This is a genomic window from Novosphingobium resinovorum, from assembly GCF_001742225.1.
GTDB classification, from domain to species: domain Bacteria; phylum Pseudomonadota; class Alphaproteobacteria; order Sphingomonadales; family Sphingomonadaceae; genus Novosphingobium; species Novosphingobium resinovorum_A.
This window is the reverse complement of sequence record NZ_CP017075.1, coordinates 2,658,365-2,716,035: the sequence shown is the minus strand read 5'-3', so window position 1 is coordinate 2,716,035 and position 57,671 is coordinate 2,658,365. Positions and strand designations below refer to the sequence as shown.

Genomic DNA, 57,671 nt, shown 5'->3' with positions numbered 1-57,671 from the left:
GCTGGAAATCCTGTTCAACGCGGCTGCGCGCGCGGCGCCGACAGTATCGGGGTCTGGGGCGATGGCCCCAGGACTTCCCATAAAACGTTAAGCCCGCGCCTCGTTCACCCCTGCGCTGTTATGCCGCAGCGCCTTCAGCACCGTATCGACGATCTGCGGTGCGTTCAGCCCTGCTTCGTCGTACTGCGTCTCGGGCTTGTCGTGGTCCTGGAAGGTGTCGGGCAGGCGCATGGTGCGGATTTTTAGCCCGGCGTCGGTCAGGCCTTCGTCGCTGGCCATCGTCAGCACGTGGGCGCCGAGGCCGCCGATCGAGCCTTCCTCCACGGTCACCACGACTTCGTGAGACAGCATCAGGCGGCGGATGAGGTCGGTGTCGAGCGGCTTGGCGAAGCGCAGGTCGGCCACGGTGGTGGACAGGCCCTTGGCCTCCAGATGGTCGGCGGCTTTGAGGGCTTCGCCGAGGCGGGTGCCGAGCGATAGGAGGGCGACCTTGGTACCTTCACGCACCACGCGGCCCTTGCCGATCTCCAGCAGTTCGGGAGTCTCGGGCAGGGCGGCGCCGGTGCCGTTGCCGCGCGGGTAGCGGAAGGCGATGGGGCCTGCGTCGTATTGCGCGGCGGTGTGGACCATGTGGACAAGTTCGGCTTCGTCGGCCGCGGCCATGACCACCATGTTGGGCAGGGTGGCGAGGTAGGTGACGTCGAACGAGCCGGCGTGGGTGGCGCCGTCCGCACCGACGAGCCCGGCGCGGTCGATGGCGAAGCGCACGGGCAGGTTCTGGATCGCCACGTCGTGCACGACCTGATCGAAGGCGCGCTGCAGGAAAGTGGAGTAGATCGCGCAGAACGGGCGCATCCCCTGCGCGGCGAGGCCCGCCGCGAACGTGACGGCGTGCTGTTCGGCGATACCGACGTCGAAGCTGCGTTCGGGGAACATCTGCGCGAACTTGTCTAGGCCCGTGCCCGACGGCATCGCGGCAGTGATCGCGCAGATCGTGGCGTCCTTTTCCGCTTCGGCGACGAGGGCCTTGGCGAACGTGCCGGTGTAGCTGGGCGGACCGGCGGGGGCCTTGGCCTGCTCGCCGGTGATGACGTCGAACTTCTGGACGCCGTGGTACTTGTCCGCCGCGCTTTCGGCCGGGCCGTAGCCCTTGCCCTTCTGCGTGACGACGTGGACGAGGATCGGGCCTTCGCCGGCGTCGCGCACGTTTTCCAGTACCGGGACGAGGGCGTCGAGGTCGTGGCCGTCGATCGGGCCGACGTAATAGAAGCCCAGTTCCTCGAACAGGGTGCCGCCCATGGCCATGCCGCGCGCGAATTCGTCGGTCTTCTTGGCGGCGAGGTGCAGCGGGCGGGGCAGCTTGCGGGCGAACTTGCGGGCAAGTTCGCGCAGGCCCAGGAACTGGCCCGAGGATACGAGACGCGCGAGATAGGCCGAGAGGCCGCCGACCGGCGGGGCGATCGACATGTCGTTGTCGTTGAGGATGACGACGAGGCGGTTTCCGGCCTCGCGCGCGTTGTTCATCGCCTCGTAGGCCATCCCTGCGCTCATCGCGCCGTCGCCGATCACGGCGATGCCGCGGCCGGGCTGGCCCTTGATCTTGCTGCCCATCGCGAAGCCCAGCGCGGCGGAGATCGAGGTGGAGCTGTGCGCGGTGCCGAAGGGGTCGTACTCGCTCTCCGACCGCTTGGTGAAGCCGGACAGGCCGCCACCTTGGCGCAGGGTGCGGATACGATCGCGGCGGCCGGTCAGGATCTTGTGCGGGTAGGCCTGGTGGCCGACGTCCCAGATCAGGCGATCGACGGGCGTGTCGAAGACGTAGTGGATCGCCACGGTCAGTTCGACCACGCCAAGGCCGGAGCCGAGGTGGCCGCCGGTCTGACCCACGGCCGAGATCATCTCGGTCCGCAGTTCGTCGGCAAGCTGGCGCAGCTGCGCGGGCTTCAGCCTGCGCAGGTCATCGGGAGTCGAAACCGTGTCGAGCAAAGGAGTGGCCGGATTGGCGTTCATTTGTCGGCCCCTTACACCTTTGAGACTTGCGTGTCGATTGACCGTGACCGTTAATCTGCGTCAAGAGCAGGCGATTGGAATGAAAGGGGATACAATGGCGATCGTTCCTGAGGCACGCGCGATTACGTTCATCTCTACGACCGACCGCGCGCGGGCCGAAGCGTTCTATGGCGATGTGCTGGAACTGCCGGAACTGTCGCTGGACGAGTACGCGACGATCTACGACATGGGCGGCGGGGCGATCCTGCGGCTGACCTCGAACCGGGAATGGGAATCGCACGAGTATACCGTGCTCGGCTGGTCGATCCCGGATATCGAGACGACGATGGCGCAGCTGCGCGCGAAGGGGGTCGAGTTCCTCGTGTTCGATGAGGAGAATCAGAACGTCGCGGGGCTCTGGACGTCGGTGGACGGCGCGATGAAGGCCGCGTGGTTCCGTGATCCCGATGGCAACCTGCTCAGCCTGACGCAGACGAGCTGAGGGGGCTTCCGCTAGCTACACTGCGCACAGATGCCGCGCAGTTCCACGACCGGGCGCACGTCGGCGAAGCCCGCGCCCTTGGCGGCGGCGATGAGGGCGCCGGTCAGCTTGTCGTCGTCGATGTGGACGGCCTGGCCGCAGCTGTCGCAGATCAGGAAGATGCAGTCGTGCTGGCAACCCGGGTGGCTGTTGGCGACATAGGCATTGGCGCTCTCGACCCGGCGGGCGAGGTTGGTGCGCACGAACAGGTCGAGGATGCGGTAGACGCTGTTGGGCGCCACCCGCTTGCCGCGCAGGGCCGAGACGCTCTCGGCAAGATCGTAGGCGGAGGCGGGGCGTTCCCGCTCGGCGAGGGCGCCGAAGACGTCGGCGCGCATCTCGGTCCACTGCTCGCCCGCTTCGACGAGGGCGTTGCGGGCGGCCGATACAAGGCTGTCGCCGGAATGTTCGTGGTGATGATGGTTGCCGGACATGGCGCCCATATGGGGCCTGTCGCGGACTTGTGCAATCAGTGCAGGCTTACTCGGCTTGGGCGGCCTGTGCAGGCGGCACGAGATCGTTCGAGAGCGGTGAGACATGGCCAATGCCCATCGCGCCGATCACCAGCAGCGCGCCACCGGCGAACCCGAAGGCAAAGTAGCGGTAGAAGTCGGCTTTGAAGATACCCATGACGTCTGCTTTCGAAATGTCTCTTTTGGGGAACGGCGTGATACCGGTCCGGAAAATGTGTTGCGCCCCTTTGGCCGCAAATGGGTTGCCGTCCAGTGAACGGAACCGTTAACAAGTGCAATTATCGATGAACGGTTGATCGCCAGCGATGAACGGCGGGAACGTTCGATCTCAGTACGAGTATGCTGCGGCCACGGAGATCGCCACCAGCACCAGCACCGGCAGGGCCGCGCAGCCGAACGGCAGGGCAGCCGCCCCCAGCGCACTTAACGGAGAGTTCAGGCGGCCCAGCCTCAAAAGCACGGCCGCGAGGGTAAGTCCGGCAAGGAAGCCGACGACGACGAGGGGGCCGAGTCCGGTGACCATCATCGTCGCTGCTTCTCCTGCCGGGTTACTGGGTTACCCTTAGTGCTTGAAATGACGCATGTTCGTAAAGACCATTGCGAGACCGGCCTCGTCGGCCGCAGCGATGACCTCGTCGTCGCGAATCGAGCCGCCCGGCTGGATCACCGCCGTTGCGCCCGCCTCGGCAGCAGCGAGCAGACCGTCAGCGAAGGGGAAGAAGGCGTCGGATGCAACTGCTGAACCGACGGTGCGTGCCTGCGCCCAGCCGAACTTCTCGGCGGCTTCGGCGGCCTTCATAGCGGCGATGCGCGAGGAATCGCGGCGGTTCATCTGACCCGCGCCAATGCCGGCGGTGACGCCGTCTTTCGCATAGACGATCGCGTTCGACTTGACGTGGCGGGCCACGGTCCAGGCGAACAGGCAGTCGGCCAGTTCCCGATCGGTCGGCGCGCGCTTGGTGACGACCTTGAGATCGTCGAAGCCGATGGCGCCGTTGTCGCGGCCCTGCACCAGCAGGCCGCCGGTGATCTGGCGCACGGTCAGGCCAGCGCGGCGCGGATCGGGCAGCTCGCCGGTCAGCAGGAGGCGCAGGTTCTTCTTCTTCGCGAAGAAGGCGCGGGCTTCCTCGTCGGCGTCGGGGGCGACGACGACTTCGGTGAAGATCTTGCAGATCGCCTCGGCGGTCGGGCCGTCGAGCGTCTGGTTCACCGCGACGATGCCGCCGAAGGCCGAGACGTCATCGCAGGCCAGCGCGCCTTCCCAGGCACCCAGCAGCGTATCGCCCTGGGCGACGCCGCAGGGGTTGGCGTGCTTGACGATGACGACGGCGGGCTTCTGGCCCCGGAACTCGGCGGCGAGTTCGAGCGCGGCGTCGGCGTCGTTGTAGTTGTTGTAGGAAAGTTCCTTGCCCTGCACCTGCTCGGCCTGCGCCAGCCCCTTGGTGAACGGGCCGACCGGCGTGTAGAGCGCGGCCTTCTGGTGCGGGTTCTCGCCATAGCGCAGCGTGGTCGAGAGGCGGCCGTTGACGCTGAGCATCTCGGGGAACTCAAGGCCTTGGTCGGCGAAGGCGAACCATTGGCTGATCATCGAATCGTAAGCGGCGGTCTGCGCATAAGCGCGCGCGGCCATCAGCTTGCGGAAGCCCAGCGTGGTGCAGCCGTCAGTCGCTTCCAACTCGACCATCAGGCCCTCGTAGTCCTTGGGGTCGGTGACGATGGTGACGAAGGCGTGATTCTTGGCCGCCGAGCGCACCATCGAGGGGCCGCCGATGTCGATGTTCTCGATGATCTCGTCGCGGCTCGCACCCTTGGCCACGGTCGCCTCGAAGGGGTAGAGGTTGACGACGACGAGGTCGATCGCGCCGATGGCGTGTTCGGCCATGGCGGCGGCGTGCTCGGGGTTGTCACGTACGGCGAGGAGCCCACCGTGGACCATCGGGTGCAGCGTCTTGACGCGGCCGTCCATCATCTCGGGGAAGCCGGTGATGTCGGAGATGTCCTTCACCGTCAGGCCCGCATCACGCAGCGCCTTGGCGGTGCCGCCGGTCGAGACCAGTTCGACGCCCCGGTCGCTGAGCACCTTGCCGAGCTGCGCAAGGCCGGTCTTGTCGGACACGGACAACAAGGCGCGGCGGATCTGGACGGAATCGGTCATGAGGCGGGCTTCCCTGGCGAGTGGCTCTTTGCGCGCGCCCTTAGGACGGCAGGGCCACGGGGGCAAGGGCGGGGCCGCTTTCCGGGGCGCGGGTTGGGCGGGGCGGTGAAGGAGCGTTAACCGCTGCCGCCCGCCGTTTTCGGCTAAGCCGCTGGAGCAGCGCGGGGAAACCCGAATTCTGGCTGCAGAGGGGGGTGATTGAAATCAAAGTAGAAACAACAACCCTGATCATCATGGCGTGCCTGGCCTTCACGACGCTTGTTCTCAAGATCGTGGAGATGAGCCGCAACAAGTGATGACGGGCGGGGGATGGGCTGGCACCTGTCCCCCAAACGGCGAAAGGCGCGCCACTGGCATGGCGCGCCTTTCTTTGTTCGAAGGTGATTTTCATCAAACCAGAAACAACAATGCCAATATACACGGCCCATCGGGGGCTTCAAGGCGCGGTTACCATCAATTCATCTTCTTGATGATCCACCCGAAAGTCCCGCCGCCGCGCGAGACCATGCCCTGCACGACGATCTGCTGCGTCGCCTGCGGGCGGCCCTGACCATCGACCCACAGCGAATCCTCGACCGTCATCTCGCCCTCGTCGGTGGCGGAGCGGAACTGCCAGTAGCTGCCGTCGGGCAGCGAGAGCCCGGCGCCCTTGCCGTCGGCGGTGAGGTTGACGTCCACCTCCGGGCCAAGGTGGAAGCGGATCGCGAAGCCCACCTTGCCGCGCTTGCCCTTCTTGCCGGCCGGAAGCAGCAGGTCTTCGCCGCGCAGTTCGCTGCCGTCGTCGCGCAGCAGCAGGATGCGCTGGTGGGTCAGGCCATAGCGGGTGGCATAGCCGTTGTGGCTGGCCTCCAGACGGGTGGCGTTAGAGCCGGTTTCCTGCGGCAGGGTCTTGCGGTCAACCGCCACTTCGGTGACGCCTGATCCGATCATGCCGTTGATCAACACGGCCGTGGAATTCGCGTCATCGAGGGTCAGCGTCGAGTGCGCCGCCGTCGCCCGCAAGCCCTGCTCAAGCCGGACGGGAACCAGCCCGCCGCCGCTCGCCGCGCCGCCGCAGTTGACGACGATGCGATGCGGCCCATGGGAGAACTCGAAGGCGAGCGTCGAGGCGCAGCCGAAGCGGGCCTGCGCGGGCATCGGCGGCGGCGCGGTATCGAATTGCAGGATCGACTTGTGCGCGGAGACACGCTGGTAGCCCCATTGGCGCACGTCGCGTAAGGGGCGGGTGCGCACGCCGCTGGCCTGGATCAGCGCCTCGACGTCCGCGCCGTCGACGGCCCAGCCGCCCTGCCACGAACCGAGGCCGCCGTCGCCGTGCGTCAGCGCCAGCAGTGGCGGCACCAGCAGTTCGACCACGCGCTCAACGGCGGGCGGGGCGTCGCGGCGGGTGGCGTGATAGCAGCCGCGCAGCCGCACCAGAAGCGCGATCGCTTCCATCTGCGCGAGCGGACTGCGCGACAGGACGCCGCCGTCGTCGCCCATCAGTTCGCCGAGCGCCTTGATCAGCCCGGCCTCGCCATAGAGGCGGCGGGGGCGGCCGTCGGGCAGCAGCAATCCGGCGGCGACGATGCCGACCCAGCCCGCCACTTCGGCAAGACCGTCCTCGGCATTGGTGACGTGGCGGTCGAGCCAGCGCGCGGTGGCGGCGATGTGCGCCAGCGTGCGGATGCGCAGCGCCTTCTCGCCCGAGAGGATCAGCGGGGCATGGGCCAGCCAGTTGGCAAGACGCGCGCCGGTGTTGCCCACGCTCCACGCCGGGCCTTTGCCCGGCTTTGTGGGGGGCTTGGGGTTGGCCTGAAGCCAGGCCATGAGCACGCGTTCCGCGACCGGCGCGGCCTGTTCGCGCGCGGCGCAGGCTTCGAGGTCGGTGAGCCAGGAGAAGGAATGGACCACCTTCTCCAGCGGCGGCGTGACCCGCGCGGCGCCTGCAAAATCGACTTGCGCGATCGGCGTCTTGGCGCCGTGGACGAGGAAGTGCCCGGCCCGGATCGCGGTGCCTGCCGCACGGCTGCCGGGCAGGGTGTTGTTGACGGTCGCCAGCAGGCGGGTGCGCGCCTTCTTGCCCATCGGCCCGGAAAGCATCGCGCCGGGCACGCCAAGGCGATAGGCCATGCGGATCAGCCGCTCGCCGACGCCCACAGACGGCGGAGAGAAATCGACCAGCGCCAGCGCACGACCGGGCTCGATATGGGGCGTTTCGGCCGGAGCTGGCGCGCGGTTGTCAGCAATTCCGGTCACCACACCCTCCTCAGTCTCACGCGACAGGGGAAGCGCCCGGGCATTGTCCGGGTTCCATGCCGCCGGGCTGAAGCGGGTGTCGGCGCCCATGCCTTATTCGAGGCCCTTGAGGGTCTTGATGTTCGCGGCGTACTGCGACGGCCCGCCCTTGAAGGTCGCGGAGCCCGCCACCAGCACGTCGGCACCGGCCGAGACGCACAGCGGCGCCGTTTTGGCATCGACGCCGCCGTCCACTTCGAGGCGGATGTCGCGGCCGGATTTGTCGATCATCTTGCGCACCGCCTCGATCTTGCGAAGCTGGCTGGAGATGAAGCTCTGGCCGCCGAAGCCGGGGTTGACGCTCATGATGAGGACGAGGTCGATGTCGTCGATAAGGTAGTCCAGCATCTTGGCGGGCGTCGCCGGGTTCAGCGAGATGCCCGCCTTCTTGCCGAGATTGTGGATCGTCTGCACCGTGCGGTGGACGTGCGGCCCGGCTTCCGGGTGGACGGTGATGTAGTCCGCGCCCGCGTCCGCGAAGGCTTCGAGATAGGCATCGACCGGAGAGATCATCAGGTGGACGTCGAAGGGCTTGGCGCTGTGCGGGCGCAGGGCCTTCACCACGGCCGGACCGATGGTGATGTTGGGGACGAAGTGGCCGTCCATGACGTCGACGTGGATCCAGTCGCAGCCTGCCTCGTCGATGGCGCGCACTTCCTCTCCGAGCCGGGCGAAGTCGGCGGACAGGATCGAAGGGGAAATCAGCGGAATTGTCATGGCGGGAAACGAACGCTCCTTTTCCCAGCGATACGCCACTACATCTTGGGGCGACAAGCGTATGGGGGTGCGTTTTCCACACGCGATCTTGTGGAGCAGGGTGTCTGGAAATCCGCTTCTGCGGATTTCGCGGCACCGGCCCTCTCCCCCACCCGACCACCCAACGATAGTACCCTATGGGTGGTCGGGTGGGGGAGAGGGCCGGTGCCGCACCGAAAATGCGCAATCGCGCATTTTCCAGACGACCGATCTTCGGCTTTCGCGTGGTCTAACGGAAAGTTCAGTGCGGGTTCACCGCTTTTCGGGCACTTGGGCGCCACAGGAGGGTTTCAGGCTGCCAATTTGCCAAGAACCCAGTAGACGGAAAAGAGATGATCAAGACCAACGCCTTGCTTCGCCGTACCAGCACCGCTGCCGCGCTTGTCGCGATGGCCGGTCTCGCCGCGCCGGTTCCGGCGCTGGCCCAATATCGCAACGAGATCCCCAACGAGATGCGCCGCTGCCAGTCTGACAAGGGGCCGGCGATGATGGTCACCGTGGACGGCATCAAGTCGTCCTCGGGCAAGGTGCGCGTCCAGTCCTACCGCGCGACTTCGGGCGAGTGGCTGGTCAAGGGCAAGTGGCTCTCGCGCATCGAGGTTCCGGCCCGCGCCGGGTCCATGACCTTCTGCGTGCCGCTTCCGGCCTCGGGCACATACGGCGTCGCGGTGCGCCATGACGTCAATGGCAATGGCGAGACCGATATCCGCACCGATGGCGGTGCGATGTCGAACAACCCGTCGATCAACATCTTCAATCTTGGCAAGCCCAGCTACACCAAGGTCGGCGTGCCGGTGGGCGAGGGCGTGAAGTCGATCCGGATCCAGATGAAGTACATGTAAACCCGGGTCAGGCCCGCGTCTGGGCTGACATTTCTATGCGCAGTTCGCTCGCCCGGGCGAAGAGGTCGAGGATTACGGGGTCGCGTTCGCGAGTGCGGATCGCGGCCTCGAAATGCACGTGATGGCGGGGGCGCGGCAGCACCTCGCGCAAGTCTCCCGCGGCGAGGCGGTCGTGCACCATGGTCTCGGGCAGCACGGCGGCGCCCTGGCCGCTGGCGACGATCTCGATGAGGGTGCGCACGTTGTTGCAGGTGTGAAGCGCGCGCGGGACGATGCCGTGGCCCTCCAGCGTCTCGTGCGTCACCGCGTGGAGCGGCGAGTGATCGGGCAGGGACCAGACCGGCAGGGCCTTCGCGAAACCGCCGTCCTGCGCCACTTCGGCGCCCGCGCACCATACCAGCTCCACCGAGCCGATCGAGGCCGTGCGCATCCCCGGGCTCGCCACCGGCCCGGCGAGGAAGACGATGTCGCGCGTGCCCGCCAGCAATTGCTGGAGCAGCGGCGCGGTGAGGTCGATCTCGATCTCCATGGCGACGCCGGGACGGTCGCGCTCGATGGCCTGGATGAAGGCGGGCAGGCAACTGGCCGCGGCGATCTCGCCCGAGCCGATACGCACGGCGGCGGTGGCGCCCGCGAAGTCGCTCGCCTCCAGCAGCACCTGTTCGAGGCCGTGGTAGAGCGGCTCGCTCGCCTGCACCAGCCGCCGCCCGCGCGCGGAAAGCACCATGCGCCGTCCCTCGCGCTGGAACAGCGGCACTCCGAGTTGCTCCTCGATCTCGCGCACACGCGCGGAAATCGCGGGCTGCGTGGTGTTCAGCCGCTGCGCCGCCGCCGCGAAGGTGCCGAGGCGATCGATCCACATCAGGGTTTCGAGATGGAACAGGGCGATGCGTTTCATAATCAGTGTCTATCGGAACCGATAAAAAACAATCGCTATTCGTGATGGGAGAAGCTGTCTAGGTTTTGTCTGCTGAAGTAGAGGCGGCACCGGCCCGCGCCCCCACCCGGCCACCCATAGGGTACTATCGTTGGGTGGCCGGGTGGGGGCGCGGGCCGGTGCCGCCTCTCGCTAAAAAAGAAGAGGATCTGCCTCGATGAACAAGATCTACCCCAGTGCGGAGGCCGCGCTGGAAGGCGTGCTCAAGGACGGCCTGCTGATCGCCAGTGGCGGTTTCGGGCTTTGCGGCATCCCTGAAAGGCTGCTCGACGCGATCCGCGATGCGGGCGTGAAGGACCTGACGTTCGCCTCGAACAATGCCGGCATCGACAACGAAGGCATCGGCAAGCTGCTGCGCACCAAGCAGGTGAAGAAGATGATCTCGTCCTACGTGGGCGAGAACAAGGAGTTCGAACGCCAGTACCTCGCCGGTGAACTCGAGGTCGAGTTCTGCCCGCAAGGCACGCTGGCAGAGCGCATGCGCGCCGGCGGGGCGGGCATTCCGGGCTTCTACACCAAGACCGGCGTGGGCACCCAGGTCGCCGAGGGCAAGGAAGTGAAGCAGTTCCGCGGCGAGGACTATATCCTCGAGGAAGGCATCTTCGCCGACCTGTCGATCGTCAAGGCGTGGAAGGCGGACGCAACCGGCAACGTCGTGTTCCGCAAGACCGCGCGCAACTTCAACGTCCCCGCCGCCACGTGCGGCAAGGTCTGCGTGGTCGAGGTGGAGGAGATCGTCCCCACCGGCTCGCTCGATCCGGACGCGATCCACCTGCCCGGCGTCTTCGTCCAGCGCATCGTTGTGGGCGCGCCTTACGACAAGAAGATCGAGTTCACGACGACGCGCGAAAGGGAGGCGGCATAATGCCCTGGAATCGTAACGAAATGGCCGCCCGCGCGGCGAAGGAACTGCAGGACGGGTTCTACGTGAACCTCGGCATCGGCATTCCGACGCTAGTGGCGAACTACGTGCCCGAGGACATCACCGTCACCCTGCAGAGCGAGAACGGCATGCTCGGCATCGGTCCGTTTCCCTACCCGGACGAGGTCGATCCCGATCTCATCAATGCAGGCAAGCAGACCATCAGCGAACTGCCGCACTCGGCCTATTTCGACAGCGCCACCAGCTTCGGCATGATCCGCGGCGGGCACATCGACCTGACGGTGCTGGGCGCTATGGAAGTGGCCGAGAACGGCGACATCGCCAACTGGATGATCCCCGGCAAGATGATCAAGGGCATGGGCGGCGCCATGGACCTCGTCGCGGGCGTGAAGAAGATCATCGTCGTCATGGAGCACACCTCAAAGAACGGCGATCCCAAGCTCATCCCCGCCTGCACCCTGCCGCTGACGGGCGTGGGCGTGGTGGACATGGTGATCACCGACCTCGCGGTGTTCCAGCGTCCGGATCACGACAGCCCGTTCAGGCTGATCGAACTCGCGCCCGGCGTGACGGCCGAGGAAGTCGCCGCGAAGACGACGGCGCATTACGTGAGCTGACCGCGGGAAGGCCCACCCCCGACCCCTCCCGCAAGCGGGAGGGGAGAAGAACGACCAAGCCCTCCCGCTTGCGGGAGGGCCGGAAGGCTTGAGAGCGCAGCGAACTAGCCGGACGGGGTGGGCAGAACCCGCCGATCACGCTATCCCTCGCGCACTCTTCGCAAGGGACCATCCATGACTTACACCCTCATCACCGCGAACCGGAACTATTCGAGCTGGTCGCTGCGCCCGTGGGTGCTGATGAAGGCGCTCGCCATCCCGTTCGAGGATGAGCTTGAGCCCTTCACCATGCCGGTGAACTACGACGCTTTCCGCAGCTTTTCCCCCACCGGCCAGGTGCCCGCGCTGATCGACGAGGAGCGTACCGTGTGGGATTCGCTCGGCATCACGCTCTATCTCGCCGATCGCCACCCCACCGTCTGGCCCAAGGCCCCGGACGCCCGCGCCTTCGCCCAGAGCGCGGTATGCGAGATGCACGCGGGCTTCTCCGCCTTGCGCAATGTGTGCACGATGAACGTCGGCGTGCGCGTGAAGCTGAGGCCGATGAGCGGCGCGCTGGTCCGCGAGATCCACCGCCTGCGCGAGATGTTCGAGGAAGGGCTGGATCGCTTCGGCGGCCCCTGGCTGGCGGGCGCCGAGTTCACCGCCATCGATGCCTTCTACGCGCCGGTTGCCTTCCGCATCCGCACGTATGGCCTCGACGTCGGCGGCGGGCAGGCCTGGGTCGATGCGATGCTGGCCCACCCAGCCATGCGCCAGTGGGAGGAGGAAGCCCTCGCCGAGACCTGGCGCGAGGAAAGCCACGAGGCCGAACTGGCCGAAGCCGGCGCAATCATCGCCGACTACCGCGCCCCCGCCTGATCCCATGCGTATCCTGCTGACGGGCTCTTCCGGCTGGCTGGGTCGGCATCTGGCGCCGCTGCTGGCCTTGCGCGGGCACGAAGTGATCGGCCTCGACGTGGCGACGGGCGCCGCGACGACGGTGCTGGGTTCGGTGGCAGACCGCGCGCTGGTGTTCCGCACCGTCGCGGACCACGGGATCGAGGCGGTGATCCACTCGGGCGCTCTGCACAAGCCGGACATCGCGCGCTTCGGGCGGCAGGCCTTCGTCGATGTCAACGTGACGGGCACGCTCAACCTGCTGGAAGCGGCGGTGGATGCGGGACACGCGCGCTTCGTGTTCACCTCCACCACCTCGCTGATGGTTCGCGACGACGTGCGCGCCGGGGCGGGTGAACACGGCGCGTGGTGGATGGACGAGGCGTTCGGCCCGCTCGCTCCGCGCAATGTCTACGGCATCACCAAGCGCACCGCCGAGGACCTGTGCCGCCTCGTCGCGCGCGAAAGCGGCATGGCGGTGGCGATCCTGCGCACCGGGCGGTTCTTCCCGGAGGACGACGATACGCACGTGGTCCCCTCCGGCCCCAACCTCAAGGCGAACGAGTTCCTCAACCGCCGCCTGACCGTTGGTGATGCCGCGCTCGCCCACCTTGCCGCGCTGGAGCGGATCGAGGGGTGCGAGACTTTCGTACTCTCCGCCCCGCCGCCTTTCGCGCGCGAGGATGCAGCGGAACTGGCCAGCGATGCGCGCGCCGTGATCGCCCGTTACCATCCCGATGCTGCCGACCTCTACGCCCGCGCGGGCTGGGTTCTGCCCGAGAGGATCGAGCGCGTCTACGATCCCGCCAAGGCCGCGCGCCTGCTCGGCTGGCGTGCCGAAACCGATTTCGCCGCGATCCTCACCGCCCTGCGCGGCGGCGCGGAGATGCCCTTCGCGCATGACCCGGAGTGGATTTCTCCGGTCCTCGGCGGTTTGCCTGCATAGTCTTGCGGCGGTCATCCAGTCGTGCGCATAACCCGCCCGAACTCTAATGGGAGAACATTCAATGGCCGACCTCGCCTCCATCCCGCTCACCCGCATTGACGGCAAGCCCGACACCCTCGGCGATCACGCCGGCAAGGTGCTGCTGGTGGTCAACGTCGCGTCCAAGTGCGGCCTCACCCCGCAGTACGAGGGCCTCGAGGCGATCTACGGCGAATACAAGGACAAGGGCTTCGAGGTGCTGGGCTTCCCGGCCAACGACTTCGGCGCGCAGGAGCCCGGCACGCATGAGGAAATCGCCGAGTTCTGCTCGATCAACTACGGCGTCTCGTTCCCGCTCTTCGCCAAGGCCGACGTTACCGGCGAGGCCAAGCAGCCGCTTTACGCCGCGCTGACCGAGGCGGTGCCCACCAAGCAGGGCGACGTCGAGGGCATGAAGGAGAAGTTCAAGGGCTACGGCATCGTCCCGAACGACGATCCCGAAGTGCTGTGGAACTTCGAGAAGTTCCTGATCGCGCGCGACGGTTCGGTCGCGGGCCGTTTCGCGCCGGGCACCGCGCCGCAGGACCCGCTGCTGACCGGCGCGATCGAGGCTGAACTGGCGAAGTAAGCGGAAGGAGGCCCACCCCCAGCCCCTCCCGCAAGCGGGAGGGGAGAAGAGGGGAGCGCCCTCCCGCAAACGGGAGGGAGCAGAGAGAACGCCCTTCCGCTTGCGGGACGGCCGGGAGGCTTGGCAGCTTGCTGCTTAGCCGGACGGGGTGGGCCGAAAGCCCGCCCCTCAATCCCCCACCAGCACGAACGCAGCCCACGTCGCAGGATGCGCCCCGCCCGGCACGTCGTGTGCCTTCAGTACCTCGACTTGCGCGCGCCGCAGCGCCTCCGCCCGCGAAACCTTGCCATGTGCTCCTTCGAGCGTACGCAGCGTCAGCCGTCCGGCCACGTCGTCGCGCACCGGCCAGTGCGAGAGCAGGAGTGCCCGCGATCCCGCCGAGATGAAGGCCCGCGCGAGCCCCGAATAGGTCGGCGCATTCTCGCTATCGCCCGCGCCGGTATCGCAGGCGGAGAGGATAACCCAGTCCGCATCGAGGCGCAGCCGCGCAATCTCCGAGGCGGTCAGCAGCCCGTCGTCGAGCGGCGTCGCGAGCTTGGGCGGGGTCATGACGAGGGCCGGCTCCACCAGGCCCCGCAAGCCTCCGCCGATGAGGCCGTGCGTCGCAAAGGCGATCACCCGCGCCTGGTCGAGAGGGGCCTGCTTTACCGCCGCCTCGGTCGCCTGCGGGCCGATCAGGAGCTGGCTGTCGCCCGCGAAGTGACTGGCCATGGTGCGCAGTTCACGCTCGGCATCGGGCAGGCTGCCGAGCCGGGCGAGCGATTCCACGCTGACGTCGCCCACTTTGAGCGCCGAGGCGGATCGCGTCGCCAGCATGGTCGGCGGTCCCAGCAGAGGGGCGCCGATGCCCGCGAAGGTAGCTGTTCCCTTTCCTGTCTCCGCCCGCCGGGGCAGGGGATCGGCGCGGATCATCACGCTGGTGGCAAGATCGCGGACCAGCCAATGCGTATTGCGCAGAGCCTGAGGATCGGTGTCCGCGCCCTCGGGCGTGCGCGTCACCAGTGCAGCGAAAGGCAGGGTGGCAAGGCTGCCGGGGGCGAGGATTTCCAGTTCGCGCACCGATCGCAGCGCCTTGCGGACAGGGTCCGGGAAGATCAGGCGAAACAGTTCGAACGCCGCCTGCCGGTCGAACCCGGCACGGCCTTCGTCGAGCAGGCCGTTCTCGATCGAGGCGCGCAGGCGCTGCTGCAGCTGCATCAGGTGCCGCCCCGAGACTTCGGCATCGCCCGAGACGACACCATCATGCGAGACCAGCTGGGTCACCAGACCGCCTTCGTCGGCGCCGACGAGCAGCAGCGCCTGCCCGCGCTTCAGCCGGGCGCGGGCATCGGCAAGGCGCGCGGGTTCGACGGCGGTGAGCGAACGGTAGCCCGGCACCAGAGCGGCAAGGCGCGCGTCCGCTTCGCGCGCACGCGCATCGCTTTCGGCGACTTTTGCTTCGAGGTCTGCGATGATGGCGCGGTCCCCGGCGATCAGCGCGCGGTCGAGGCGCTTGCGCAGCTGTCGCCCCTCTGCCGCGAGGGTGAGGTAGCTGCGGATCGCCTCGCGCGCCTCGGGGCCATAGTCGTCCCGAAGCGCGGCGAGCGAAGAGAAGGCCCCCTGCAGGTCGCCAAGGTTGGCCATCTGCAAGGCGTCGAAGGCGCGGTCCGGCACGTTGGTATCGATGGCGATGCGGGCCAGTTGCATGAAGGCGGCGCGCGATTCGGCTGCCATCGTAACGATGTCGCGCCGGGCGGTAGCGCGGTCGAGCAGGCGGGTCCGCAGCGGCGCCAGCGCGTCGGTCAGGGTGGCCAGAGCCTCGGCCTTGCGGCCCTCCCTGACGGCGATGCGGGCGGACAGCGACGCTGCGGTGAAACGCCGCTTGTTCGTCGGCCCGGTGCCGGCGAGGAAGCCCTTGCGCGCATGATCGAGCAGGGGCCGGGCCTCGTCCACCCGCCCGGCGCTGACGAGCGCGGAGGCGAGGTTGTACTCGGCGGTCAGCACCGCCAGGTCCTCCGGCGAAGCGGAATAGCGGCGGGCTACGGCCAGCGCCTTTTCGCGCAGGGCCAGGCCGCGCGTCTGGTCGCCCTCCCACTGGGCCATGCGCGCCTGCTGGCCGATCATGGTGGCGAGGCTGTTGGCCTGGATGCGATCGGGGTTGCCCTCGAAGATCGCCACCGCCTTGTCGTAGAGCGGCCCGGCTTCCGCGCGCATTCCTGCATTGTCGAGCGCGAAGGCGAGGGCGTGGAGCGAGAGCGCCAGCTTCGGGTCGTTGGCGGGCAGGATCGCGCGGCGCTTTTCAAGGGCTGCACGCAGGATCGGGATCGCCTGCGCGTACTGGTCGGTTTCGGCGAGGATCGCGCCCAGTTGCTGCACGGCCTGCACACGCACGCGGTGATTTTCGGGCAAGTGCGCTTCGGCCCATGCCAGCGCTTCGCGCGCGGTGAGAATTGCGCTGTCGCCGTCGGAAACGTTGAGCTGCAGCGCGCTGAGGCTGATGCCGTATTCGGCCGGGCCGTCGAGGTTCTCCCCGGTGGCCAGTGCGTGGGCGCGGGCGATCGCCAGCGCCTCGGCGATCTTGGGAATGGCCGCCCCTTGCGCGCCGCGCAGGTAGTCGAGCAAGGCCATGCCGTAGAGCGCTTCGGCATATTCGGGGCTCTGGCGGCCGCCCAGTTTTTCGGCGAGGTTCAGTGCACGGGCGGTGTAGTCCTGCGCCTCGTCCAGCTGGCCCAGGGCGCCGAGTTCCGAGCCGATATGCAGCAGCAGGCTGGCCCGCTCGGGCGTGAGCGGGGCCTTGCGGGCGGTGAGGCCGGTATCGACGGCGCGCAGCAGCGTCAGCGCCTCCTCGGTCCGGTCCAGCGAGGAGAGTGCCCTCGCCTTCACCGCCTGCGCATAGAGCAGGTCCACCGGATCGACGCGGGGCGCGGTTCCCGCGCGGGCGAGCACCGCATCGACGTGGCGCAGCGCCGCTTCGGGATCGCCGCCGGTATCGTAGCCGCGCAAGTCGCGCAGTTCCGAGGGCGAAGGGGCTGTCGGTGTTGCCGCAAGGACCGGTGCGGGGGCGGTAACTGTGAGCACCGCCGCCAGGAGACCCCTCAGAACACCCGCGCACCGCGCCTCTTGCATGCCTGTCTCTGTTCCCGAGGACCAAACCCGTCCCGGCGCCGAAGCCTCCGCGCCAAGATGTTCAGGGGACGCGTTTTTTCGCCGTAATGCAATTCACAAGTGCTGTCATATCGCAGGTTGCAGTCCTTTAATCGGACCCTGTCGCCACGGGCCTTGCAGGGTCGGCTATCCACTCGCTGCAGGAGCCGGGATAGAGCCGTCCGGCGGGCAATCCCGCCACCGCCATGGCCAGCGCGTTGTGGCAGGCGGTCACGCCCGAGCCGCACTGGAGGATCGCCGGGGCCTCGCCCAGCAATGCGATAAATTCGGAGGCGAGTTCCCCGGCCGGGCGGAAACGGCCGTCGGCATCGAGGTTGTCGCGGAAGAAACGGTTGCGCGCGCCCGGGATATGCCCGGCCACCGGATCGAGCGGATTGGGGGTGCCGGCAAAGCGCGACGGATCGCGGGCGTCCAGCACTTTCGCGGCGCGCGTGTCGATGTTCGCGCGGACTTCGGCCGCGTTCACAGGGCCGGGCACGAGAGGATCGCCCGGCTCGAAATCGCCCGAGGCGGCGACTTGCGGGGTGCTCGTCTCCAGCGGCAGTCCGGCATCGACCCAGGCCGGCTTGCCGCCGTCGAGCACCGCGACCGGGGCGTGGCCCAGCCAGCGCAGCAACCACCACAGCCGCGCCGCCCAGGCGCCGCCGTTGCTGTCGTAGGCGACGACCTGCTGGCCCTTGCGCAGTCCCTGCGCGCGCAGCCAGGCGACCATCGCCACGGGAGCGGGAAGCGGGTGCCGACCGTTGCTGCCGTCGGGCGGGGAGGCGAGGTCCTCGTCGAGATGGGCGTAGCGCGCGCCGGGGATATGGCCCTTCAGATAAATGTCATGCCCCTTGTCCGGAGCGCCGAGTTCGAATTCGCAATCGAAGATCAGTACGTCCGCGCCTGACGCGAGCATGTCCTTGAGCGCGTCGACCGCGATCAACGTTTCATAAGTCATCGTTGTCCTTGCCCTGTGGGCCACTGGAAATGTGTTGTGGTGAACGCAGGGACAATAGGCGTGACGAACACTATATGTCGATTGCTTAGATGTTACTTCGCATGTCGTTCGTCGAAAGAAGTCACGTGTCGAACAGGTGCATGTGGCGGGCTGACGGATAGGCGCGAAGGCTCGACGCAGGGACTGGATCGGGGTTTGCATTGCCGTCGTCCCGAACAGGCACGGGACGACCTGTGACGTCGCCGTGGCGGATTCTGCTTCTCTGCCACCAAGCACTGCTTCTGCGTGGCGCAATTCCCGGTAATCCTGCGCGCAAATCTTCGGGAGAGAATGCATGACGTATCGTGTTGCCATCGTCACCGGGGCCGCTGCCGGGATCGGCGCGGCCTGCTCGAAGCGGCTGGCGCAGGACGGCATCGCGGTGGGCGTGCTCGATCTCGACGAGGCGCGCTGCGCGGATACGGTGAAGGCGATCAGGGATGCGGGCGGCACTGCCATCGCGCTGGGCGCCGACATCTCCAACCGCGAACAGGCTGCCGCCGCCGTGGAGAAGTGCCGCGATGCGCTGGGGCCGATCTCGATCCTCGTCAACAATGCGGGCGTGACCGATTTCACGCCGTTCGAGGAACTGACCGACGAGCGCTGGGACTTCGTCTACGCGATCAATGTGCGTGGGCCGATGGTGATGACGCAGCTGGTCATCAAGGACATGAAGCATGCAGGCTGGGGGCGGATCGTCAACGTCTCGTCCTCGTCGGCGCAGACCGGCGCGCTCAACATGATCTGCTATTCCTCGTCGAAGGGCGCGGTGGTGACGATGACGCGCTCCATGGCGCAGGAATTCGGGCCTTACGGGATCACCGTGAACAACATCCCGCCCGGATCGGTGATGGGCACGATCATGTCCGAGGCCAACCGCGAGCGCTTCCAGGTCCCGACCGAAGTGCTGCTCCAGTCGATTCCGGTACGCCGCATGGGCGAGCCCGCCGATATCGCGAATGCCTGCGCATGGCTGTGCCACGAGGCTTCGAGCTACGTCACCGGGCAGACCATCGGCGTCAACGGCGGCCGCGTGGTGAGCTGAGGCGGGGGCCACCCTTCGACGGGCTCAGGGTGAGCGGATCTGGGGTCTCTTTCAGTCCCGCTCAGGCTGAGCTTGTCGAAGCCCTTCGAGGCCGGGTGTCCCCCATAAGCCAAGGGGCCGGACAGCTTGCGCTGCCGGCCCCCGTCCACATGGGAAGTGAACTCTAGAGCGTTTTCTAATCAGGTGGGATCACCTGATGACTCGGAAAACGCGGTAAATCGTTCTGGCTCAGGCTTCGGTCTTCGAGGCCTCGTAGCGCTCGATCGCCTCTTCGACGATGCGGGCGGCATCGGCGGCGTTGCCCCAGGTGCCGACGCGAACCCACTTTTCCTTTTCCAGGTCCTTGTAGTGGGTGAAGAAGTGCTCGACCTGCTGGTAGACGATGTCGGGCAGATCTTCCTTCTCGTTCACGTGCGAATAGTAGGGGAAGGTCGAGTTGATCGGCACGCAGAGCAGCTTCTCGTCGCCGCCGTGCTCGTCCTCGAGGTTGAGGACGGCGATCGGGCGCACCTTGACCACGCAGCCCGGGATGAACGGCGAGCGGGCGACGACCAGCGCGTCAAGCGGGTCACCGTCGGGCGAGAGGGTGTGCGGCACGAAGCCGTAGTTCGCCGGGTAGCGCATCGGCGTGTGCAGGATGCGGTCGACGAAGAGCGCGCCGGAGGCCTTGTCGAACTCGTACTTGACCGGCTCGCCGCCGACGGGAACTTCGATGATGACGTTCAGGCTCTTCGGCGCGTTGTCGCCGACGGGGATCATGTCGATGCGCATAATGGTCCTTCTTTATTTTCGCACTGTTCGTCTGCGTGGCGGGCCACACGTTGGGCGCGGGCTTAGCGTCGCGTTTATTGCGTCGCAACAGCCATTTCGGACGATACTGCGATGATTGCGCGAATACGGAGGTAAGAGTCTGTTCGAAAATGCCCGGGCGGGCATTTTCGGAGCGGCACCGGCCCTCTCCCCCACCCGACCACCCATAGGGTACTATCGTTGGGTGGTCGGGTGGGGGAGAGGGCCGGTGCCGCGAAATCCGCTTCAGCGGATTTCCAAATGCCCGTTACTTGGCGCGCGCGGTCAGCAGCTTGTCGAAGCCGTTGACCTTGCCCGGTGTGGTGCTCTCCAGCCAGGGGTGGCGCAGGCCGCCGTGGTAGTCGATCGCCACCGTCTGATATCGCTCGCCGCGCTTGATCAGCAGGCTGATCGGCGCCTTGGCGGTCTTGGCGGCGGTGATCGCGTCCTTCATCACGTCGGAGGAATAGGCGCGGCCGCCCACGGCGACGATCTTCGTCGCATTGACGATGCCCGCGTTGTAGGCCGGGCCGTCCCACAAGGTCGCGGTGACGTCGCCGTCCTTGTTCAGCGTCACGCCGAGCGAGTAGGTGAGGTCGAGCGTCTTGCGCTCCTCGGCGATGCCCTTTTCGTAGGCGTTGGGCTTGTCCTTCCACACCAGCTTGTAGCCGGCCATCTGCACGCCGTTCAGCGGTGCGGGCTGGTTGGTGTCGTAGAGGCGCGTGCGCAGGAAGCCGGCCCAGTCGTAGGCGTAGACGCCGTTCAGCACCTTGACGACTTCGTCGAAGTCGTAGGTCACTTCGCCCCAGTCGCCATCGCGCACGCCAAAGAAGGCCCTGGCGAAATCGTCGAGCCCCTTGGCGCCGCCCGTGCCCTTGCGGATGATCTGGTCGGCCTCGAGCCAGGTCAGCGCGCCCTCGACGTAGTAGTCTTCCGAGCGGGTGAGCGAGGTGTAGGGCAGCGGGCGGCGGCGCATCAGCTGCGGCGCGTTGACGGTGTCCTCGACCGAGCGCCACGACCGGCCGGGAGTGCCCTCGGCATATTTGCCCGCAGCGGTGGCGAACATCGCCATGACCATGTCGCGCGACTGCACGCCCGAGCGGGCGGCCAGCACATAGCCCCAGAACTGGGTCTGACCCTCGTAGACCCACAGCATCGTGTTCTGCATCGGCTGCTGGTAGTCCGGCGTCCAGGCATCGGCGCCGCGGCGGAACTTGCCGTTCCAGCTGTGCACGAATTCATGCGCGATAACGTTGCGGTCCCAGTCCATCCCGGCCCAGTCGGTCCACGACTTGGGCTCCTGCTGGTTCTCGCTGGACCGGTGATGCTCCAGCCCGATGCCGCCCATGCGGTCGGTGAGGGCGAGCAGGAAGTCGTAATGGTCGAAGTGCTTCGAGCCGAAGGTGGTCGTCGCCTCCTTCACGAGGTTGCGGTAAGTCTGCAGGTTCTCGGGCTTGATCGCGAGGAGGTCCGGCTCGTCGGCGACGACGTCCATGAAGACGTTCTGGCCCAGGTCCCAGCGCTGCGAATGGATGCCGGCGAAGATCGGCGAATCGACGAGGCGCTCGAAGTCGATGGTGTTCCAGGTGACGGTGTCGCCGGTCCGCTGGAAGCCGTCGAGCGCGGTGAACACCTGCCAGCCCCGGGGGAAGGTGACCGTCGGCTTGTACGGGATGCCGCGCGTGTAGTAGCCCGCCGGGTAGAGGCTCATCTTCTCCCACTGGAGGTTGAGCATCTCCTGCGTCATCGTGATCCGCCCCTCACTGGTCTGCAGCGGCGAGGTGTGGACGAACTTCGCGGTGACGGTCTTCGTCCCCTCGGGCAGCGCGAGGTGGAAGGCGTTGACCGCGACGGTGTCACGCACCCAGGCGATTTCCCGAGTGCCATTGGGGCCGTCCGCATAGAAGTGAATGTCGGCGAGGAGGCCGTAAGGTCCGGTCTCCGAGTGGTTGCCCGGCAGCCAGCCCGCCTGCAGCAGGATCAGATCGCGCGCGCCGGGTGCGACCGGGATCGTCTGGGTGACGCGGTAGACGCCGCGCGAAATGTCACTCGCGTCGATGTTCAGGCCGATGGTGCCGGCATAAGGCACGTCCTTCGCGGCGGGCATTTCCGGCGGAAGCGGCGGGGCCATCGGGGTGGAGCGGTTGGCATCCTGCGCGAAAACGGAAGTCGACAGCAGCAGGGAGGTGAGGAGGGTCGCGCCCTTGAGCAGATTCTTCATTGCGCAGGTCTTTGCGCTTGTTGCCGCATTTGGCAACCATTGATGCCGTCGTTTTGGCCTCTCAAAATGGCGGGGCCACTTCACGAAGTGCGCCATTGCGGCTAGACGCGCGCGTCATGAACACCACACCACAGGCCATTCGCGGAACCCAGGACATCTTCGGCGCCGATGCCGAGGCTTTCGCCCACGTCGTCGAGACCTTCGAGCTCGTGCGCAAGCTCTACCGCTTCCGCCGCGTGGAAATGCCGGTGTTCGAGAAGACCGCCGTGTTCTCGCGCTCGCTCGGCGAGACGACCGACGTGGTCTCCAAGGAGATGTATTCGTTCGAGGATCGCGGCGGCGAATCGCTGACGCTGCGCCCCGAATTCACTGCCGGCATCGCCCGCGCCTACCTGACCGACGGCTGGAAGCAGTTCGCGCCGCTCAAGGTCGCGACGCACGGGCCGCTGTTCCGTTACGAGCGCCCGCAGAAGGGCCGTTATCGCCAGTTCCACCAGATCGACGCCGAAGTGATCGGCGCGGCCGAGCCGATGGCCGACGTGGAACTCCTCGTCATGGCCGACCAGCTGCTCAAGGAACTGGGCATCGCGGACGGCGTGACTCTGCAGCTCAACACGCTGGGCGACGGCGAGAGCCGCGAGGCATGGCGCGCGGCGCTGGTCGAATACTTCCGCGGCCACAAGGATGTATTGTCCGAGGATTCGCAAGACCGCCTCGAGCGCAACCCGCTGCGCATCCTCGATTCCAAGGACCCGCGCGACAAGCCCTTCACCGCCGATGCGCCCAAGATCGACGACTTCCTCTCGGCCGAGGCGCAGGACTTCTTCGGCGCGGTGACGTCGGGCCTCGATGCGGCGGGCGTCGCCTGGACTCGCGCCGAGGCGCTGGTGCGCGGGCTGGATTATTACCGTCACACCGCCTTCGAGTTCGTGACCGACCGGCTGGGTGCGCAAGGGACCGTGCTGGGCGGTGGTCGCTACGATGGCCTGATGGCCGCGCTCGGCGGTCCCGAGACCCCGGCGGTCGGCTGGGCAGCGGGGATCGAGCGCCTTGCGATGCTGGTGGCCGATGCGGGCCAGACCACCGAAGCGCCGCTGACGGCGATGCTCGCGGTCGAGGACGATGCGGCGCTGCACTTCGCGCTCAAGACGCTGACCGCGCTGCGCCACCAGGGAATCGATGCCGAGATCATCGCCACGGGAAGCCCGCGCAAGCGCTTCGACAAGGCGGTGAAGTCGAACGCGAAGGCGATCGTCTCGTTCGTGGTCAAGGACGGCGTGCCCACCGCCAACTTGCGCGCGGGTGAAACCACCCCGGCGCGGCTGGCCGTGGAGCAGGTGCTGGTGACCATCCAGCCGTGATGGGAGCATGGCCACAACTTGGCGGAGGGCTTCGACATGCTCAGCCTGAGCGGGGTTGGAGTTTTACGCTAACTCCGCTCACCCTGAGCTTGTCGAAGGGGCAGGCGCAGCGTCTCGAAGCCCCGGAAGGCGCACGCTGATGGCGATCTCCGACATTCGCCTCGCCCAGCTCGGCGGCCGTCTGGCCGAACTGGAGGCGCGCCTTGCTTCCGGCACTCTCGAAGGTGAGGCTTTCGTCGCTGCAAGCCGCGATTATGCCGAGCTGGAGCCCGTCGCGCGCGCCGCCGCCGAAGTCGTGTCGATGCGCGGCGAACTCGAATCGCTGCTGAACCTCGAAGACCCCGACCCCGAGATGCGCGCCCTTGCAGCCGAGGAAGCCGCACGCCTCAAGGCAGAGCTGCCCGAGGCCGAGCGCCGCCTCGCCATCGCCATGCTCCCTCGGGATGCCGCCGACGTGCGGCCGGCGATGCTGGAAATCCGCGCCGGCACCGGCGGCGACGAGGCCGCGCTGTTCGCCGCCGACCTCTACCGCATGTACGAGAAATACGCCGCCGAGCAGGGCTGGCGGGTCGAGATGGTCAGCGCCAATGCCAGCGATGTCGGCGGCTTCAAGGAAGTGGTCGCCAACGTCACCGGCTCGGGCGTCTTCGCCAAGCTGAAGTTCGAAAGCGGCGTTCACCGCGTGCAGCGGGTGCCGGTGACCGAATCGGGCGGGCGCATCCACACATCGGCGGCCACCGTCGCGGTCCTGCCCGAACCCACCGAGGTCGACGTGGCGATCGAGGACAAGGACCTCAAGATCGACATCTACCGCGCTTCGGGCGCGGGCGGGCAGCACGTCAACACCACCGATTCGGCGGTGCGCATCACGCACTTGCCGTCGGGCATCGTCGTCACCTGCCAGGACGAGCGCAGCCAGCACAAGAACAAGGCCAAGGCGATGCAGGTCCTGCGCGCGCGCCTCTACGAAAAGATGCGCGACGAGGCGCAGGGCGCCGAGGCAGAGGCGCGCAAGGCCATGGTCGGTTCCGGCGACCGCTCGGAGCGCATTCGCACCTACAACTTCCCGCAAGGGCGCGTCACCGATCATCGCATCAACCTGACGCTCCACCGCCTGCCCGAAGTGCTCGAAGGGCCGGGGCTGGCGGAACTGGTCGATGCACTGATCGCCGAGGACGAGGCCAAGCGTCTGGCAGCGATGGATGGTTGACGGCACTACCGTAGTCGAAGCCATCCGCGATGCGGCTTCACGCCTTTCGGAAACCAGCGATACTGCCCGCCTCGACGCCGAAGTCCTGATGGCCCATGCGCTGGGCGTCACCCGTTCGCAGCTTTTGCTCGGCCGCATGCGCGATCCGGCGCCGGAGGGCTTCGCCGCGCTGGTCGAGCGGCGCGCCGCGCATGAGCCCGTCGCCTACATCACCGGCACGGCCGAGTTCTACGGCCTCGAACTCGCGGTCACCCCGGCGACGCTGATCCCGCGCGGCGATACCGAGACACTGATCGAGGCCGCCCGCGAGGCTTTGGCCGCCCGCCCGCCCGCCCGCATCCTCGATCTCGGCACCGGAACCGGCGCGCTGCTGCTGGTGGCGCTGTCGGTATGGCCGGAGGCGCAAGGCGTCGCCATCGACCGCTCGGCCGAGACGCTGGCGGTCGCGCAGACGAATGCCGATCGCCATGCTCCGGCCGCCCGGCTGCTGGTGGCCGACTGGACAAAGGCCGGCTGGTCGGCCGATCTCGGCCGCTTCGACCTGATCCTCACCAACCCGCCTTACGTCGAGGATGCAGCCGAACTCGACACTTCGGTCCGGGCCTTCGAGCCTGCGGGCGCGCTGTTCTCGGGGCCCGAGGGACTGGACGACTACCGCGTCCTCGTGCCCCAGCTTCCCGGCCTCATGGCCCCAGGCGGTGTGGCGATGGTCGAGATCGGCTGGCGGCAGGCCGACGCCGTGGCGGCGATCGGCGCGGCTGCCGGGCTGTCGTCCCGGGTTCATCGCGATTTGGGCGGGCGCGACCGGGTCGTCGCGTTTTCGGGGACAAACGTACTTGGGGCGTAAGTTTCCGCTTGGAATCGTCCTCTACAATCCCTAATGATTACCGCGAACCGGCCGATGGACGATGATTTCCCATACCCGGTTCGCCTCCAGCATTTGCAAGCGGTCGGCGGCGTCAACGCAACCGACAGGGCAGATGGGGAAAATCGCGGCGGCCGGGGGGCCGGTCGGGATCATGTGACGTACGGCAGTCCGGTTGATCGGGACCGGAGCGTGCCAGGGTTTTAAAGCCCGGGGTTTTGAGGAAAGTCATCCCTTGAATAACAACAATCGTGGTAACAACCGTCGGCGCGGCCGCGGTAACAACCGCCAGCAGGGCGGCCAGCAGACCAACCGGATCGACAGCAGGGCACGTGGCAATGCGCCGCAGCTTCTGGAAAAGTATCGGAAGATGGCGCACGACGCCCACCTCAATGGCGACCGCGTGACGGAGGAATATTACCTCCAGTTCGCGGATCACTACTTCCGCGTCATCGCCGACCAGAAGCAGCGCCAGGAAGACGCTCGCCAGCCGAATCAGCCGCGCCGCGACGATCATCGCCAGAACGATTACGGCGACGATTACGGTTCGTACGACGATCCCTACGGCGAAGCGCCGTCGGCTCCCGTCGAACGCGCTCCGCGCCCCGAGCGTGAACCGCGCCAGTACGAGCAGCGCCAGTACGAGCCCCGGCATGAACAGCGTGCTCCGGAGCCCGCTGCCGCTGCCGTCGAGGATGCGGCCGAGCCGGTCGCGGACGCTGGCGATGCGTCGGCCAACCCTTACGAGCCGCCCGAAAATCCCTTCGTGCGCGACAATCGCGCCTCGCGCGGCCTGAAGCAGCGCAAGCCGCGCGGCCCGCGCCGGGACGAAGGCGAAGAGCCCCGGGGCGAGGCGGAGCAGGCTCCGGCCCCCGTCGCTCAGGAAGAGCCTGCCGGCTTCGACGCCGCGATGCTTCCGCCCGCGATCTCGGCCAAGCCGGCCCGCAAGCGCACGCCCAAGCCCGCCGCCGAAGCCGTTGCTCCGGCTCCCGAGGCCGAGCCTGCCGCCGAGGAAAAGCCGCGCCGCCGCCGCACCCGCAAGGCTGCCGCGGGTGATGAGGCCGCTCCCGAGGCCGTCGAGGGCTGACCCTCCTTCCCGGCGCGCGTGCACGGGACCGTAACTGGTCCCTTGCGTCGCGCCGGGCCGGGCTTACAAGCCCATGGCGATGCAGTCCGACCGGTACGCTTCGCCCTTCCTCAGAACCCTTGCCCTGGCCGTGCCCCCGCGGCCGGGTGGGCGCGCGCTGGCGGCCATGGCCGCCGGCGTCCTCGCGGCCTGCGGCTTCCAGCCCCTTGCGCTCTGGCCGCTGACCCTGATCGCCGTCGCCTGGCTGCTCGAACTGGTGGTTCGGGCAAGGACGGGGCGGCAGGTCTTCCTGCTCGGCTGGTGCTTCGGGCTCGGCCACTTCTCCCTCGGCAACAACTGGATCGCGACCGCCTTCACTTATCAGGCGAACATGCCCGCATGGCTGGGGATGATCGCCGTGGTACTGCTGGCGCTCTACCTCGCCCTTTTCCCGGCGGTGGCGGTGCTGGCTGCCTGGCTGGTGGCACGGCCTGACCGCCGCGAAGGTTCGCGCGGTTTCGCCGCGTTCGCTATCGCTTTCGCCGCAACCTGGATCGTGACGGAGTGGATCCGCGCGTGGCTGTTCACCGGCTTTGCTTGGAACCCGCTGGGTATCGCGCTGCTGGGCGGGTTCGAGAGCCGGGGGCTCGGTATTCTGGCGCCGTGGATCGGGACGTATGGCCTCTCAGGCGTGCTGGTGCTGCTGTCCGGCGTACCCGGCATCATGGCCCGGCTGCCCTCCGGCAAGGTGCTTGCGCCCACCGCCGTCGCGGTGCTGGCGGGCGGGCTTGGTTTCGCCATGCATGCGCCCCCTCCGGCTCCGCAGCCCGGCCCTGTGCGCTACACGCTGGTCCAGCCCGACATCCGGCAGGAGTTCATCGACGACCCGCGCTATTTCGAACGCAATTTCCAGCGCCTCGCGTTGCTGTCGCTGCCGCGCGCGCCGGGGGACCGGCGGGCGGTGTTCTGGCCCGAATCCGGGCTCGGCGATTTCCTGCGCGACGGCTATCCGAGCTATCTCTACCGCATCTATACGTATGCCGGTGATCCGGAGATCGCCCGACGCCGCCTCGGCCGTGTCGTCGGGCCTTACGGACTGCTGATGACCGGCGCCGTCGATCTCGTCATGGAGGGCGAGGAGGAGAAGGCGGCGCGCAATTCGGTGACCGCGATCGATGGAAACGGGGCGATCCTGGCAGGTTATTCCAAGGCCCACCTCGTGCCTTTTGGCGAGTATCTGCCGATGCGCTCTCTGCTCGGGCCGATCGGGCTCAGCCGTCTGGTCGCGGGGCAACTCGACTTCCTGCCGGGACCGGGGCCGCGCACCGTCGACTTCGGCGCCTATGGCAAGGCCGGAATCCAGATCTGCTACGAGATCGTCTTCAGCGGCGAGGTCGTCGATCCTGCCAACCGGCCCGACTACATCTTCAACCCCTCGAACGACGGCTGGTTCGGCGCCTGGGGACCGCCCCAGCATCTCGCGCAGGCGAGGCTGCGCGCGATCGAGGAGGGGCTGCCGGTGCTGCGCTCGACCACTACGGGAATCAGTGCGGTGATCGATGCCGACGGGATCGTGCGAGCCTTTGTGCCGCGCCACCAGGCGGGTCGTCTCGACGGGCTGATCCCGCAGGCCCATGAGCCGACGCTCTTTGCCCGGCTGGGCAACGTTCTTCCGCTCGCGCTTGCCGCACTGCTGATGGCGGTTGCGCTTTGCGTGGTTGCACTCGGGCGCCGTCGGGTCTAGACCGCGCACTCACATAAAGCTTCCTTTATATCCCAAGGGATCACATGCGCAGCAACTACGTCTTCACGTCCGAGAGCGTTTCCGAAGGCCATCCGGACAAGGTTTCCGACCAGATTTCCGACGCCATCGTCGATCTGTTCCTGTCGAAGGATCCCGAAGCGCGCGTCGCGTGCGAGACGTTGACGACCACCCAACTCGTCGTCCTTGCCGGCGAAATCCGCTGCAAGGGTATCTTCGAGAACGGTGAGTGGGCCGAAGGCGCGCTCGAGGAAATCGAGAAGACCGTGCGCGCCGTCGTCAAGAAGATCGGCTATGCGCAGGACGGTTTCCACTGGGAAACCTTCGAGTTCATCAACCGCCTGCATGCCCAGTCCGCGCACATCGCGCAGGGCGTCGACGCGGCGGGCAACAAGGATGAAGGCGCGGGCGACCAGGGCATCATGTTCGGTTTCGCCTGCGACGAAACGCCCGACCTGATGCCGGCGACGCTCGATTACAGCCACAAGATCCTGCACAAGCTGGCCGAAGACCGCCACTCGGGCGCCGCGCCGTTCCTTGAGCCGGACGCCAAGAGCCAGGTCACCCTGCGCTTCGAGAACGGCGTGCCGGTGGAGGCCACCGCCGTCGTCGTCTCGACCCAGCATGCGCCGGGCTACGACAAGGGCGAACAGGAAGCCGAACTCAAGTCCTACGTGAAGACGGTCGTGACCGAGCTGCTTCCCGAGGGCTTCGTCACCGACAAGACGGTCTTCCACATCAACCCGACCGGTTCGTTCGAGATCGGCGGCCCTGACGGCGACGCGGGCCTCACCGGCCGCAAGATCATCGTCGACACGTACGGCGGTGCCTCGCCGCACGGCGGCGGTGCGTTCTCGGGCAAGGACCCGACGAAGGTGGACCGCTCGGCCGCCTACGTGACGCGCTATCTGGCGAAGAACGTGGTCGCTGCGGGTCTTGCCACGCGCTGCACCATCCAGGTGTCCTACGCGATCGGCGTGTCCGCGCCGCTCTCGCTCTACGTCGATACCCATGGCACCGGCAGCGTCGATGACGCCGTGCTGGAAGCCGCGATCGCCAAGGTCTCGGCCGAGAAGCTGGGCGGACTGACCCCCCGCGGCATCCGCGTCGGCCTCGGCCTCAACAAGCCGATCTACGGCCCGACCGCGGCCTATGGCCACTTCGGCCGCCAGCCCGAGGGCGACCTGTTCCCCTGGGAGCGCACCGATCTCGCCGATGAGCTGAAGGCCGCGCTGGCCTGATCTGGAGGGTGCCGCATTCTCGTGCGGTGCCCCATATTCTTCCAGTCATTCCCGCGAAGGCAGGGACCCATCTCCTGAATTTTCGTGTTGCACGATCATCAGATGGGTCCCTGCCTTCGCGGGGATGACGGAGGAAGAAGAAGTGGTCATACGGCCCCTTCGACCAACCGCCGATGCCGTTCGATCGGCGTCGGCGTTTCTCTTGCAACGATACGCCAAGGCGATAGCTTCGGCCGATCGACCCCACGCGCTTTTCCGGGCGCAGGGATGCAAGGGACACATCCATGATCGAAACCGACCGTCGCGGCGCTATCGGCCTTGCCGCCGCGCTTCCTCTCGCCTCGGCGCTGCCCTCGATGCTGGCGGGCACGGCCCATGCCGCCGATGCAGCCGCCGCGCAGTGGGACCTTACCGACCTCTATCCCGGCCTCGACGCCTGGGATGCCGCGCGCAAGCAAGTCGCCGCCGCGCTGCCGCGCCTTGCGGCCTACAAGGACAGCTTCGGCACCGACGCGCCATCCATGCTCAAGGCGCTGGAGGATATCTCCGAGGTCTCGAAGACCTTCGCCCGCGTCTATGTCTACGCCTCGCTGAAGGCGGACGAGGACGTGCGCGTTTCCGCCAACCAGGAGCGCAACGCGCAGGTCATGGACCTCTACGCCGCCTTCGGCGAGGCGACCGCGTGGACGGCGCCTGAAACGCTCAAGCTGGGCAAGGACAAGGTCGAGAGCTTCATCGCCGCCGACAGGGCGCTTGCCAACCGCTTCGCCTTCGGCCTGCGCAAGACCCTGCGCGACGCCGAGCATACGCTCGATGCGAAAGGCGAGGCGCTGCTGGCGGCGGTGTCCTCGCCGCTCTCCGGCCCGCAGACGATCCGCGAGCAGTTGTTCTCCTCCGACATTCCCTGGCCCGAGGTGGCGCTGTCGGACGGGCGCAAGACGACGCTCGACGCGCAGGGCTACACGCTGACCCGTGATGCCCCTAATCGCGCGGACCGCAAGACAGTGATGGACGGCTTCTTTGGTCAGATGGGCAAGTTCGAAAGCTCGCTGGGCGCGGCGATGGCGGCCAAGCTCAAGGGCGACGTGTTCGAGGCCCGCGCCCGCAGCTACAAGAGCTGCCTTGCCATGGCGCTGGCGCCCGGAGCGGTGCCCGAGGGCGTCTACCGCACGCTGGTGGCCGAGACGAACGCCGGTCTGCCGCAGCTTCACCGCTCGTTCGAGCTGCGTCGCAAAATGCTGAAGCTGCCGGACATGCACTATTACGACATCTACCCGCCGTTGGTCAGCATGGAGCGCAAGTTCACCCTGACCGACATGCGCAACATCACCCTGAAGGCCGTCGAGCCGCTGGGCCCCGACTACGTCAAGCGCCTCGGCGCGGCGACGGCGGCGAAGTGGATGGATCCGCTCCCGCGTCCCGGCAAGCGCCCCGGCGCATACATGAACGGCTCGGCCTACGGTGTGCACCCATACCTGCTGCTCAACCTCGGCGAGAACTACGAGGGGCTGTCCACTTACGCGCATGAATGGGGCCATGCGATGCACTCGCTGCTGGCCGATTCGGTGCAGCCCTACGAGCTGTCCGACTACCCGATCTTCACCGCCGAGATCGCCTCCACCTGCAACGAGGTGCTGCTGACCGAGTACATGCTGGGGCAGGCGAAGACGAAGGAAGAGAAGATCTACTACCTCGGCATGCGGCTGGAAGGGATGCGCGGCACCTTCTTCCGGCAGGCTATGTTCGCCGAGTTCGAGCTGAAGATGCACGAGATGGCGGAGGCCGGGGAGGGGCTGTCGGGCGAGAGTCTGACGCGCGTGTATCTCGACCTGCTGACGCGCTATCACGGCCCGAACTTCGTGATCGACGCGCCCTACGCGATCGAGTGGGCCTATATCCCGCACTTCTACAGCACGTTCTACGTCTACCAGTACGCCACCTCGATCTCGGCGGGGACGTGGTTCGCGCATTCGATCCTGAACGGCGGCAAGGCGGAGCGCGAGCGTTACCTCGACGTGCTGCGCGCAGGCGGTTCGGCCGATCCGGTTGATATCCTGAAGAAGGCCGGGCTCGATATGACCGCGCCCGATCCGTATCGCGGGCTGGTGGCGGACTTCAAGGCGACGATTGACGAGATCGAGACGCTGATGGCGTGACGGGGAGGCGTCAGGGCACCATTCCGTCGAGTGGTGTCCTGCGCCCCGGCCCGCCAGTGACCGCAACGGTCATCGCACCGAGCCCTTCCGCCCAGGCGTGCATGGTGTCTTCCGGCACCACCGGCCCGACCGAGCGCGGCGGCGTGCCGGAGAAGATCACGTCGCCCGGATGCAGGGTCATCACCGAGGCGGCATGTTCGACGAGGTCGGCGATGCCAAGGACGAGGCGGCGGGTATTGTCCACCTGCCGGTCCTCGCCATTGACGGTGAGGCGAAAGTCGAGGGCATCGGGATCGGCGATCTCGTCGCGGGTGGTGAGCCATGGCCCCATGACGCCATATGTGTCGAAGCTCTTGCCGAAGCTGGGAAACTCGCTGCCCTGCATCGTCATGTCGAGGCCGATGCAATAGCCCGCGACATGCTCCAGCGCCTTGGCGGCGGGGATTTCGGTGCCCTGCTTGCCGATGACGATGGCGATTTCCATCTCGTAGAAGGTCGTGCGCTCGGGCCAGCGCAGGGTCACCCCGTCGGCAGGCCCGGCAGCCGCGCTGGTCATCTTGAACAGCAGGCCGAGGCGGCGCGGGTGCCCGCCGGCGGCCAGGACCTCTTCGAAGTTGCCCGCCCCGCAGACGAACTTGCCGGGGTTGGCGACCGGGTTCCTGAGCAGGACTGTGTCAAGCGGCTGGCCCTCGACGCTGTCGGCAAGCGCCTCCATCTGCGGGCGCAGCGTGTCCAGATGCGCGATGAACTGGTCGCCGGGCGGGAAGGGCCAGCGAAGCGGTGGCAGTGCGTCGGTGATCGCACTGACGTCATGAACCCGCGTCCCGCGCACGACGCCGAGGCGGATCGGTTCGGCGCCGTTGGGATCGTCGCACCGTAGCCGATAGCGGCAGATTTTCATCGTTCCCTTTCTCTGCTGTCCATCCGGTGGGACAATGGCGTGAAGGGAAACGCGGGCAATCACCAGGAGTCCGGCAAGCCATCGAGATCGTCCGGAAAGGTTCCGGATAGTGATACCGATGGCAGCCGCTCCTGAACTATTCCGGCGCGATCGGATGCCCTTCGAGCCTTGCCACGGCATGCCGTACGACCTTGTCCAAGGCTTCTTCGGAGAAGAAACCGCCGGGGATCAGGCATCGTTCGATCAGCACGCGGCGGAACGCGCCGAAAGTCTCGGGGTCAGGGGGAACCGGATCGGTCCAGAAGGCGTCGAGGCCGCTCTGGCAGGTGATCTGGGCAATGTCGTAGACCGCATGGCCCAGTACCACCACCGGCACTCCGGCGGCCAGCGCGAACGTGCCGCTGGTGCTGTTGATCGTAACCACCCCGCACGCGCCGCGCGTTACCGGCACGATATCGCCCGTGGCGAGATAATCGACGCGGTCCTCCACCCCGAAGCGCTTGGCGAGGTCGCTCGTCTCCTGTCGCCAGTCGCGCACGCCGTTGTCGAGCGGGTGCTCCTTGACCACCAGGCGCGTGTCGCTCGGTGCATGGGCGGCGAACGAGGCGATCACCTGATGGATGGCGGGCAGGATCCCGGCGAAGGGCGAGTGCAGGCGGATCTGCGCATCGGAATCAAGCTGCAGCGGGAACAGGTAGTAAGGAGCGCCCGAATGCGCGAGCCTCTCCATCAGGTCGGCGGACGAAGCCTCGCGCTCCTTGCGGCGACGCAGCTTGCGCCACCAGCCCATGCCCTCGACCACGGGGTGCCATGGGCGATGGTTGCTCCAGCCCGGGTAATGCCAGCGGGTGAGCACGTCGGCGGCATTGTAGGCGAGCCCTTCCAGCGCGCGGCGCCGGAACGAGGACGGGACTTGCGCATGGGGCGGGACCGGAGGCAGGGATGCCGCGGTTTCGCGATACCAGGCCGGGTCGCGGGGCAGCTGCGAATGGCCGTTGACCCCGCCCAGTTCCAGCGTGACCCAGTCAGGCCGGATATAGCCTTCCTCGAAGACGTGGACCGGGACGCTCAGGTCCCGGGCAATCCGGATCGCAGGCATGTGATGGTCGCGGCAGTCGCCGAACAGGACGACGTCGGTGACCCCCTTGTCTTGCAGCAGCCGCGCGAAGAAGGCGGGCCATTCCTCCAGCGTGCCGCGATACTCGATACCGCCCGGCAGCCGCCAGAACGCCCGGTCGCCACCGTTGAAGTTGACCTTGTGGACGGTATGGCCGGCGCGCATCAGTTCCTGTCCCAGGCGGCGGAACAAGGGCCCCATCAGGCCTTGCAGCAGGAGTACCGTGCGGGAACCGGACGCGGTAACCGGAGGAGGGGAAAGGTGCGGCATCCGGGAAAAAAAGCTCCGAGGAATGGGTCATGTGCGCGGCTTGGCTTGTCCGGCTCAGCCTCCTTTGCCGCGTTTGGCCAAGGCGTTAATGCGCCCGGCGTTCGGCGGCAAGCCTGCCCGGGCCGTCGCTGATGTAGACGGAGACGTATGCGCGCGCCCTTGGAACATCACGGGGAACATCGTGAAGGTGAGGGCCTTTCCTCGTCAGGGCCGGGCCGCTATCACGCCTTTCTCCGCCCGCAGGCCGCTTCGCCCGCAGGCCTCACGACACGGCAGGACGGTGACGACAGGTATCGCGACATTCGCCCTCACGCTGCTCGGCACCTGGGCCGGATCGGCCGTGCTCGACGGGCTCGTGCGGCCGCGCGGGATCAGGCGCGTGCGGGGGCTGTGGCTGCTCGCCTGCATGGCGGGCGCGCTCCACGGGCTGTTCCTGATGCTCTGCGGGAACGCCGTGGTGGCCATGGCGCTGGCGCTCGCGGTCCAGGCGCTGCTGGTTCTCGCCTCCAATGCCAAGCACGCGATGCTGGGCGAGCCGCTGCTGTTTTCCGATCTTGCGCTGGTGGGTGCGGTGTTCCGCCATCCACAGTTTTATCTTTCGGCTGTGCGCCTGTGGCAGCGGGTGGCGGCGGCGCTGGTGGCGGCGGTGCTGCTGGGTGTGGTCGGCTGGCTCTCTCGCGCCGATCCGGAGGCGCATCTCACGGGGCTGCTGCTGCTGGCGGCGGCGCTGGCCGCCCTCGCGCTTTCGCTGCCGCGTTCGCCGCGCAGCACCGTGGCGAGAGTGCCCGAGGTCGAAGCGGACACTGGGCGCCTCGGTTTGCTACCCGCCGTGCTACTTTACTGGCGGCGCTGGCGGGCGCAACCCGACCCGGCGCCGTGTCCGCAGCCGCATCGTCGGTCTCCGACCGATGCGGCCGAACTTGTCGTCGTCATCCAGTGCGAGAGCTTCGCCGATCCCACCGAGCTGTTCGGCGATCCGGCGCTGGTGCTGCCCGGGCTGCGGGCAGCGCGGGCTCACGCTATGCAGTGGGGGAACCTCAACGTCAGCGGTTTCGGCGCCTACACCATGCGGACCGAATACGGCGTGCTGTTCGGGCGGGACGAGGCGGCGCTGGGCTTCCGGCTCTACGACCCGTTCCTGACCGCGAGCGCGGAGGGGACATACGCGTTGCCCTCGCGCCTGCCGGGGTGGCGGGCGCTGTTCGTCCACCCGCACGACATGCGCTTCTACGGGCGCGACGCGATCATGCCGGCGGGGGGTTTTGCCGAACTGGTGGGCGAGGATCATTTCGCGCCTCCGGGGCCGGGTGAGGGGCGCTACGTCACCGACGCGGCGATGACCGAGGTTATCCTGGCCCGGGCGAAGGCCGCCACGCAGCCGAGCCTCATCTATGCGGTCACGATCGAGAATCACGGCCCCTGGGCGCCCGACGCCCGTGGCGGCGGCAGCCCCGATCTGGTCGCGGGCTACATGCGGCTGGTGCGCTGCGGCGATGCCATGCTGGAAGCGCTGACCGCCGGCCTCGCCGCGCTTGGCCGTCCTGCGCTGCTGGTGTTCTTCGGCGATCACCGGCCGAGCATTCCGGGCGCGTCGGTGCCGGGCGGACCGCGGCATACCCCCTACGTCATGGTCCGCATGGACGCTCAGGGCCAGGTCATGCCCGGCGACAACCGCCGCATCGACCTCTCTCCGGCACAGCTGCACCATGCAGTGCTCGATACCGTGCTGGGACCTGTAGCCTCGCCGGAAGTCAGCCCCTCCCGGGAGGCGTGAGCCCGGCCAGCACCGGGTCTCGCAGGGGACGCGGGAGCAGGCGGTCGAACCAGTGCAGCACGGTGAAGGGCCAGGGCAGCACGAGGTGCGCCTTGCCCGCAGCGGCTGCGCGCGCGATCCTGGCCGCGACCGCGTCGGGTGCCATCAGCATCGGCTTGGGGCCAGGCACCTTGCGGCCTGCCGCCGTGTCGATGAACCCCGGCGAGACGAGCGTGACGCTGACCCCATACGGCCTTGCGGCAAGCCGCAGCGCGTCGGCGAACCGCGCGAGGCCCGCCTTGGTGCCCGAATAGGCCGCCGCGAACGGCAGGGCGTGAAATGCCGCCGCGCTGCCGACGAGGACGATGCGGCCATGTCCTCGCGCCGTCATTCGTTCGGCGATCGCGGCCGCCATGGCGGCGGGGGCGGTGAAGTTGACGATGCCCAGATGCGCAACCATCGCGGCATCCTCGATGCGGGCATCCGCTGCGCGGACGTCACCCCGGCCCGAACAGAAAAGCACCATATCGAAGGCATCTGCGGCGTCCTCCTCTCGCAATGCGGCGAGAGCGGCCGGGACGTCGGCAATGTCGAGACTGCGGATCAGGACTTGCGCTCCTGCCGCCCGACAGGTCTTTGCGATCGTTTCGAGGCGCGCCGGGTCCCGCCCCCAGAGGCTCAATCGCGCGCCGGGCGCAGCGTAAAACCGCGCCACCGCGCCGCCCAGACCGCCCGATGCCCCGGTGACGAGGATGCGAATCGATTCGCCGCCAAGGCTATTGGCCAACGCCTCCGTCATTGCTGGAGCGCCATGCGCGATACTCGTCCAATTCTTGCCATATGTTCACCGCGTCTGGAGGCGTTTCGACTTGACAGCTAAACCCTCCTACTGTCCAGCATCGGAGCCAATGCTAACTCCGGTTTCCAGTCCGTCACGCATCCGGCTGTTCAAAAGTGAACGCCTGGAAAGTCTTACGCTCATCTCGCCGCGAACCTTCGTGTTGAGCTGGTCGGTGATGCTGCCGCTGATCGCGCTGGTCGGGTGGCAGGGTGCCGGGCGCCATGGCCCTGAGCCGTTAGCTACCGCAGGATTGATCGCGGCGGGCCTGTTCGTGTGGACGCTGTTCGAATACGCGATGCATCGCTGGCTGTTCCACTGGGAATCCGACGTGCCGATGGTGCGCTGGTTCGTCTACCTGATCCACGGCAACCACCACGCCAGCCCCAACGATCCCCTGCGCGGCCTGATGCCCCTGCCGGTGAGCGTGTCGGTGGGCTCGCTCATCTGGCTGGCCTGCCTCGCGCTGATGGGGGCGAAGGGAACCTGGCTGCTGCTGGGGTTCATGACCGGCTACGTGCTGTACGACGCGGTGCATTTCGCCTGCCACCAGTGGCAGATGCGCGGCCGCATCGGCCGTATGTTCAAGCGCCACCACATGCGCCACCACTACGTGGGCGAGGACGGCAACTTCGCCATCTCCGCGCTGTTCTGGGACCGGATCTTTGGATCGCGGATTCGCTCGCTCAAGCGGGAAGCCTAGGACGCTGCGCGTGACCAAGTGGCAGCAGACCCTCAATTCGCGGGGCTGGAAAGTGCCCTTCCTGGGCAAGTCGCTTTTCCAGATCGGCAAGGAACTGCGCCCGAAGATCGACGCGGTGATCATGCGCAATTCGCTGATCCCCGACGCTGCAGTGCAGGACAAGGCATTCTTCCCGTGGATCGCCGAACTGGAGCGCAACTGGCAGGCGATCCGCGACGAGGCGACACGCATCCGGGCCGAGGATATTCCCTCGCTCGGCGACATTTCCTTCGACCACGGCCGCATCGCCGCCGACCGGCGGTGGCGGGCGTTCTTCCTTAAGGGCTACGGCTACCGCATGCCGGCCAATGCCGCCCGCGCACCGGTGACGGCGGCGCTGATCGAGAAAGTGCCGGGCCTCGTCACCGCCAATTTCTCGGTGATGGAAGCGGGCGGGCATATCCCGCGCCACTGGGGCATGACCAAGGGCATGCTGACCTACCACCTCGCGCTCAAGGCTCCGCGTGAGGCGCAGAAGTGCCGCATGCATATCGAGGAGGGGGAGACCCTCCACGTCATGCACTGGGAGGATGGCCGGTCGTTCCTGTTCGACGACATGTTCAACCATGAAGTCTGGAACGAGAGCGAGGACGATCGCTACATCCTGCTCATCCAGATCAAGCGCCCGTGCCGTTTCTGGGGCAATCTGATCCAGAACGCGTTTCTCGGCGCGGTGCGCCATTCGCGCTTTGTAAAGGACATCAGGAAGGCGATCGACCGGGAAGCCGCTGTCCGTAATGCCTGAAGGGTGCCCAACGGGGAAGGGGCGGTAAGCCGTCAGGATGCGACGATGCCGTTCTCCTGCGCGAGGCGTGTCGTTAATTCGGGGTGTTGGCGGAGAAGCTTCCATCTTCGCTGTCGGGTTTGGGAAGGGGGGGGCTACTTACGCTGTCGGCACGCACCGGCTCAACGGCCCGTCGCAGGGACGCCGCCTCTCGATGCCGCCGTTGGCAGGTAATTGGCCATGACCGATCATCTATTCAATCTGGAGCGGGTTACGATCTGACGCCATCATGAAAATGGTTATATATCAATTATTTACTGAATTCCCGAGTCATCGGGGATAGCAGGTCGCCTGCCTTTTGCCCGTCTCCGACAGGCGCTTTAGGTGATCTCCGATAGCAAACGGCCTAGACAGTTTCACGCCGACCTCTGCATTGCCCGCAGCGATTGAATCATCGACGCACCATCAACGCCAGCGGTAAACAGGCGCATCCACGTGTACCTTTCAGTCGTATCATAAGCTCGCCCAGCCGGAATCTTTGGTGAAAAGTCAGTTGTTGAGGTTGAAATTGTGTGGCAAGCGATCAAGCATAGTGCTGCTAAATCGGCATTCTCAATGCGGTGAAGCGATTTGTGTTTTGCAGTGTGTCGTATTTAAAGAATTTCTATATTACAATTATGTAATAGGTGAATGTAAAAGTGAAGCTGATGGAATTGCTGTGGGTTTTGCAAAATGACTGATCGTATTATTTTCGATATACGTCAGCTACAAAAACATACTGCGAAATATGGCCCGCTTGAGCGAATTTTGACAGCCATTATTAGCAATATTCCAGCTTCTGTATTGGCTGAGCGTACCGTGGAACTGTATGCGGATGCTGAGCGACCGATCCCCTTGGCAGTCGCGCATTTAGGTCTCGACATTGTCCGCTCCTTGCCGTTTCGTCGTGAAACGGTACTTGTCGTCGAGCCGGCGGGAACTGTCACCGACGTTAGCCTGCGCGAATTGGTGCAGCCTACGATCCACAGTATGGTACGAGTGCTGGCCGTTACCGATCAAGGCGTTGCCCCGCAGGGCGACGGGGTGGGTGTCAAGCAACTGCTAGAACTGCGCATGCGTCCGGCTGCGGGCGATTCTGCTGCAGGGGATGGCCTCATGGCAACGGTGGCCGTTCCTGTTGCTATAGATGCAAGCCTGCTTGCACCCTGCAACGGGTTGGACGAGGCCATACTAGAGGTGCTTTTTGCCGGTGGTCAGCCTGTTCTGATGGTCGATGGCGCGTTGGCGATGAACAAGGACATCATGCGCGGGGTGCTGGGGCTGACGAGACGTAACCCTGCACGCATTCTGGTCTGCAGCGAAAGTGCTGCCGTAGATGCGCCCGAAGTTTCCGTGCTGCGTCCCGGTCCAGCCTTGCTAGGGCGGATTGCAGCTCGGTCACTTGCGGTGCTGGTTCCCGCTGTCGGCAGATCGCAGACGTTATCGATGCCCGAAGTGCTGGGGCTCGGCGGCCGCTGCGTGGCCGTGGGGGATACCCTTCAGGTCCGCGATCTGGCTGAGCTGGCAGCTTTGCCGACCGCGGCGGCGGAGCTATCGTCTGGGTCGGACTATGCCGCATTTTGGGATCAGATGCTGATAGCAGCGTCATCGGATCCGTCAGTCAGCGTGCCCGAGAGACCCAGGATTGCACTGGTCACGCCAATCTTCCCGCAGAAAGGCGGCCCACCGCACTCCTCGCTCGATCTTGCGTTGGCACTAACGGAAATTGCGCAGCTCGACATCTGGACCGACGGCGACATGCTGCCCTCGCATCGTGCCCGCATGAACGCGGTATACCGACTGGACGCCACTTTCGAGGCGGACCGGTATGATGCGATCGTCTACGTCCTCGGCAATCATCCGATGTACCTGAAGATCTTCGACATGATGTGCGAACATGGTGGAACACTGATCCTCCATGACGCTCACATGGTCGACTTTCTCAACCACCGTTATGGACGCAAGCGGCTCGGCATGCTTCTTTCGCAGGAACATGGCGCGCCGATCGATGCATCCGATCCCGGGAAGGTCATCGGCAGGCTGGCCGAGTACGGTCGCCCCTTCCTGCGCGAGATCGTGCGGCATGCAAACCCCACGATCGTCCACAGCCCGACCTCGGCAGCGGTGCTTCACGACCTCTACGGGATCGATGCGAATTATTTTCCGGTAGCCATGCCCTATCCATTCGAGCGATCAGAACTTACCCCGGAAGCTCGCCTGCAGGCCAAGCTGGCACTGGGCATCGCGGCATTGCGGCCGTGCATCGCATCCTTCGGCGAAGTGCACATGATGAAGGGCGCGAAGCAGTGCCTGTTCGTGATGAAGGAATTGCTGGACTGGGGCATCGACTTCCAGTTCCTGTTCGTCGGCCCGGTCGACAAGTCGCTCGGCAACGAGCTGCGCGAAAGGATCGAGCAGTATGGGTTGCAGGATCATGTCGTCATCAAGGGCCCGGTGTCCGAAGCCGACTATATCCAGCACCTGAAAGCGGTCGATATCGTCCTGCAAATCCGGCAAATCCCGTTCGGGCAGGTGTCAGGTGCGCTGCTCGATGCGGTGTCGGCGGGCATGCACGGCGTCGCGTCGGAGAACCTCGCGCGGTCGATCGAGGCGCCGCCGCTGGTCCGGCGCGTCAACGACAAGGCCTCTCCCACGATCTATGCCGAACAGCTGGCCGAGATGATCGCCGCGAAAAGCTATGAGGACCGGCCCGGACCCGGCTGGGAGGATTTCACCGTAAAGCACGATTTCGGCCGCTATGCCCGCAATCTGCTGTCGATGCTGTTCGGCAAGCGGGGCTAACGATGACCGACAAGGCTTCCGCAAGCCTCGCGCAGGCGTTGATCCGTGACAAGTTCCTGATTAACTTCAATAATCTTGTGTCCAATCCGATGCGCACGGGCATCCAGCGCGTATGCTACGAATTTAGCACGCGCTGGCCATACATCGACGACACCATCGCTTTCGTGGAACTGGGCATGGACCGGATCGGGATCCTTGATCCCGACTTCTTTGAAAACGTGCGGCAACTGTTCGAGGACAACGACGATGTGTTGCGCGCCCTTTCGGGCGAGTTCGAGGATCTCGGCATCGATCCAAGTCCGGGTCGGATCGGGCTACTGTCCGCCCGCAATCGCATCATCTGCGAGATTTCCGTCGAGCAGGCGCTGGAATGCTGCCGGGCGGTCATCTCGCTGGAAGAGTCGCTGAACCTCGAATTTTTCAGCTTTGCGGCGGCGACGCGGCCGGAGAAGATTTTCAACTTGTGCCACGATTTCCTGTCGTGGACCCATTCGGAGTTCTTCTCCACCGACTGGCGTGTGGCTGACAATGTCAGCCTGTCGCTGGGGAACCGGCGCAAGTATACCCACAACATCTTCACCTCGACGACGACGCGAGATGTCTTCGTCAATCGCATCAATCGTGGTGACAGGCGTACATACCGGGTGATCGCGCCGGGTGCCGACGGTCTTGGGCGCACGTATCGCAAGACCGCGCCGGCGTCTGCGGAATTCCTGGTCGTCGGCACGCTGGAGCCACGCAAGCAGTCGCTGCACATCCTGCGGGCGTTCGAGCGGTTGCAGGCGGAGGGTCATGTTGCGCGCCTTTGTTTCGCGGGTCGGATGGGGTGGCTGGAGCCGGCTGACAAGGCCGAGTTGGAGGCGGCCTTCGAGCGATATTCGTGGCTGCGCTGGGTGGACAGCCCCTCGGACGACGAACTGCGCGATCTCATGATGCATTGCCGGGCATCGATATACATGTCGGTGGCCGAGGGGTTCGGTTCTCCGCCGGTTGAAAGCCTGGCGCTGGGCGTGCCGTGCATCGTCACGGCCGACCTGCCCAGCATCCTCGACCTTGAGCCCAACGGCCAACTGCGCGTCGAGGCTCAGGATGGCCAGGCGTTGGAGGACGCGGTGCGCCGCTTGCTGGACGACAGCGCCGTACTGGCTCTCCAGGCGGAGATCGAGACGCTGGCGCTGCCGACCTGGCAGTCTTTCGTGGACGGTATCGCAGCGCTCGTCACCGAAAAGGTGGGCGCGCCCGCGCGATCGGAAACCGACACCAGCTATCGCGCCCGCCTTGCCATTCTCGCATCGCTGTCGCTGATGGGGCAGTTCGACCGGGAAGAGCTTGTGGAGCATCTCGTTTCGGCGGCGCTGCCTGCAATCCATCAGGATGAGCTGACACGGTGGATCGTCCGGGCCGAGCGGGCCAACTGGTCGAACACCGAAGTCGCCCTGAACCTCATGGCGGCGTTTCCCGATGCCCTGCCGGCGCGCCTCGTTAACGATGCGCTGAGCGGCAATCTGGAGACGACAGCGTACATCCCGCCCAGCTTCGCGAAGGAATGGCGGTCCCGGTTCCGCCGGATCATGCAGATCGAGCCTTATCCTGCCTTCCACGAAGCCATCTACAGCGACCTGCTGTTCCGCAATCCCGGGACCGGCGAGTTGGACGCGCACATGCCCCTCGACGAGCGCGGGACGCTGCGCACGGCACACTTGCGGGGCGCGGTGCAGAGCGAGGAATATCGCTCGCGTTTGGAAGCGGGCCTCCGCCACAGGCTGCCCGCAGGGTATGCCGAAAAGATCTCGCTGCCTACAATCGGATGGAAGCTGCGCGTGATCGAGCAACTCGTTTCCGAAGCAGCGGTGGACCGGGCATTGCTGGTCGAAGACGACAGCGAGTTCCTCGATATCGCCAGCCTTGACCTGACCGGGCAGGTGCCCTCGCGCGCGGGGAAGGCCCAGCTTCAGGCGCTGCTCGGTGGGCGGAATGGGCGGGAACGCGTGCTGCTGCGGCTGCTGCTTTCCGAGGCGGCGTTGCGCCGCGTGAAGGATCCCCAGGCCCATCTCGAATTGATCCATATGGTGGCGCTGCGTTCCGGGCTGGCACGGCGGGAACCGGCGGGCGAGCGCACGGTAGCGGGCAAGGTCAGCGCCGTGGCGGGGCTTTCGGCCGCAAGTCTTGCGGTCGGGGTCGCGGCATTCCTCGGTCGCGAGGCAACACCGGCGGAGCTGCGTCTGGCGGACTTCGTTTCGGGTTCTGCAAAGGCTGCGAATGCGGACCTAATGGCCGCCCGCCTCGTGCTTTACGCGACCTTGCGCGGTGAAATCGTGCTGTCGCCCGCCTTCGTGGGCTGGGCTGCCAAACGTCTGGCGGGCTCACTGCAGCTGGACACGTGCATTGCCCGGCAGGGGGGAGCCGATTCTTCGCCCGAAGCTGCTTTCGTCGCTGGGTTCGGCCGTGATCCGGAGCCGCGTGAGACTGCCGCCCTGGTCGCGGCGGCGGCGCAGGGCCTCGGCTTGGCGGACATCGTCGACGCCGTGCGCATCGCTGCGCTGCGGGCTGGGCAGGTGAGCGATATCGTGCCCGAACTGGAGCATTTCGCAAAGGACCACGCGGGCCTCGTCACCCGGTTCGGACAGCTCGATACGCTGGCACATGCGTTGGATGCCGCGGCACCCGAAAAGCGCCGTCAGGCTTGGAGCCGACCCGCTCCGCAGGCGGCGCCGAACGGGCAGCATGCGCCGCAGTCGGTCGCGCAGGCCTTCGCCCACGCACCGCGTTCCGAAGGCGATATCCTGACCGTGGATCAGCTGTCGGCCCTCGACGGCGACGATTTCGTGCGCATGGCCTATCGCAAGCTGCTGCTGCGCGAAGCCGACGAAGGCGGGGTGCAGACTTACCTGAAGGCGCTTGGTGCCGGGCGCAGCAAGGCGGCGATCATCTATAGCCTGAGCGTCAGCGCAGAAGGCCGGGGCGCCGATGCAAACCTTATCGGGCTGGACGGGCTGGTGTCGCGTCAGCGTGCAATGCGGCGATGGCCGGTGCGCAAGCTGCTACAGATGGCGGGCGTTCCGCTCTGATTTTTCCCTGGATCGAAACGAGAAGATGAAATGTTCGAACGGCTGATTCACCGAAACGTGCGCGCGCGCTCGCCGTTGCGTCTGGGGTTGGGTGGGGGTGGCACCGACCTGCTGCCCTATTGCGACGACTTCGGCGGCGTAGTGCTCAATGCCACCATCGATCGCTATGCCTATGCCCACCTGGCGAGCCGCGACGACGGGCGCATCGTTTTCCGCGCCGATGATCTCGGCAGCGAGGACGAGTTGCCCGCGACGCTCGATTTCAGCATCCGCGAAGGGCTGGTACTGCACCGCGCAACTTATAAGCTGATGATGGAGCGGTACAACGACGGCAAGGCGATGCCGCTGACCATCTCCACCACGATCGACGTCCCGGCGGGATCTGGCCTCGGCGCATCCTCGGCGCTGACCGTGGCTTTGATCGAGGCGTTCGCGCTCGCGCTCAAGCTGCCGCTCGGCCCTTACGACATCGCCGAGATGGCCTATGACATCGAGCGCGTCCAGTTGGGCCTGCTCGGCGGCAAGCAGGACCAGTATGCGGCGGCGTTCGGCGGGTTCAACTTCATAGAATTCCTGAAGGGCGGCATTGGCGTCATCGTCAATCCGCTGCGCCTGCATCGCGAATACCTGAACGAATTCGAATCCTCGCTTGTGATCTGCTTCAGCGGCCAGTCGCGCGAATCCGCGCGGATCATCGAGGACCAGATCTCCGGCCTCAAGCAGATGGACGACAAAACCATCGTTTCGATGCACGAGATCAAGGAACATGCCACCCGCATGAAGACCATGCTGCTGGGCGGCAAGATCCGGCAGACGGCCGATGTGCTGCAGCAGGCATGGCTGGCCAAGAAGAACACCGCCACCACCATCTCCAACGGCACCATCGACGGCCTGCTGGACGTGGCGCTGCGCAATGGCGCGTGGGGCGGCAAGGTCTCGGGTGCGGGCGGCGGCGGCTTCATCATGCTGCTGGCCGACCCCTCGCTGCGCCATCATCTGATCGAGGCGCTGAACGATGCCGGCGGCAACGCCAGTGCCGTGCGGCTGACGTTCGAAGGCGTTGAAGCCTGGGTGGTTCCGGAATGACGTCGGCCACGGCAGGCGCGGAGGAGCACCGCTGATGGTCGATCAATGCGCGATCCTGCTGGGCGGGTTGGGCACCCGCCTGGGCAGCCTGACCCGGGAGACGCCCAAGCCGCTACTGCCGGTGGGCGGCACGCCTTTTATCGAGCTGCTCGTTCGTGAGGCGTGGCGGCAGGGCTTCCGAAAGGTGCTGCTGCTGGCGGGGTACAAGTCCGAACGGGTGTTCGCTTTCGTCGATGCCCTGCGCGCCGCGCTGCCGCCGGGGCACACCATTGACGTGGTGGTGGAGCCCGAGCCGCTGGGCACCGGGGGCGCCGTCGCCAATGCGCTGCCGGTGCTGGATGAGCGGTTCCTGCTGCTGAACGGGGATACTTGGTTCGACTGCAACTGGAACGCGCTGTGCAGCGCCGATTTCGTGGGCGAGGGGCCGGAAAATGCATCGCTGGCGGTGCGCGCGGTACCAATGGCGGACCGCTACGAGACCATCGACTTCGAAGCCGACGGGCAGGTGAGGGCGGTCGTGCCGCGCGGACAGGCGCTTGCCGCGCCGTTCTACGTCAACGGCGGCGCCTACTGCCTGTCACGCGATCATGTGCGCGGGCTGGGCGAGCGCTTCTCGATCGAAGAGGACGTGCTGCCCCGGCTGGCGGCGGCGGGCAAGCTGCGCGCGCGCGCCTTCGAGGGATACTTCCTCGACATCGGCGTGCCGGAATCGTATGACCGCAGCCAGGTCGAAGTGCCCGCGCAGCGTCGCCGGCCCGCCCTCTTCCTCGATCGCGACGGCGTGCTGAACCATGACGAGGGCTATGTCGGGACGACCGACCGCTTCCGCTGGATCGACGGCGCGATGGAGGCCGTGCGCCTCGCCAACGACCTGGGCTACTACGTTTTCATGGTCACCAATCAGGCCGGCGTCGCGCGGGGCTATTATCCGGTCGAAAACGTTACGGCGCTGTTCGACTGGATGAATGCGCAATTGCGCGCGCACGGCGCACACATCGACGACTGGCGCTTCTGCCCCTACCATCCCGATGGCACGGTAGACGAGTACAGCCGCGCTCATCCGTGGCGCAAGCCGGAGCCGGGAATGCTGCTGGACCTGATGGAGCACTGGGACATAGATGTCCCGGCGAGCCTCCTTGTCGGCGATCAGGACACCGACCTTGCCGCCGCGCGGGCCGCAGGCATCGCCGGGCACAAGTTCGCGGGCAAAAACTTACGCGATTTCGTCGCCCTCCACCTCGTCAGCCAGACGGATTGCAAGGAAGTCACGACATGAAGCAGCCTATCTTGGAACTTGAGCATGAAGCCCGCGCCTGGCTGATCGACGTGGCGGCGCCGGTATGGAGCAGCCGTGGGCGCACTGCATCCGGCTTGTTCGCCGAGCGGATGACGCTCGACGGCATTCCGAACGACGAGTATTTCCGCACGTTCGTGCAGGCGCGGCACATCTATTCGATGGTCGCGGCGGGCAGGGCGGGCTGGACCGGCCCCTGGCGTGAGTTGGTGGGCGAGACGATGCGCGTCGTCATCGCGAAGGCCAGGCGCCCTGATGGCTTCTACGTCCATCGGCTGGACCGCGACGCCGCTGTTCTCGATGGCCGGGCCGACCTCTACGATCAGGCCTTCGTCCTGTTCGCATTGGGCACTACGGGTGGGGCATTGGCCGAGGAATCGTTCTTCGACGAGGCCGAGGCGCTGCTCGACACGATCGAGGCGAACTGGACACATCCCGAGGGCGGATTCAGCGAGGGTGAGATCGTCGATCCGTCCGTGCGCCGACAGAACCCTCACATGCACTTGTTCGAGGCGTTCAGCGCGCTGCACGAAGCGAGCGGCCGTAAGCGTTTCGGCGAGGCTGCGCTGGCGGTAGCGGACCTGTGCCGGACCCGGCTGGTCGATCCGGTATCGGGCGCGCTGCTGGAATACTTCGGCGAGGACTGGACCCCCGCACCCGGCGACGAAGGCCGCATCGCCGAGCCGGGCCACTGCTTCGAATGGGCATGGCTGTTCGAGCGTCTGGCCCGTTCCGGTGCCCCGGGCGCCGTTGCCGTTTCTGATGCGATGACCGCTTTCGGCCGCCGCCACGGCATCGATGCGCAGCGTGGGGTAGCCATCAACGAAGTGCTGACCGACGGGAACGTGGTCAACGGCAAGGCCCGTCTGTGGCCCCAGACGGAGCGCCTCAAGGTGGCGGTCGTGCGCTATCACCGCACCGGAGCCGACGAAGACCTGCAGGAAGTCGCCGATGCCTGGACGGGCCTCAGCAAGTACTTCCTGCCCGAAGCGCAGCACCTGTGGCGCGACAAGATGAATGAGGACGGCAGTTTCATCGAGGAACTGGCTCCCGGCAGTTCGCTCTACCATATCTCCTGTGCGATCTGGGAAATGTGCTCGCTGCGCACCGCCGGGGAAGCGCTGGAAACAGCTTCCTGACGATGGATTAGCACCCTGGCGGCCGCGCAAGCGGCCCGCCGGGGCTGGCCGTCAAAACTCCGAGGTGGCGAGTCCGTTGCCGCGCGGTCCCTCCACCTTTTCGGCCCAGATGACGGACTCGAAACCCCAGTAGCACCATGTCCCGTCCTTGATTTCGCCGGTGCTGGCGGACAGATCCTCGTTGCCGAGGCCGAGGATCCAGTGGATGGGCGGTTGATAGCGCGTCGTCGCGTAGAGGATCTTCATCCCGTTGCCGGTCAGGATGGAGATGATCCTGCCGAAATCCGGCGGCTCCGATACATGGCCTTCATCGTCGTAGTAGTTCAGCGTGCCCGACCTGTTGGGGAAGGCGGTACTGTCCCCGGCGGGGAAGGAGACGTAGGCTTTCCCGCCGACTTTTAGCGACCGGGCAAGCGCCTCGGTCGTGCCGTAACGATCTTCGCAATGCTCGATATTGTGCGAGGATATCACCGCATCGATGCTGTTTTCGTAGAGTTCAATCGCACTGCGGAAATTCGCTGACCTTACGATCATGTATTCGTCCGCAAATCGTTCGGACGACTGATTGTAATTTTCCACATCGATCCCGATGTAGTGGCACTCGGGAATAACATCCTTCGTGAATTTCGGTGAGTTGTTACCGCAGCCCAGATCGAGAACGCGGCTCGTAGGGTCGATGGAGCGCAGGAACGCGATCTTCCCCCATTCAGGATTGGGAGACCCGTCCGCTAGCAGGGAATACAAGTAATCAGCAATGAGCCTAGAAGCATCTTCCTTGTTCTCGAGAGGTATGTTGATCATATATTCACCGCCTGCCGGACATATGAATTCGAGATAGCATGACGGAGCGATGCCGACGTCGATCTTTATATAGGCGGTATAATCAAGGAAATTACTTGTTATGGCAATTATGTATTTATAAATAATCGCTTCCGGCGGGTCGCCCGGGCGGCCGCGCCGGAATGACTCCCGTCAGATCAGCGCTTCGACGTAGTCCACCTGCTGCGCGAATTGGGGGTGCGGGGCGATCGAGGCGGCACCGATCCGCCCGTAGCTTGCGAAGCAGCCGGCGATGAAGTCTTCGAGGTCGATGGGGCGATAGCTGCCGACGTCCTTGAATGCATAGCTTCCCGGCACGCCCAGTGCCTCTCCGATTTCCGGGTAGACCGCGAAGGCCGCGCCGGTGGCGAGGTTATCGTGCGGCACGATCCCACCGGAAACGGGAGTGCGCCCGCCTGCGCGCAGCAGTTCTGATGCGATGTTATGCAAGACGTGAATGCACGGATGGTTGATGCTGAACATGAACGCGCCGTGGCGCCCCCATGTCCGGATCGGGGCGGCGATGTCGAGGCCGAAGTCTGCCATCTCGTCCACCAGGCGGTCGCGCTCGGGCACCCACATGGCCATGTAACCGCAGCGCTCAAGGAAGCTGCCGTTGAACCGGGCCGCAGTATCGGCAACGCTCAACCCGGCGCGGAAGCAGGCATAGGCGATCGCCGAGTGATAATCGCCGACCGGGCCTACCACCGGGCGGCCATCGTGCTGGAGGTACACCAGATCGGGATGGAAGGCCCGGAAGGTGAGCATCGGCAGGGCGACATGGTCCGCGATGGCATCGATCCGCGCGGACGGGATTTCGGCCTTCACACCATCGGAGATGAACAGCGTGCTGTATTTGTCCATGTCCGCGTTGAAGCGATCGGGGTCGGAGTTGAAGAGAAGAGTATCCACACCGGTTACCTGCACGTCGGCCACCTGCGCCTGCAGGCAGTTGGCGAGGCCGAAGGTCTGGCAGTTCGAAATGACGAGCCACTGCTCCATGGAAGAATTCATGCTCTTGCGCTGTCCATGATTTCCTCGTCGCACACGATGCCGGCGGCGGACGCCTTGCGCACGGCTTCGGGGGCGACGGCCGCCGCTTTGGGATCGCGGCCTTCGATGTAGTTCTGCATGAAGCAGCGCATGGCGTGGGACACGCCCAGCGCATTCACTTCGCGGCGGTCGTCCTCGTAATAGAGCCCCCCGGAGAAGCTGCCGGTGATGATCTCGTAGGACGGGAAATAGTCCACCCAGTCGAAACGCTTCAGCGCCATTTCCGCGGCCACGCGCAGTACGGACTTGCTGTAGGTAGTGGACACGAGGACCGAGCGCGGCTCGTAGGTGGCGATCAGCGGCACCGGCGAGACGGTCAGCAGAACGCGCGCGCCGGGGTTGAGGGCGTGGAACTTCTCCAGGAAGGTTTCCAGCGCGCCGTAAGTCTCGGCCAAGTCGAAGTTGACGAATTCGTGCCGGCTTTCGTCGAACGCTCCGCCCACGACGCCGGGGGCGGCGGAGAACACCGAACCGTCCTCGCGCGATCGCCAGGCTTCGGTCAGCCCCAGCGTGAACACGAAGATGTCGGTATCCTCGAACAGGCGGCGCACGGCAGCGAGGTGCCGGTCGCGCTCGGCGATGACGGCCGCCTCGTCGGCGAAGCCGTCAGGCTCGATCTGCTGACGGAAGGGGTCGATGAAGCGGCCGTCGGGACGGGGCCAGGCGCGATCGCGCGGCACCCGCTGCCCGAACGCCTCCTCGAACAGCTGGAGCAGTTGCACGGTAGTGTAGACGTTGCCGTAGCGGGCCGAGAACGTGCCGTAGTTGTTCCTGACGCGCTGCGGCTCGTCGATGCCCTCGCCCGCCTCGGTGACGAGGTAGTTGAACCCCGATGCCATGATCCGGCGGGAGATATGCTGCGCAAAACAGCTTCCGGCGGTGCCGACGCGGGCATTCTTCCCGATCTTGAAGCGGGTCTGCGTGACGGGGTCGATGCGATGGTGTTCGACCGCGGAGATCGACCGACGCCAGAACTGGTGCGCGGGCAGTCCGCTGTAGGGACTGGTGCTGCGCGGCGGCGTGGCCTTCACCGTCAGCCCGGCGATCAGCAGGCCCAGATGGCGCCCGTCGTCGCCCATGCCGTGCTGCGAGGGCTGGGCGGGATGGCGGATGCCGATGCCGATCTCGAGCGGGGCTTCGGCGGCGTCCTCGGCCAGCGAAACCCGCACCTCGATCCGCTCGCGCCGGAAGTGCCGGGAGAAGGTTAGATCGGCGGCCTTCCTGCCGTTCACGGTAACAGTGATGCCCTGGGTGCCGATGCCGGGGGCGACGAAGGGGGAAGCGTCCAGTACCAGCACCAGATCGCGCGGTCGCGTCGGGTCTGCGGCCAGGACGATCCGGGCGGTCTCGCCATCGGTCCAGCGGCCGATGGGCTCGGTTCCGGAGAACCCGTCGAGGGAAAGGAGAAAGTCCGGCCATGCCGGTCCGGGGCGGGTAAAGTCGATTTCCAGCGGGGGGGTACTTGGGTTCATCACGGCCTCTTCGCTGCAGCTCCGGCATGATTGACGCGGCGGGATCGGGGCCTGCCAGGGGGTATCAGCCGGCACGTCACGGAGGGACCTCCGTTCCTGCGAGCGTTCACCATTCCACAACCGATGCAGGATATCAATGAACCGGAAGGGGCCACCCGGACCCGGAAATCGGGCGCTTCGTCACGCCTCTCCGTGCAGGATGCGCAAGTGGCGATCGTAAGCCTGCTCGAAGTCGGGGTAGAACGTCATGTCGCCTTCGTGAAGCACGGCGAAGCGGTCGCAGTGCTTGCGCACGTATTCGGGATCGTGGGAGATGATGAGCATCGCCCGGTCAGCGCGTTTCTGGAACAGCTCCACCTCGCAGCGCTCGTGGAAGCGGGCATCGCCCACCGCGCTCACTTCGTCGATCAGGTAGCAGTCGAACTCGATTATCATCGAGACCGCGAAGGCCAGGCGCGCGCGCATGCCCTGCGAATAGGAGCGCACGGGTTCGCGCAGGTAGAGGCCCAGTTCCGTGAAATCGGCCACGAAATCGATGTTGCTTTGGTAGTCCTGCTTGTAGATCCGGCTGATGAAGCGGACGTTGTCGAGGCCGGTGAGGGCGTTCTGGAACGCTCCGCCGAAAGCCAGCGGCCAGGATACCGACATGCCCTGTTCGACCGTGCCGGAGGTGGGCCGCTCCGCGCCGCTGATCAGGCGTGCCAGCGTGGACTTGCCCGCGCCGTTGCGGCCCAGCACGCCCAGCTTTTCCCCCCGGGCGAGAGTGAACGAGACATCCTTCAGCACCACCCGGTCGCCCGCGCGGGTGGGGTAGATCTTGTGCACGTTATCGACCGAGATCATTCCGGCGTGACCCCCCGGTTCACCACCTCGATCTGCGAGAGCGCCAGCCAGGTCAGGCCCACGCAGCAGGCGAGCATGTAGAAGAAGTCGTAGTGCACGCGCACCTGCTCGCCGAAATAGCCCTGGCGGACGATCTCGACCCCGTTCACCATCGGCACATATAGGATGTACTTGCGCGCGGCCGGGGGCAGGGCATCGACCATGAAGGCGGCGCCGGACAGCGGGAATGCGAGGTAGGAGATGGGGTGCCAGAGGCGCTCCACCATCTCGCTCTTTTCCGACAGCGCGCCAAGCGTCATGCCCAGCGCGGCGCCGAACCACGCGATCATCAGCCAGCCCCCCGCGACGGTCAGGATGTCCGCCGGCGGATCTAGCCACCCGATGTAGATGTAGAACAGGCTGAGCGTGACGAACGATATCGTAGCGCCGCCCGCTTCCAGCAGCACGCGGGCCAGGAAGATGTCGATCGCCCGCACATTGCGGTGATACATCAGCGCCAGGTTCGGATCGATTGCGCCGATGCAGCGTGCGGGCATGTTGCGCCAGAGCAGCACGCTGGAATAGCCGGTGAGCGCGAAGGCGACGATCGGCAGGGACGATCCGTGCAGCGCCTGGGTCAGCGTCCACAAGACGGTAACGCCGGTCGTGAACAGCATCGGCTCCACGAACAGCCACAGGAAGCCGATGTTGTGCCGCCCGTAGCGGGTCAGGATCTCACGCATGAGGAGGGCGTAGACCACCCGCCCCTGCACCGATGCGCTTCGACCCACTTCAGCAAGGTGTGACCGCATGGTGCGCAACTCAGTCCCGGTGCTCCAGCATTCCGGCAACCAGCATGCTGATGATGGCCCAAGCGGCAAGGCCCAGGATCAGGGTCGAGAGGATGCCGCGCAGGCGGCGCGGTTCTAGCGGATCGTCGGGCAGGTTGGGCTGCACGATGCGTTCCACGTAAGCCTGCTTGCGGCGGGCCTCGTTACGGGCTTCCTCGAGGGAGGCCATCGCGCTGGCCAGCTGCTTGTCGGCGAACTGGCTTTCCAGGAACAGCCGCTGGTAGCGGGCCACGCGCGAGGACAGCGACTTGCTGCTGCCCGCTACCTGGCCGAGCTGGTCGTCGATCTCGGCGGCGAGGCCCTTGGCGCGGACGTCGAGCACCTCGATCTGCGGGTTCTGCGGCGTGAAGGCGCGCAACTGGCGCAGCTGGGTGCGCGTGGCGATCAGTTCGTCCTGCAGCTTGGACACCATCTGAATCTGGATCTGCGCCTGCTTCTCCGGATCGACCACGCCCGCCTGGTTGCGGTAGGAGGACAGCGCCACGGCGGCGTCCTGCGACTTGGCCTTGGCGTCGTCCACTTCGGTCTGGGCGAAGCGGATGAGATCCTGCTTGCCGCGCGTATTCAGTTTGTTGACGGTGGCTTCCGCCATTTCGAGAAGCTGTTCGTTAAAGCGGCGGGCGTCCTGTGGGGTAAAGGCGCGCACGGTCATAGTGACGATCGAAGACGTGGTGTCCTGGTCGATCTTCACTTGCTTTTCGTAGTAGTCGTAAAGATCCTCGCCCGAGCTGGAGAAGCCGGTCGGATTGAACCGGTCGAAGATCGAGACGTCCGGCCCGGTATAGGCCTTCACGAAGGCGTCCTTGCCGTTCAGCGCCTGTAGTGCGTCTCGCGAAAGCACGTAGCTTTGCGCCGCATAGATCTCGTCCCCGGCATTGGCGAAGCCGGTGCTCTTGAGCAGGACGCCCAGACCCGTGGTAGCCGGCTTGTCCGGGCTGCGCACGATGAAGCGGGATTCTGAGATGTACACGTTCGAGGCGAAGACCCCGTAATAGAGGATCGCCAGAAATACCGGAACGATCACAGTGACGAAGAACAGCGGCTTGATGCGGCGCATCTTGTCTAGAATATTCAAAGTTCGAGAGTTCCGTAATGCTGCGCCCAGATTTTCCTGACCGTCACCGCTGGCTGGATGCGCGATCGCATCGTCTTTGTCCATCACTCGACAACCTTGCGCTGATATCCGCCGGCGAAGGTTGCAGGCAAGCGCCAGCCACTACCCGGAAGTCCGATTTGCGTCCAGTGAAGAAAGGCTGCGGCAGACCGTGCCGTCGCACCGGGAGCGCGAGCCGTCGCAGTCCTTGCCGCCTTGATCTACACCGGGGATTGCGCCATAGGTCCTCGCAACATGCCGACGCCCGAGCACGTCCAATATTTGGCTGAATTCCCCATGAAAATATCAGTTATCGTCACCCGCTTCATTGCAAGTGGCGCTCTTGCGGCATCGCTGGGGGCCTGCGCCATGGCGCCTGCCGCCGGGCCTTCCGCGCGCGCGGTAGGCAGGCTTGAGGAACAGGGCTTGGCCGAAGGGGCGATCCAGGTGATCGATGTGACGGATGCCGTCGCGCGCACGGTGCTCGCCAGCAATCGCCAGTCCCTGTTCTCCGAGGAGCTGGGCGACGGGCAGCCGATCGGCTCGGTCATCGGCCGGGGCGACGTGCTCGACATCGCCATCTGGGAAGCGCCGCCGGCCGCGCTATTCGGCAGCGTGGGAGCCGAAAGCCGTCTGTCCAGCCCCACCGCATCCGCATCCTCCGCGCTTTCGGGCGGGACAACGGCGCGCGGCACCTCCCTGCCCGAGCAGATGGTGGACAGCGATGGCCAGATCACCATTCCGTTCGTCGGCACTGTGCGCGCGGCGGACCGCACCCCGCAAGACATCGCGCGCGAGATCAGCGCACGCCTGCGCGGGAAGGCCCATCAGCCGCAGACCGTGGTGCGCCTGATTCGTAATGCGGCCGCGACCGTCACCGTGGTGGGCGACGTGGCGACGAGCGCGCGCGTGCCCCTGACCGCGCGGGGCGAGCGCATTCTCGACGTACTGGCCAGTGCCGGAGGGGTGCGCCAGCCCGTCGGCAAGATGACGATCCAGATCACGCGCGGGATGAAGGTCAGCGCGCTGCCGCTGGAATCCGTCATCCGCGATCCCCGCCAGAACGTGCGTCTTCGTCCCGACGATGTCATGACGGTGCTGTTCCAGCCTTTCAGCTTCACCGCACTGGGCGCTACCGGCCGCAACGAGGAAATCCCCTTCGAGGCCACCGGCGTGACGATGGCGCAGGCGCTTGGCCGCGTGGCCGGCCTGCAGGACGCCCGTGCGGACGTGAAGGGCGTCTTCATCTTCAGGCTGGAAGACCCCGCTGCCCTCGACCCCGCCACCCGAGCCGGCGCAAGGCTGACGCCTGACGGCAAGGTGCCCGTGATCTACCGCCTCAACATGAAGGATCCGGCCACGTTCTTCATCGCTCAGAGCTTCCCCATCCGCGACAAGGACGTGCTCTATGTCTCCAACGCGCCGCTGGCCGATATCCAGAAGTTCGTGAACGTCATCTATTCGACATTGCTGCCGGTGGCGACAACCGCGACCGCGATGTCCAACAACAATTGACGCGGCATCCGATGCAGTCCCGCCACCGCGCCCGGGCGCGCGGATGAAGCTGCGCCTGCCCGTCTTCCTCGACCTGCTGCCGGCGCGTATCGACGAGGCGGTGGGTACGCGTGGTTGGCGCCGGTTCCGCGTGGCGCGGCAGCGCCGTCTCAGGCAGGATACGACTGCCTCGTGGCCGGAGGCTCGGTCGGAAGCGGGCGGGCCGCGTCCCCGGCTGTTCATCGACATGGCGGTCATCAGCAAGGATGATGCGGGGACCGGCATCCAGCGCGTCGTGCGCGCGCTGGCGCTGGCGCTGCGCGATGCGGCCCCGGAACAGGGCTGGGACATCCGCTTCGTGTCGGCTACGCGCAAGCGCAGCTATTTCGAGATCAACTGGCCTGACCGACTGGCGGGCCAGTCGCCAGACTTCACCCCGATCCGGGCGGGCCCCGGCGACGTCTTCCTGGGCCTGGACTATTCGCTCGACACGCTGCGCTGGCACCGCCGCAAACTGGCGCGGTTCCGGCGCCAGGGCGGACGGCTGTGGTTCCTCGTCCATGACTTGCTGCCATTGCAAAGGCCGGAATGGTTTTCGCGCAATACGGTGCTGCGCTATCGCATCTGGCTGGATATGCTGGCCGCGCTTGCCGAAGGCTTGGTGTGCAATTCCGGCCATACCGAGACGGAACTGCGCGAGGTGTTCGATGTGCGCTACGGCCTGACCGGCGGTTATCGCACGCAAGTGGTGTCGATGGGGGGCAACATCCTCGACGCCACTGCGCCTGCCGCCAAACCCGATGCCGGGATCGACGCTCCGCGCTTCGATACGACGGCGCCCTATTTCCTGATGGTCGGTACGCTGGAGCCGCGTAAGGGGCACGAGGATATCGTCGCTGCCTTCGAGGCGCTGTGGCGTGACGGTGGCACGCAGCGTCTGGTGCTGGTGGGGCGGGAAGGCTGGCAGGTATCCGCCCTGGCCGAGCGGATCCGCTCGCACCCGGAGAATGGTGGCAGGCTTCTGTGGCTGGACGACGTGGGCGACCGGGAACTGGCTGCCATCTACGACTGTTGCGCGGGCGTCATCATCGCGTCGCACGCTGAAGGGTTCGGCCTGCCGCTGGTCGAGGCGCTGGAGCATGGCAAGCCCGTGTTGGCCCGTGACCTTGCGGTGTTTCGTCCGCACGAAGGCAATGGCGTCGACTACTTCCCCGCCGATGCCGCCACCCCTGCGCTGGCCCGGGCGATCGGTCGATGGGCTGAAGACGTCGCTGCGGGTCGCGTGGTTGTCACCCCGTCGCAGGCGACCTGGGCGCTATCTGCCGCCGAACTGCTCTCCGGGCTGGAACAGGGCGGGTAAGCCCGGCATCCTGACCATGCGGTCTATGCGATTTCAATTTATTACTTAGACAATTCCGAAAGAGCGACTATTTCCGCCCGGTGATTACCATTGGCGGGTAAGAGGGTGTGGAATGCTGCGACGGTTGCTGGGGGTCAATCCTTTTCGAAAGTTCGAAAGGCAGCGCGATACGGATCGCGACTGGCGGATGATCGGTGAGACGGAGCCGTACTTCGGCGTTCTGACGTCTGAGACTTTCAAGCGCGACAATCTTGACGACGCGGCGCGTGAGAGATTCTTCGCATCGGGCCGGGGCGACGTTCGCCATCATTTCAGCCGGATGAATGCGCTATTCGGTGCGTTCGAGCCGCGTTCTGCGCTGGACTTCGGCTGCGGCGTGGGGCGTCTCACAGTACCGTTGGCCGAAATCGCGGGGCAGGCCACCGGTGTGGACATATCGCCTGGGATGATGGCCGAAGCACGCCTGCACACCACGCCGGGGTTGACCTTTGTCGATGCTATCCCCGATGTCGCGTTCGAGTGGGTCATGTCGCTGATCGTGCTTCAGCACATCCCGCCAGAGCGCGGCTATAAAATCCTCAGGCAGCTGCTGGCTGGAGTGTCCGAAAACGGCGGGGCTACCGTCCAGCTGATGTTCGCCCGCACCACCCAGCATGCGCGTTCAGCGGGCGGTCGCCTGATCCTGGACGGCACGGATGTGACCCCGGCGACGCGCAGCCGCAGCCCGCGCGGGTTCCGGGAAGGCGTTATGCTGATGCACGACTATGATCTTTCGCGCGTGATCGCGCTTTTCTATCAGGCGGGTATGACTAGCCTGCACCTCGAACACTGCGATCACGGCGGCATCGTCGGCGCAACGATCTATGCCCGCAAGCGACTGCCTGACAGCTGAAGCGCTCTATAGGCATACCGCGCTCCAACTGAAGTGCCTGTTCGGACCGGGCAATGGGCGGGTCAGCCGTCTTAAGATCCGGTGATCATGTTCAAAGTGCTGATTTTGGCGGCGCAGAACAATGTCAGCGATGAACGGAAGGAATTCCTGATCCGTGATCGCCTGTGCTTGGGCGGTGAGTGTCGCGCCTCTTCAAATATTTGCATATTTTGGTTTTATCTTGAGAACCGGGCGGCTTTCATAGTCGTTAGCGAGTGCGCGCTGCGAGGCTCAGAGGCCTGTTATCGCGTGTGACACAATC

The 57,671-nt window shown here is 66.0% G+C and carries 48 protein-coding genes (1 of these 48 cut by a window edge); 26 read left to right on the top strand and 22 right to left on the bottom strand.

Annotated features, from left to right (window positions below):
• Window positions 1-87: 87 nt before the first annotated feature.
• Window positions 88-2,010 carry a 1-deoxy-D-xylulose-5-phosphate synthase gene (gene dxs / locus BES08_RS12705; protein WP_036525815.1) on the bottom strand — a complete coding sequence of 641 codons (1,923 nt, stop codon included), beginning with the start codon at window positions 2,008-2,010 and terminating at the stop codon, window positions 88-90.
• A gap of 94 nt (window positions 2,011-2,104) precedes the next feature.
• Here dxs and BES08_RS12700 point away from each other — a divergent pair, with 94 nt between their 5' ends.
• Window positions 2,105-2,491, top strand: a complete 387-nt coding sequence (locus tag BES08_RS12700; protein ID WP_069708517.1) for a VOC family protein — start codon at window positions 2,105-2,107, stop codon at window positions 2,489-2,491.
• Window positions 2,492-2,502: 11 nt separating this feature from the next.
• Here BES08_RS12700 and BES08_RS12695 read toward each other — a convergent pair whose 3' ends face one another.
• The 6 genes from BES08_RS12695 to rpe all read right to left on the bottom strand — a co-directional run bounded on the left by BES08_RS12695 (window position 2,503) and on the right by rpe (window position 8,152).
• Window positions 2,503-2,973: a Fur family transcriptional regulator gene (locus tag BES08_RS12695; protein WP_081799008.1), complete on the bottom strand. Its 471-nt coding sequence runs from the start codon at window positions 2,971-2,973 to the stop codon at window positions 2,503-2,505.
• A gap of 37 nt (window positions 2,974-3,010) precedes the next feature.
• On the bottom strand, window positions 3,011-3,160 hold the full coding sequence (locus BES08_RS33615; RefSeq protein WP_197524372.1) for a hypothetical protein: 150 nt from the start codon (window positions 3,158-3,160) through the stop codon (window positions 3,011-3,013).
• A gap of 171 nt (window positions 3,161-3,331) precedes the next feature.
• The gene (locus BES08_RS12690) at window positions 3,332-3,529 is read right to left on the bottom strand and encodes a hypothetical protein (protein WP_036525817.1); all 198 of its coding nucleotides are present in this window, start codon (window positions 3,527-3,529) and stop codon (window positions 3,332-3,334) included.
• A 36-nt stretch (window positions 3,530-3,565) separates the two neighbouring features.
• Window positions 3,566-5,158: a bifunctional phosphoribosylaminoimidazolecarboxamide formyltransferase/IMP cyclohydrolase gene (purH, locus tag BES08_RS12685; RefSeq protein WP_069708516.1), complete on the bottom strand. Its 1,593-nt coding sequence runs from the start codon at window positions 5,156-5,158 to the stop codon at window positions 3,566-3,568.
• Between the two features lie 453 nt (window positions 5,159-5,611).
• On the bottom strand, window positions 5,612-7,486 hold the full coding sequence (locus BES08_RS12680; RefSeq protein WP_069708515.1) for a heparinase II/III family protein: 1,875 nt from the start codon (window positions 7,484-7,486) through the stop codon (window positions 5,612-5,614).
• 3 nt (window positions 7,487-7,489) lie between these two features.
• Complete coding sequence (rpe, locus tag BES08_RS12675) at window positions 7,490-8,152, bottom strand: ribulose-phosphate 3-epimerase (protein WP_036525820.1); 663 nt, start codon at window positions 8,150-8,152, stop codon at window positions 7,490-7,492.
• Window positions 8,153-8,523: 371 nt separating this feature from the next.
• Between rpe and BES08_RS12670 the strand changes: the two genes are divergently transcribed.
• Entirely contained in the window at window positions 8,524-9,033 is a 510-nt protein-coding gene (locus BES08_RS12670) for a DUF2141 domain-containing protein (protein ID WP_008831395.1), read from the top strand.
• A 7-nt stretch (window positions 9,034-9,040) separates the two neighbouring features.
• Here the strand turns inward: BES08_RS12670 and BES08_RS12665 are convergent, their stop codons facing one another.
• Window positions 9,041-9,931 (bottom strand): LysR family transcriptional regulator, encoded by an 891-nt coding sequence (locus BES08_RS12665; protein ID WP_036525821.1) that lies wholly within the window; start codon window positions 9,929-9,931, stop codon window positions 9,041-9,043.
• A gap of 196 nt (window positions 9,932-10,127) precedes the next feature.
• Here BES08_RS12665 and BES08_RS12660 point away from each other — a divergent pair, with 196 nt between their 5' ends.
• The 5 genes from BES08_RS12660 to BES08_RS12640 all read left to right on the top strand — a co-directional run bounded on the left by BES08_RS12660 (window position 10,128) and on the right by BES08_RS12640 (window position 13,902).
• Window positions 10,128-10,835 carry a CoA transferase subunit A gene (locus BES08_RS12660; RefSeq protein WP_069708514.1) on the top strand — a complete coding sequence of 236 codons (708 nt, stop codon included), beginning with the start codon at window positions 10,128-10,130 and terminating at the stop codon, window positions 10,833-10,835.
• Window positions 10,835-11,470 carry a CoA transferase subunit B gene (locus BES08_RS12655; protein ID WP_036531046.1) on the top strand — a complete coding sequence of 212 codons (636 nt, stop codon included), beginning with the start codon at window positions 10,835-10,837 and terminating at the stop codon, window positions 11,468-11,470. Before BES08_RS12660 ends, BES08_RS12655 begins: the two co-directional genes overlap by 1 nt.
• A 174-nt stretch (window positions 11,471-11,644) precedes the next feature.
• Window positions 11,645-12,331, top strand: a complete 687-nt coding sequence (locus BES08_RS12650; RefSeq protein ID WP_036531048.1) for a glutathione S-transferase family protein — start codon at window positions 11,645-11,647, stop codon at window positions 12,329-12,331.
• 4 nt (window positions 12,332-12,335) lie between these two features.
• On the top strand, window positions 12,336-13,295 hold the full coding sequence (locus BES08_RS12645) for an NAD-dependent epimerase/dehydratase family protein (RefSeq protein ID WP_069708513.1): 960 nt from the start codon (window positions 12,336-12,338) through the stop codon (window positions 13,293-13,295).
• 61 nt (window positions 13,296-13,356) lie between these two features.
• Window positions 13,357-13,902 carry a glutathione peroxidase gene (locus BES08_RS12640; RefSeq protein ID WP_008832450.1) on the top strand — a complete coding sequence of 182 codons (546 nt, stop codon included), beginning with the start codon at window positions 13,357-13,359 and terminating at the stop codon, window positions 13,900-13,902.
• A gap of 168 nt (window positions 13,903-14,070) precedes the next feature.
• Here the strand turns inward: BES08_RS12640 and BES08_RS12635 are convergent, their stop codons facing one another.
• A complete protein-coding gene (locus BES08_RS12635; protein ID WP_231957996.1) occupies window positions 14,071-16,959 on the bottom strand; it encodes a CHAT domain-containing protein in 2,889 nt (962 codons plus the stop codon).
• 175 nt (window positions 16,960-17,134) lie between these two features.
• The gene (locus tag BES08_RS12630) at window positions 17,135-17,986 is read right to left on the bottom strand and encodes a sulfurtransferase (protein ID WP_069708511.1); all 852 of its coding nucleotides are present in this window, start codon (window positions 17,984-17,986) and stop codon (window positions 17,135-17,137) included.
• 334 nt (window positions 17,987-18,320) lie between these two features.
• Between BES08_RS12630 and BES08_RS12625 the strand changes: the two genes are divergently transcribed.
• Window positions 18,321-19,070, top strand: coding sequence for an SDR family NAD(P)-dependent oxidoreductase (locus BES08_RS12625; RefSeq protein ID WP_069708510.1), 750 nt, complete (start codon window positions 18,321-18,323; stop codon window positions 19,068-19,070).
• Window positions 19,071-19,298: 228 nt separating this feature from the next.
• Here the strand turns inward: BES08_RS12625 and ppa are convergent, their stop codons facing one another.
• A complete protein-coding gene (ppa, locus tag BES08_RS12620) occupies window positions 19,299-19,841 on the bottom strand; it encodes an inorganic diphosphatase (protein WP_008832446.1) in 543 nt (180 codons plus the stop codon).
• Between the two features lie 286 nt (window positions 19,842-20,127).
• Window positions 20,128-22,080 (bottom strand): M61 family metallopeptidase, encoded by a 1,953-nt coding sequence (locus BES08_RS12615; RefSeq protein WP_069708509.1) that lies wholly within the window; start codon window positions 22,078-22,080, stop codon window positions 20,128-20,130.
• 116 nt (window positions 22,081-22,196) lie between these two features.
• Between BES08_RS12615 and hisS the strand changes: the two genes are divergently transcribed.
• The 7 genes from hisS to pepF all read left to right on the top strand — a co-directional run bounded on the left by hisS (window position 22,197) and on the right by pepF (window position 31,741).
• Window positions 22,197-23,441, top strand: a complete 1,245-nt coding sequence (gene hisS / locus BES08_RS12610) for a histidine--tRNA ligase (RefSeq protein ID WP_069708508.1) — start codon at window positions 22,197-22,199, stop codon at window positions 23,439-23,441.
• Window positions 23,442-23,580: 139 nt separating this feature from the next.
• Window positions 23,581-24,651, top strand: a complete 1,071-nt coding sequence (gene prfA, locus BES08_RS12605; protein WP_036531058.1) for a peptide chain release factor 1 — start codon at window positions 23,581-23,583, stop codon at window positions 24,649-24,651.
• Window positions 24,644-25,498: a peptide chain release factor N(5)-glutamine methyltransferase gene (prmC, locus tag BES08_RS12600; RefSeq protein WP_069708507.1), complete on the top strand. Its 855-nt coding sequence runs from the start codon at window positions 24,644-24,646 to the stop codon at window positions 25,496-25,498. Before prfA ends, prmC begins: the two co-directional genes overlap by 8 nt.
• Before the next feature lie 253 nt (window positions 25,499-25,751).
• Window positions 25,752-26,603 carry a DUF4167 domain-containing protein gene (locus BES08_RS12595; RefSeq protein WP_083274668.1) on the top strand — a complete coding sequence of 284 codons (852 nt, stop codon included), beginning with the start codon at window positions 25,752-25,754 and terminating at the stop codon, window positions 26,601-26,603.
• A 73-nt stretch (window positions 26,604-26,676) separates the two neighbouring features.
• Complete coding sequence (gene lnt / locus BES08_RS12590) at window positions 26,677-28,326, top strand: apolipoprotein N-acyltransferase (protein ID WP_197524371.1); 1,650 nt, start codon at window positions 26,677-26,679, stop codon at window positions 28,324-28,326.
• 44 nt (window positions 28,327-28,370) lie between these two features.
• Window positions 28,371-29,585, top strand: a complete 1,215-nt coding sequence (gene metK, locus BES08_RS12585) for a methionine adenosyltransferase (protein WP_069708506.1) — start codon at window positions 28,371-28,373, stop codon at window positions 29,583-29,585.
• Window positions 29,586-29,869: 284 nt separating this feature from the next.
• A complete protein-coding gene (pepF, locus tag BES08_RS12580; protein WP_069708505.1) occupies window positions 29,870-31,741 on the top strand; it encodes an oligoendopeptidase F in 1,872 nt (623 codons plus the stop codon).
• 10 nt (window positions 31,742-31,751) lie between these two features.
• Here the strand turns inward: pepF and BES08_RS12575 are convergent, their stop codons facing one another.
• Window positions 31,752-32,642 carry a fumarylacetoacetate hydrolase family protein gene (locus tag BES08_RS12575; RefSeq protein WP_069708504.1) on the bottom strand — a complete coding sequence of 297 codons (891 nt, stop codon included), beginning with the start codon at window positions 32,640-32,642 and terminating at the stop codon, window positions 31,752-31,754.
• A gap of 136 nt (window positions 32,643-32,778) precedes the next feature.
• Window positions 32,779-33,960, bottom strand: coding sequence for a capsule polysaccharide biogenesis protein (locus tag BES08_RS12570; protein ID WP_156799860.1), 1,182 nt, complete (start codon window positions 33,958-33,960; stop codon window positions 32,779-32,781).
• Between the two features lie 349 nt (window positions 33,961-34,309).
• On the opposite strand from BES08_RS12570, the gene BES08_RS12565 reads away from it, so the two are divergent.
• Window positions 34,310-35,803 carry an LTA synthase family protein gene (locus BES08_RS12565; RefSeq protein WP_231957995.1) on the top strand — a complete coding sequence of 498 codons (1,494 nt, stop codon included), beginning with the start codon at window positions 34,310-34,312 and terminating at the stop codon, window positions 35,801-35,803.
• Here BES08_RS12565 and BES08_RS12560 read toward each other — a convergent pair.
• On the bottom strand, window positions 35,781-36,581 hold the full coding sequence (locus BES08_RS12560) for an SDR family NAD(P)-dependent oxidoreductase (RefSeq protein WP_069708502.1): 801 nt from the start codon (window positions 36,579-36,581) through the stop codon (window positions 35,781-35,783). The two genes, BES08_RS12565 and BES08_RS12560, sit on opposite strands and share 23 nt — an antisense overlap.
• A gap of 109 nt (window positions 36,582-36,690) precedes the next feature.
• Here BES08_RS12560 and BES08_RS12555 point away from each other — a divergent pair, with 109 nt between their 5' ends.
• From BES08_RS12555 to BES08_RS12520, 7 genes are all read left to right on the top strand, one after another.
• The gene (locus BES08_RS12555; RefSeq protein WP_069708501.1) at window positions 36,691-37,323 is read left to right on the top strand and encodes a sterol desaturase family protein; all 633 of its coding nucleotides are present in this window, start codon (window positions 36,691-36,693) and stop codon (window positions 37,321-37,323) included.
• A gap of 10 nt (window positions 37,324-37,333) precedes the next feature.
• Window positions 37,334-38,107 carry an aspartyl/asparaginyl beta-hydroxylase domain-containing protein gene (locus BES08_RS12550; protein WP_069708500.1) on the top strand — a complete coding sequence of 258 codons (774 nt, stop codon included), beginning with the start codon at window positions 37,334-37,336 and terminating at the stop codon, window positions 38,105-38,107.
• Between the two features lie 711 nt (window positions 38,108-38,818).
• Window positions 38,819-40,927 (top strand): glycosyltransferase, encoded by a 2,109-nt coding sequence (locus tag BES08_RS32865; protein ID WP_156799859.1) that lies wholly within the window; start codon window positions 38,819-38,821, stop codon window positions 40,925-40,927.
• 2 nt (window positions 40,928-40,929) lie between these two features.
• Window positions 40,930-43,995 (top strand): glycosyltransferase, encoded by a 3,066-nt coding sequence (locus BES08_RS12535; protein ID WP_069708497.1) that lies wholly within the window; start codon window positions 40,930-40,932, stop codon window positions 43,993-43,995.
• A 30-nt stretch (window positions 43,996-44,025) separates the two neighbouring features.
• Entirely contained in the window at window positions 44,026-45,081 is a 1,056-nt protein-coding gene (locus tag BES08_RS12530; RefSeq protein WP_069708496.1) for a GHMP family kinase ATP-binding protein, read from the top strand.
• Window positions 45,082-45,115: 34 nt separating this feature from the next.
• Entirely contained in the window at window positions 45,116-46,357 is a 1,242-nt protein-coding gene (locus BES08_RS12525; RefSeq protein ID WP_069708495.1) for an HAD-IIIA family hydrolase, read from the top strand.
• Entirely contained in the window at window positions 46,354-47,514 is a 1,161-nt protein-coding gene (locus tag BES08_RS12520; protein WP_069708494.1) for an AGE family epimerase/isomerase, read from the top strand. The genes BES08_RS12525 and BES08_RS12520 overlap by 4 nt, the downstream gene beginning before the upstream one ends.
• Before the next feature lie 51 nt (window positions 47,515-47,565).
• Here BES08_RS12520 and BES08_RS12515 read toward each other — a convergent pair whose 3' ends face one another.
• The 6 genes from BES08_RS12515 to BES08_RS12490 all read right to left on the bottom strand — a co-directional run bounded on the left by BES08_RS12515 (window position 47,566) and on the right by BES08_RS12490 (window position 53,588).
• Window positions 47,566-48,315 carry a class I SAM-dependent methyltransferase gene (locus tag BES08_RS12515; protein WP_069708493.1) on the bottom strand — a complete coding sequence of 250 codons (750 nt, stop codon included), beginning with the start codon at window positions 48,313-48,315 and terminating at the stop codon, window positions 47,566-47,568.
• 171 nt (window positions 48,316-48,486) lie between these two features.
• On the bottom strand, window positions 48,487-49,347 hold the full coding sequence (locus BES08_RS12510; protein ID WP_069708492.1) for a WcbI family polysaccharide biosynthesis putative acetyltransferase: 861 nt from the start codon (window positions 49,345-49,347) through the stop codon (window positions 48,487-48,489).
• Window positions 49,344-50,858: a GSCFA domain-containing protein gene (locus BES08_RS12505; RefSeq protein ID WP_231957994.1), complete on the bottom strand. Its 1,515-nt coding sequence runs from the start codon at window positions 50,856-50,858 to the stop codon at window positions 49,344-49,346. Before BES08_RS12505 ends, BES08_RS12510 begins: the two co-directional genes overlap by 4 nt.
• A gap of 180 nt (window positions 50,859-51,038) precedes the next feature.
• A complete protein-coding gene (locus BES08_RS12500; protein WP_069708491.1) occupies window positions 51,039-51,701 on the bottom strand; it encodes an ABC transporter ATP-binding protein in 663 nt (220 codons plus the stop codon).
• Complete coding sequence (locus tag BES08_RS12495; protein WP_069709239.1) at window positions 51,698-52,492, bottom strand: ABC transporter permease; 795 nt, start codon at window positions 52,490-52,492, stop codon at window positions 51,698-51,700. The genes BES08_RS12500 and BES08_RS12495 overlap by 4 nt, the downstream gene beginning before the upstream one ends.
• A 10-nt stretch (window positions 52,493-52,502) precedes the next feature.
• Complete coding sequence (locus tag BES08_RS12490) at window positions 52,503-53,588, bottom strand: KpsE/RkpR family capsule polysaccharide export protein (RefSeq protein ID WP_069708490.1); 1,086 nt, start codon at window positions 53,586-53,588, stop codon at window positions 52,503-52,505.
• Between the two features lie 333 nt (window positions 53,589-53,921).
• On the opposite strand from BES08_RS12490, the gene BES08_RS12485 reads away from it, so the two are divergent.
• From BES08_RS12485 to BES08_RS12475, 3 genes are all read left to right on the top strand, one after another.
• A complete protein-coding gene (locus BES08_RS12485) occupies window positions 53,922-55,139 on the top strand; it encodes a polysaccharide biosynthesis/export family protein (protein ID WP_069709238.1) in 1,218 nt (405 codons plus the stop codon).
• Window positions 55,140-55,182: 43 nt separating this feature from the next.
• Window positions 55,183-56,478, top strand: a complete 1,296-nt coding sequence (locus tag BES08_RS12480; protein WP_069708489.1) for a glycosyltransferase family 4 protein — start codon at window positions 55,183-55,185, stop codon at window positions 56,476-56,478.
• Window positions 56,479-56,590: 112 nt separating this feature from the next.
• Window positions 56,591-57,370, top strand: a complete 780-nt coding sequence (locus BES08_RS12475) for a class I SAM-dependent methyltransferase (RefSeq protein ID WP_069708488.1) — start codon at window positions 56,591-56,593, stop codon at window positions 57,368-57,370.
• 270 nt (window positions 57,371-57,640) lie between these two features.
• On the opposite strand, the gene BES08_RS12470 is transcribed toward BES08_RS12475, so the two are convergent.
• A protein-coding gene (locus tag BES08_RS12470; RefSeq protein ID WP_069708487.1) for a glycosyltransferase family 4 protein crosses the window boundary here: on the bottom strand, window positions 57,641-57,671 show its 3' portion. Its footprint extends 1,160 nt past the window's final position; the window shows 31 of its 1,191 coding nt (coding positions 1,161-1,191); the start codon falls outside the window, past its right edge; its stop codon occupies window positions 57,641-57,643.

Coding starts and splice junctions, on each gene's coding strand:
- dxs (WP_036525815.1), bottom strand. CDS start 2,010: ATGAACGCCAATCCGGCCACTCCTTTGCTCGACACGGTTTCGACTCCC.
- BES08_RS12700 (WP_069708517.1), top strand. CDS start 2,105: ATGGCGATCGTTCCTGAGGCACGCGCGATTACGTTCATCTCTACGACC.
- BES08_RS12695 (WP_081799008.1), bottom strand. CDS start 2,973: ATGGGCGCCATGTCCGGCAACCATCATCACCACGAACATTCCGGCGAC.
- BES08_RS33615 (WP_197524372.1), bottom strand. CDS start 3,160: ATGGGTATCTTCAAAGCCGACTTCTACCGCTACTTTGCCTTCGGGTTC.
- BES08_RS12690 (WP_036525817.1), bottom strand. CDS start 3,529: ATGATGGTCACCGGACTCGGCCCCCTCGTCGTCGTCGGCTTCCTTGCC.
- purH (WP_069708516.1), bottom strand. CDS start 5,158: ATGACCGATTCCGTCCAGATCCGCCGCGCCTTGTTGTCCGTGTCCGAC.
- BES08_RS12680 (WP_069708515.1), bottom strand. CDS start 7,486: ATGGGCGCCGACACCCGCTTCAGCCCGGCGGCATGGAACCCGGACAAT.
- rpe (WP_036525820.1), bottom strand. CDS start 8,152: ATGACAATTCCGCTGATTTCCCCTTCGATCCTGTCCGCCGACTTCGCC.
- BES08_RS12670 (WP_008831395.1), top strand. CDS start 8,524: ATGATCAAGACCAACGCCTTGCTTCGCCGTACCAGCACCGCTGCCGCG.
- BES08_RS12665 (WP_036525821.1), bottom strand. CDS start 9,931: ATGAAACGCATCGCCCTGTTCCATCTCGAAACCCTGATGTGGATCGAT.
- BES08_RS12660 (WP_069708514.1), top strand. CDS start 10,128: ATGAACAAGATCTACCCCAGTGCGGAGGCCGCGCTGGAAGGCGTGCTC.
- BES08_RS12655 (WP_036531046.1), top strand. CDS start 10,835: ATGCCCTGGAATCGTAACGAAATGGCCGCCCGCGCGGCGAAGGAACTG.
- BES08_RS12650 (WP_036531048.1), top strand. CDS start 11,645: ATGACTTACACCCTCATCACCGCGAACCGGAACTATTCGAGCTGGTCG.
- BES08_RS12645 (WP_069708513.1), top strand. CDS start 12,336: ATGCGTATCCTGCTGACGGGCTCTTCCGGCTGGCTGGGTCGGCATCTG.
- BES08_RS12640 (WP_008832450.1), top strand. CDS start 13,357: ATGGCCGACCTCGCCTCCATCCCGCTCACCCGCATTGACGGCAAGCCC.
- BES08_RS12630 (WP_069708511.1), bottom strand. CDS start 17,986: ATGACTTATGAAACGTTGATCGCGGTCGACGCGCTCAAGGACATGCTC.
- BES08_RS12625 (WP_069708510.1), top strand. CDS start 18,321: ATGACGTATCGTGTTGCCATCGTCACCGGGGCCGCTGCCGGGATCGGC.
- ppa (WP_008832446.1), bottom strand. CDS start 19,841: ATGCGCATCGACATGATCCCCGTCGGCGACAACGCGCCGAAGAGCCTG.
- BES08_RS12615 (WP_069708509.1), bottom strand. CDS start 22,080: ATGAAGAATCTGCTCAAGGGCGCGACCCTCCTCACCTCCCTGCTGCTG.
- hisS (WP_069708508.1), top strand. CDS start 22,197: ATGAACACCACACCACAGGCCATTCGCGGAACCCAGGACATCTTCGGC.
- prfA (WP_036531058.1), top strand. CDS start 23,581: ATGGCGATCTCCGACATTCGCCTCGCCCAGCTCGGCGGCCGTCTGGCC.
- prmC (WP_069708507.1), top strand. CDS start 24,644: ATGGTTGACGGCACTACCGTAGTCGAAGCCATCCGCGATGCGGCTTCA.
- lnt (WP_197524371.1), top strand. CDS start 26,677: ATGGCGATGCAGTCCGACCGGTACGCTTCGCCCTTCCTCAGAACCCTT.
- metK (WP_069708506.1), top strand. CDS start 28,371: ATGCGCAGCAACTACGTCTTCACGTCCGAGAGCGTTTCCGAAGGCCAT.
- pepF (WP_069708505.1), top strand. CDS start 29,870: ATGATCGAAACCGACCGTCGCGGCGCTATCGGCCTTGCCGCCGCGCTT.
- BES08_RS12575 (WP_069708504.1), bottom strand. CDS start 32,642: ATGAAAATCTGCCGCTATCGGCTACGGTGCGACGATCCCAACGGCGCC.
- BES08_RS12570 (WP_156799860.1), bottom strand. CDS start 33,960: ATGGGGCCCTTGTTCCGCCGCCTGGGACAGGAACTGATGCGCGCCGGC.
- BES08_RS12560 (WP_069708502.1), bottom strand. CDS start 36,581: ATGACGGAGGCGTTGGCCAATAGCCTTGGCGGCGAATCGATTCGCATC.
- BES08_RS12555 (WP_069708501.1), top strand. CDS start 36,691: ATGCTAACTCCGGTTTCCAGTCCGTCACGCATCCGGCTGTTCAAAAGT.
- BES08_RS32865 (WP_156799859.1), top strand. CDS start 38,819: ATGACTGATCGTATTATTTTCGATATACGTCAGCTACAAAAACATACT.
- BES08_RS12535 (WP_069708497.1), top strand. CDS start 40,930: ATGACCGACAAGGCTTCCGCAAGCCTCGCGCAGGCGTTGATCCGTGAC.
- BES08_RS12530 (WP_069708496.1), top strand. CDS start 44,026: ATGTTCGAACGGCTGATTCACCGAAACGTGCGCGCGCGCTCGCCGTTG.
- BES08_RS12525 (WP_069708495.1), top strand. CDS start 45,116: ATGGTCGATCAATGCGCGATCCTGCTGGGCGGGTTGGGCACCCGCCTG.
- BES08_RS12520 (WP_069708494.1), top strand. CDS start 46,354: ATGAAGCAGCCTATCTTGGAACTTGAGCATGAAGCCCGCGCCTGGCTG.
- BES08_RS12515 (WP_069708493.1), bottom strand. CDS start 48,315: ATGATCAACATACCTCTCGAGAACAAGGAAGATGCTTCTAGGCTCATT.
- BES08_RS12510 (WP_069708492.1), bottom strand. CDS start 49,347: ATGAATTCTTCCATGGAGCAGTGGCTCGTCATTTCGAACTGCCAGACC.
- BES08_RS12505 (WP_231957994.1), bottom strand. CDS start 50,858: ATGAACCCAAGTACCCCCCCGCTGGAAATCGACTTTACCCGCCCCGGA.
- BES08_RS12500 (WP_069708491.1), bottom strand. CDS start 51,701: ATGATCTCGGTCGATAACGTGCACAAGATCTACCCCACCCGCGCGGGC.
- BES08_RS12495 (WP_069709239.1), bottom strand. CDS start 52,492: ATGCGGTCACACCTTGCTGAAGTGGGTCGAAGCGCATCGGTGCAGGGG.
- BES08_RS12490 (WP_069708490.1), bottom strand. CDS start 53,588: ATGCGCCGCATCAAGCCGCTGTTCTTCGTCACTGTGATCGTTCCGGTA.
- BES08_RS12485 (WP_069709238.1), top strand. CDS start 53,922: ATGAAAATATCAGTTATCGTCACCCGCTTCATTGCAAGTGGCGCTCTT.
- BES08_RS12480 (WP_069708489.1), top strand. CDS start 55,183: ATGAAGCTGCGCCTGCCCGTCTTCCTCGACCTGCTGCCGGCGCGTATC.
- BES08_RS12475 (WP_069708488.1), top strand. CDS start 56,591: ATGCTGCGACGGTTGCTGGGGGTCAATCCTTTTCGAAAGTTCGAAAGG.